Origin of the sequence: Streptomyces sp. NBC_01314 (assembly GCF_041435215.1) — a bacterium.
Classification (GTDB): domain Bacteria; phylum Actinomycetota; class Actinomycetes; order Streptomycetales; family Streptomycetaceae; genus Streptomyces.
In genome coordinates this window covers 5,227,800-5,285,470 of record NZ_CP108394.1, presented here as the reverse complement: position 1 = coordinate 5,285,470, position 57,671 = coordinate 5,227,800, and the positions used below count along the sequence as shown (strand labels likewise).

General features: G+C 68.4%; 51 protein-coding genes and 2 tRNA genes (2 of these 53 cut by a window edge). 34 read left to right on the top strand and 19 right to left on the bottom strand.

Annotation, left to right across the window (positions count from 1 at the left end; genetic code table 11):
- The 12 genes from OG622_RS23140 to OG622_RS23085 all read left to right on the top strand — a co-directional run.
- A protein-coding gene (locus OG622_RS23140; protein ID WP_371578540.1) for a hypothetical protein crosses the window boundary here: on the top strand, positions 1-351 show its 3' portion. Its footprint begins 30 nt before the window's first position; only the last 351 of its 381 coding nucleotides appear in the window; its start codon lies beyond the left edge, outside the window; the stop codon is at positions 349-351.
- Positions 351-881, top strand: a complete 531-nt coding sequence (locus OG622_RS23135; RefSeq protein ID WP_371578539.1) for a caspase family protein — start codon at positions 351-353, stop codon at positions 879-881. Before OG622_RS23140 ends, OG622_RS23135 begins: the two co-directional genes overlap by 1 nt.
- A gap of 48 nt (positions 882-929) precedes the next feature.
- Positions 930-2,012, top strand: a complete 1,083-nt coding sequence (locus tag OG622_RS23130; RefSeq protein WP_371578538.1) for a PEP/pyruvate-binding domain-containing protein — start codon at positions 930-932, stop codon at positions 2,010-2,012.
- A 51-nt stretch (positions 2,013-2,063) separates the two neighbouring features.
- Entirely contained in the window at positions 2,064-3,905 is a 1,842-nt protein-coding gene (locus tag OG622_RS23125) for a PEP-utilizing enzyme (protein ID WP_371578537.1), read from the top strand.
- Positions 3,906-3,930: 25 nt separating this feature from the next.
- A complete protein-coding gene (locus tag OG622_RS23120) occupies positions 3,931-4,641 on the top strand; it encodes an HD domain-containing protein (RefSeq protein WP_371578536.1) in 711 nt (236 codons plus the stop codon).
- 38 nt (positions 4,642-4,679) lie between these two features.
- Positions 4,680-7,085: a SpoIIE family protein phosphatase gene (locus OG622_RS23115; protein WP_371584182.1), complete on the top strand. Its 2,406-nt coding sequence runs from the start codon at positions 4,680-4,682 to the stop codon at positions 7,083-7,085.
- Positions 7,086-7,824: 739 nt separating this feature from the next.
- Positions 7,825-8,439, top strand: coding sequence for a SigE family RNA polymerase sigma factor (locus tag OG622_RS23110; protein ID WP_371584181.1), 615 nt, complete (start codon positions 7,825-7,827; stop codon positions 8,437-8,439).
- 2 nt (positions 8,440-8,441) lie between these two features.
- Positions 8,442-9,272: a hypothetical protein gene (locus OG622_RS23105; RefSeq protein ID WP_371578535.1), complete on the top strand. Its 831-nt coding sequence runs from the start codon at positions 8,442-8,444 to the stop codon at positions 9,270-9,272.
- Between the two features lie 80 nt (positions 9,273-9,352).
- On the top strand, positions 9,353-10,300 hold the full coding sequence (locus tag OG622_RS23100) for a hypothetical protein (protein WP_371578534.1): 948 nt from the start codon (positions 9,353-9,355) through the stop codon (positions 10,298-10,300).
- Entirely contained in the window at positions 10,297-11,904 is a 1,608-nt protein-coding gene (locus OG622_RS23095; protein WP_371578533.1) for a peptidoglycan-binding protein, read from the top strand. The genes OG622_RS23100 and OG622_RS23095 overlap by 4 nt, the downstream gene beginning before the upstream one ends.
- Before the next feature lie 68 nt (positions 11,905-11,972).
- A complete protein-coding gene (locus OG622_RS23090) occupies positions 11,973-12,677 on the top strand; it encodes an ABC transporter ATP-binding protein (RefSeq protein ID WP_371578532.1) in 705 nt (234 codons plus the stop codon).
- Complete coding sequence (locus tag OG622_RS23085; RefSeq protein WP_371578531.1) at positions 12,674-13,990, top strand: ABC transporter permease; 1,317 nt, start codon at positions 12,674-12,676, stop codon at positions 13,988-13,990. Before OG622_RS23090 ends, OG622_RS23085 begins: the two co-directional genes overlap by 4 nt.
- A gap of 611 nt (positions 13,991-14,601) precedes the next feature.
- Here the strand turns inward: OG622_RS23085 and OG622_RS23080 are convergent.
- Entirely contained in the window at positions 14,602-17,997 is a 3,396-nt protein-coding gene (locus tag OG622_RS23080) for a S8 family serine peptidase (protein WP_371578530.1), read from the bottom strand.
- Between the two features lie 1,228 nt (positions 17,998-19,225).
- On the opposite strand from OG622_RS23080, the gene OG622_RS23075 reads away from it, so the two are divergent.
- The 3 genes from OG622_RS23075 to OG622_RS23065 all read left to right on the top strand — a co-directional run bounded on the left by OG622_RS23075 (position 19,226) and on the right by OG622_RS23065 (position 22,084).
- A complete protein-coding gene (locus tag OG622_RS23075; RefSeq protein WP_371578529.1) occupies positions 19,226-19,882 on the top strand; it encodes a class I SAM-dependent methyltransferase in 657 nt (218 codons plus the stop codon).
- A complete protein-coding gene (locus tag OG622_RS23070) occupies positions 19,879-20,892 on the top strand; it encodes an HNH endonuclease (RefSeq protein WP_371578528.1) in 1,014 nt (337 codons plus the stop codon). Before OG622_RS23075 ends, OG622_RS23070 begins: the two co-directional genes overlap by 4 nt.
- A gap of 424 nt (positions 20,893-21,316) precedes the next feature.
- Positions 21,317-22,084: a hypothetical protein gene (locus tag OG622_RS23065; RefSeq protein WP_371578527.1), complete on the top strand. Its 768-nt coding sequence runs from the start codon at positions 21,317-21,319 to the stop codon at positions 22,082-22,084.
- 132 nt (positions 22,085-22,216) lie between these two features.
- Here OG622_RS23065 and OG622_RS23060 read toward each other — a convergent pair.
- Positions 22,217-22,289: transfer RNA gene (locus tag OG622_RS23060), tRNA-Arg, on the bottom strand.
- 344 nt (positions 22,290-22,633) lie between these two features.
- On the opposite strand from OG622_RS23060, the gene OG622_RS23055 reads away from it, so the two are divergent.
- Positions 22,634-25,102 (top strand): ATP-binding protein, encoded by a 2,469-nt coding sequence (locus tag OG622_RS23055; RefSeq protein ID WP_371578526.1) that lies wholly within the window; start codon positions 22,634-22,636, stop codon positions 25,100-25,102.
- Positions 25,103-25,291: 189 nt separating this feature from the next.
- On the opposite strand, the gene OG622_RS23050 is transcribed toward OG622_RS23055, so the two are convergent.
- From OG622_RS23050 to OG622_RS23040, 3 genes are all read right to left on the bottom strand, one after another.
- Positions 25,292-25,777: a DUF4265 domain-containing protein gene (locus OG622_RS23050; RefSeq protein ID WP_371578525.1), complete on the bottom strand. Its 486-nt coding sequence runs from the start codon at positions 25,775-25,777 to the stop codon at positions 25,292-25,294.
- Positions 25,778-26,091: 314 nt separating this feature from the next.
- Positions 26,092-27,855: a DUF262 domain-containing protein gene (locus tag OG622_RS23045; protein ID WP_371578524.1), complete on the bottom strand. Its 1,764-nt coding sequence runs from the start codon at positions 27,853-27,855 to the stop codon at positions 26,092-26,094.
- Between the two features lie 251 nt (positions 27,856-28,106).
- Positions 28,107-29,204, bottom strand: coding sequence for a DUF1152 domain-containing protein (locus OG622_RS23040; protein ID WP_371578523.1), 1,098 nt, complete (start codon positions 29,202-29,204; stop codon positions 28,107-28,109).
- 90 nt (positions 29,205-29,294) lie between these two features.
- Here OG622_RS23040 and OG622_RS23035 point away from each other — a divergent pair, with 90 nt between their 5' ends.
- The 13 genes from OG622_RS23035 (at position 29,295) to OG622_RS22975 (ending at position 37,932) form a co-directional block, all read left to right on the top strand.
- A complete protein-coding gene (locus OG622_RS23035) occupies positions 29,295-30,035 on the top strand; it encodes a GntR family transcriptional regulator (protein WP_371578522.1) in 741 nt (246 codons plus the stop codon).
- Between the two features lie 279 nt (positions 30,036-30,314).
- Entirely contained in the window at positions 30,315-30,779 is a 465-nt protein-coding gene (locus OG622_RS23030; RefSeq protein WP_371578521.1) for an ATP-binding protein, read from the top strand.
- A 65-nt stretch (positions 30,780-30,844) separates the two neighbouring features.
- A complete protein-coding gene (locus tag OG622_RS23025; RefSeq protein ID WP_371578520.1) occupies positions 30,845-31,573 on the top strand; it encodes a GntR family transcriptional regulator in 729 nt (242 codons plus the stop codon).
- A gap of 123 nt (positions 31,574-31,696) precedes the next feature.
- Positions 31,697-32,047: a hypothetical protein gene (locus OG622_RS23020; RefSeq protein ID WP_371578519.1), complete on the top strand. Its 351-nt coding sequence runs from the start codon at positions 31,697-31,699 to the stop codon at positions 32,045-32,047.
- Between the two features lie 5 nt (positions 32,048-32,052).
- Positions 32,053-33,429: an FtsK/SpoIIIE domain-containing protein gene (locus OG622_RS23015; protein WP_371578518.1), complete on the top strand. Its 1,377-nt coding sequence runs from the start codon at positions 32,053-32,055 to the stop codon at positions 33,427-33,429.
- Positions 33,430-33,512: 83 nt separating this feature from the next.
- Positions 33,513-34,187, top strand: a complete 675-nt coding sequence (locus OG622_RS23010; protein WP_371578517.1) for a DUF2637 domain-containing protein — start codon at positions 33,513-33,515, stop codon at positions 34,185-34,187.
- 18 nt (positions 34,188-34,205) lie between these two features.
- Positions 34,206-34,406, top strand: a complete 201-nt coding sequence (locus OG622_RS23005; protein ID WP_371578516.1) for a hypothetical protein — start codon at positions 34,206-34,208, stop codon at positions 34,404-34,406.
- Positions 34,406-34,597, top strand: coding sequence for a mobile element transfer protein (locus OG622_RS23000; protein ID WP_033530338.1), 192 nt, complete (start codon positions 34,406-34,408; stop codon positions 34,595-34,597). The genes OG622_RS23005 and OG622_RS23000 overlap by 1 nt, the downstream gene beginning before the upstream one ends.
- Positions 34,598-34,623: 26 nt before the next feature.
- On the top strand, positions 34,624-34,818 hold the full coding sequence (locus OG622_RS22995) for a hypothetical protein (protein WP_327727805.1): 195 nt from the start codon (positions 34,624-34,626) through the stop codon (positions 34,816-34,818).
- 35 nt (positions 34,819-34,853) lie between these two features.
- Positions 34,854-35,117 carry a SpdD protein gene (locus OG622_RS22990; RefSeq protein ID WP_371578515.1) on the top strand — a complete coding sequence of 88 codons (264 nt, stop codon included), beginning with the start codon at positions 34,854-34,856 and terminating at the stop codon, positions 35,115-35,117.
- Positions 35,118-35,249: 132 nt separating this feature from the next.
- Entirely contained in the window at positions 35,250-36,551 is a 1,302-nt protein-coding gene (locus OG622_RS22985) for a replication initiator (protein ID WP_371578514.1), read from the top strand.
- Positions 36,548-36,763: an excisionase family DNA-binding protein gene (locus tag OG622_RS22980; RefSeq protein WP_371578513.1), complete on the top strand. Its 216-nt coding sequence runs from the start codon at positions 36,548-36,550 to the stop codon at positions 36,761-36,763. Before OG622_RS22985 ends, OG622_RS22980 begins: the two co-directional genes overlap by 4 nt.
- On the top strand, positions 36,763-37,932 hold the full coding sequence (locus tag OG622_RS22975; RefSeq protein ID WP_371578512.1) for a tyrosine-type recombinase/integrase: 1,170 nt from the start codon (positions 36,763-36,765) through the stop codon (positions 37,930-37,932). The genes OG622_RS22980 and OG622_RS22975 overlap by 1 nt, the downstream gene beginning before the upstream one ends.
- Positions 37,933-37,981: 49 nt before the next feature.
- On the opposite strand, the gene OG622_RS22970 is transcribed toward OG622_RS22975, so the two are convergent.
- Both OG622_RS22970 and OG622_RS22965 read right to left on the bottom strand, forming a co-directional pair.
- Positions 37,982-38,055, bottom strand: a tRNA-Gly gene (locus OG622_RS22970).
- 208 nt (positions 38,056-38,263) lie between these two features.
- Positions 38,264-38,554 carry a hypothetical protein gene (locus OG622_RS22965; protein WP_371584473.1) on the bottom strand — a complete coding sequence of 97 codons (291 nt, stop codon included), beginning with the start codon at positions 38,552-38,554 and terminating at the stop codon, positions 38,264-38,266.
- A 121-nt stretch (positions 38,555-38,675) separates the two neighbouring features.
- On the opposite strand from OG622_RS22965, the gene dcd reads away from it, so the two are divergent.
- The gene (gene dcd / locus OG622_RS22960) at positions 38,676-39,251 is read left to right on the top strand and encodes a dCTP deaminase (protein WP_371578511.1); all 576 of its coding nucleotides are present in this window, start codon (positions 38,676-38,678) and stop codon (positions 39,249-39,251) included.
- Positions 39,248-39,775 (top strand): phosphoribosyltransferase, encoded by a 528-nt coding sequence (locus OG622_RS22955; protein ID WP_371578510.1) that lies wholly within the window; start codon positions 39,248-39,250, stop codon positions 39,773-39,775. The genes dcd and OG622_RS22955 overlap by 4 nt, the downstream gene beginning before the upstream one ends.
- Positions 39,776-39,905: 130 nt before the next feature.
- On the opposite strand, the gene OG622_RS22950 is transcribed toward OG622_RS22955, so the two are convergent.
- From OG622_RS22950 to OG622_RS22925, 6 genes are all read right to left on the bottom strand, one after another.
- The gene (locus OG622_RS22950) at positions 39,906-40,568 is read right to left on the bottom strand and encodes a hypothetical protein (protein ID WP_371578509.1); all 663 of its coding nucleotides are present in this window, start codon (positions 40,566-40,568) and stop codon (positions 39,906-39,908) included.
- A gap of 236 nt (positions 40,569-40,804) precedes the next feature.
- Positions 40,805-41,845, bottom strand: a complete 1,041-nt coding sequence (locus OG622_RS22945) for a Yip1 family protein (RefSeq protein ID WP_371578508.1) — start codon at positions 41,843-41,845, stop codon at positions 40,805-40,807.
- A 127-nt stretch (positions 41,846-41,972) separates the two neighbouring features.
- A complete protein-coding gene (locus tag OG622_RS22940; RefSeq protein ID WP_371578507.1) occupies positions 41,973-43,499 on the bottom strand; it encodes an integrin-like protein in 1,527 nt (508 codons plus the stop codon).
- 115 nt (positions 43,500-43,614) lie between these two features.
- Positions 43,615-44,010, bottom strand: coding sequence for a nuclear transport factor 2 family protein (locus OG622_RS22935; protein ID WP_371578506.1), 396 nt, complete (start codon positions 44,008-44,010; stop codon positions 43,615-43,617).
- A gap of 136 nt (positions 44,011-44,146) precedes the next feature.
- On the bottom strand, positions 44,147-44,488 hold the full coding sequence (locus OG622_RS22930) for a DUF5713 family protein (RefSeq protein WP_371578505.1): 342 nt from the start codon (positions 44,486-44,488) through the stop codon (positions 44,147-44,149).
- 114 nt (positions 44,489-44,602) lie between these two features.
- Entirely contained in the window at positions 44,603-45,001 is a 399-nt protein-coding gene (locus tag OG622_RS22925) for an ATP-binding protein (protein WP_371578504.1), read from the bottom strand.
- Positions 45,002-45,213: 212 nt separating this feature from the next.
- Here OG622_RS22925 and OG622_RS22920 point away from each other — a divergent pair, with 212 nt between their 5' ends.
- Both OG622_RS22920 and OG622_RS22915 read left to right on the top strand, forming a co-directional pair.
- Complete coding sequence (locus OG622_RS22920; protein ID WP_371578503.1) at positions 45,214-46,059, top strand: helix-turn-helix domain-containing protein; 846 nt, start codon at positions 45,214-45,216, stop codon at positions 46,057-46,059.
- Positions 46,060-46,067: 8 nt separating this feature from the next.
- Entirely contained in the window at positions 46,068-46,256 is a 189-nt protein-coding gene (locus OG622_RS22915) for a DUF397 domain-containing protein (protein WP_371578502.1), read from the top strand.
- Here the strand turns inward: OG622_RS22915 and OG622_RS22910 are convergent.
- The 5 genes from OG622_RS22910 to OG622_RS22890 all read right to left on the bottom strand — a co-directional run bounded on the left by OG622_RS22910 (position 46,250) and on the right by OG622_RS22890 (position 54,226).
- Positions 46,250-47,641, bottom strand: coding sequence for an FG-GAP and VCBS repeat-containing protein (locus tag OG622_RS22910; RefSeq protein ID WP_371578501.1), 1,392 nt, complete (start codon positions 47,639-47,641; stop codon positions 46,250-46,252). The genes OG622_RS22915 and OG622_RS22910 overlap by 7 nt on opposite strands.
- Positions 47,642-47,704: 63 nt before the next feature.
- Entirely contained in the window at positions 47,705-49,129 is a 1,425-nt protein-coding gene (locus OG622_RS22905; RefSeq protein WP_371578500.1) for an FG-GAP-like repeat-containing protein, read from the bottom strand.
- A 235-nt stretch (positions 49,130-49,364) separates the two neighbouring features.
- Positions 49,365-50,801: an FG-GAP-like repeat-containing protein gene (locus OG622_RS22900; RefSeq protein ID WP_371578499.1), complete on the bottom strand. Its 1,437-nt coding sequence runs from the start codon at positions 50,799-50,801 to the stop codon at positions 49,365-49,367.
- A 262-nt stretch (positions 50,802-51,063) separates the two neighbouring features.
- Positions 51,064-52,542, bottom strand: a complete 1,479-nt coding sequence (locus tag OG622_RS22895) for an FG-GAP-like repeat-containing protein (protein WP_371578498.1) — start codon at positions 52,540-52,542, stop codon at positions 51,064-51,066.
- A 199-nt stretch (positions 52,543-52,741) separates the two neighbouring features.
- Positions 52,742-54,226 carry an FG-GAP and VCBS repeat-containing protein gene (locus tag OG622_RS22890; protein ID WP_371578497.1) on the bottom strand — a complete coding sequence of 495 codons (1,485 nt, stop codon included), beginning with the start codon at positions 54,224-54,226 and terminating at the stop codon, positions 52,742-52,744.
- 276 nt (positions 54,227-54,502) lie between these two features.
- On the opposite strand from OG622_RS22890, the gene OG622_RS22885 reads away from it, so the two are divergent.
- Complete coding sequence (locus OG622_RS22885) at positions 54,503-55,426, top strand: DUF6281 family protein (RefSeq protein ID WP_371578496.1); 924 nt, start codon at positions 54,503-54,505, stop codon at positions 55,424-55,426.
- A gap of 188 nt (positions 55,427-55,614) precedes the next feature.
- Here the strand turns inward: OG622_RS22885 and OG622_RS22880 are convergent, their stop codons facing one another.
- Positions 55,615-57,671, bottom strand: the 3' portion of a protein-coding gene (locus OG622_RS22880; RefSeq protein ID WP_371578495.1) for a heterodisulfide reductase-related iron-sulfur binding cluster. Its footprint extends 226 nt past the window's final position; the window shows 2,057 of its 2,283 coding nt (coding positions 227-2,283); its start codon lies beyond the right edge, outside the window; its stop codon occupies positions 55,615-55,617.

Sequence of the window (57,671 nt, the reverse complement as noted above, 5' to 3'; positions counted from 1 at the left end):
CAAAGCGGCGCGGTACTCCTCGACCTGCACCGATGGCTGCGGCAGGACGACGACGTCCGACGTCACGCGCAGGTACGGCTGGCGCCTCCTGCGCACCCGAGCGGGACCATGGACGCGGTCGAGGTCATCGACCTGGTGCTGGGCCAGACGTTCGCGGCGCTGAATCTCGCACTTGCGTATGCCACATGGCGCGCTGCCCGCCCTGCGGCTCCCGCGGTGACCGTCTCGAGCGCCGGAGTCTCTGTCACGGTGCGGGACGGGTCGGAAGAATCGATCCGCAGAATCGTGGAAATGCTGGACTCTCTGCCGCGCGGCGGGCCCGGGGAGCCAGGTGCTCCTGGAGCCGGGTGATGACAGGTCTGCCCGACCCGACCAGGTCCCGTGCGGTGTTGATCGGAGTGCGGAGCTACCTGTTTCTCGCCGACCTGCCGGCCGTGCGCAACAACGTCGAGCGGCTTGCCTCGCTGTTCACGGATCCCAGGGTGTGGGGGCTGCCCGCCAGTCACTGTGTGGCTCTGCACGATCCCCAGTCCGGGCAGGAGGTCCTGGACGCCGTCCATGAGGCCGCGGCTCGGGCAGAGGACGCCCTTGTCGTCTACTTCGCAGGCCATGGGCTGCTGTCGCCGAACGCCGACCTGTATCTGGCCCTTCCCGGATCGGATCCCCGAAGGCTGTACCGGTCCGTCGACTACGACTTGCTCCGCCACGAGATCGTGGACGACTTCGCCGCGGACCCGTGCGACTTCGCCCAGGCGTCCGCCCGTACGACGCCGCGCGGTCCCGTCTGCCGGCCACCGTCGCGACGCCGGACCGGCGCCGGGCCTATGCCGGGCCGACGCTTACCGGTCCGCCGACTGCCGTCGCCGCAGAGGGCGCCGTAAGCTCGGTGGGGGATGCCGTGCAGCCGTACCAGTGCGGAGAGACCTTCCATGACCGACCAGCACACCGTCGCATTCGATTCCGGTGCCGATCCGTTCACCGCCCGGGTCGGGGGAAAATGCGCCGGTCTGCTGGCGATGACCGGCCGCGGGGTACCGGTGCCGCCCGGGTTCGCGGTGACCACTGATGCCTTCGACACCCTTCTCGACGGCGGCGGCCTTCGCGCGGAGATCGACTCCGTCCTCGCCGGGCTCGACCTCTCCGACACGGCCGACACCGAGAGGCGTGCCGCTGAGGTCCGCGGACTGATCACCGACCGGCCCGTGCCGACCCCGGTCGCGACGGCCGTCATCGCGGCCTACCGGGTCCTCGGGGCGGAGGGGGACGTCCCGGTGGCCGTACGGTCGAGCGCCGAGATGGAGGACCTGCCGACCGTCAGCTTCGCCGGGCAGTACGACACGTACCTGGGGGTCCGCGGGTCCGACGCCGTTGTCGACGCCGTACACCGCTGCTGGACGAGTCTGTGGACGGCGCGGGCGATCACCTACCGCGCCGCGGGCGGGGTGCCCGAGCGGGGGCTGAGTATGGCGGTGGGTGTGCAGAGAATGGTCGACGCCCGCACGGCCGGTGTGGCTCTGACCCTCAACCCGGCCGACGGTGACCCGTCGAAGATCGTCATCGACGCTGCCTGGGGACTCGGCGAACCGGTGATGTCAGGCGAGCTGACCCCCGACAACTACGTCGTGGACAAGGTGCTGCTCCTCCCCGTGAAGACGACCCTGTCGCCGAAGCACCACGAACTGCTCCTCGCTCCGGACGGGCACGGCCTCATACGACGGGCGGTCGAGGAAGCCCGCCGGGGGAGGGCATGCCTGGGGCCCGCCGAGCTCACCGCGGTCGCCGCGCTGGCCAAGAGCGTCGAGCGCCACTACGGCTACCCGCAGGACATCGAGTGGGCCATCGCCGTTGACGCGGCCCCGCTCCCGGACGGCGGTCCCCGAGTGCTGCTGCTCCAGACGCGGCCCGAGACGTTCTGGAGTCGCAGACCACGCGCGAGAGCCGAGGTGGTGCCCGGGGCGGGCGTCTCCAGCATCGCCGACACCATGCTCGGACTCGGGACCCTCCCGACCTGAGCGACCCGAGCCCCGGGCCCGGCCACCACGGGCCCGATGAAGGGACCTCGTATGGCGATCCAGCAGCACGCGCCGTCCCGACAGCGCACGAGCTTCCCCAGCCCCTACGAGCAGCCCGCGCCCGAGGGGGCCGAGGACTGGCGGAGTCTGTACCCGTACAACGTGCTCTTCCAGCCCGAGCGGCGTGCCCTGGAGGAGGCGAAGTTCTGGTTCTGCGACAGCCAGCACTGGCCGACGGTGATCAAACCGTTCGAGACGATCGGCCCCGAACTGTCCACGAAGTGCCTGGGCCAGTTCAACACCCGGTACTTCCTCGTGCCGCCCGCCAACGGCCTTGAATGCCGCATCCACCAAGGTTACGTCTACCACAACCCGGTCACGGTGGAGCGGGACGAGGCGGCGGCGAGGGTACCGGAGTTCCTCCGGCGCGCCGGGTACTACTTCGAACACTGGGACGCGCTGCTGGACAACTGGAAGCGCAAGGTCCTCGCCACGATCCAGGAGCTGGAGGCGCTCCGGTTCACCGAACTGCCCGACGCCCAGCCGTACGAGGAGATCGAACGCGGCACCGGCCTGGACGCGACCGACGCCCTGCTCGGCGGATACGACAGGCTCCTGGCGCTGTGCCACCGGGCCTGGCAGCACCACTTCGAGTTCCTCAACCTCGGCTACGCGGCCTACCTGGACCTCTTCCAGGCGTGCGGGCAGTGGTTCCCCGGCATCCCCGACCAGGCCGTCGCGATCATGGTCCAAGGCGTGGACATGGAACTGTTCCGCCCGGACGACGAATTGAAACGACTTGCGAAACTCGCCGTCGAACTGGACCTGGACCACCTGCTGACCGGCCCTGTCCCCGGCCCCGGACAGGAGACCCTCGACACGGTCGCGTCGGCGCCGAGGGGCCGGGACTGGCTGGATGCCTGGAAGACGGCCCGCGACCCGTGGTTCAACTTCACCTCCGGCAACGGCTTCTACGCGGACGACCGGTACTGGCGGGACGAACCCGCGCTGCCCCTCGGCTACATCCGCGACTACGTCCTGAGGCTGCGCCGGGGCGAGAACGTCGACCGCCGCGTGACCGAACTCGTCGCGGAACGAGACCGGATCACCGGCGAGTACGCCGCCCTGCTCGACCCCGCCCAGCGCACCGACTTCGAGGCCAAACTGCGGCTCGCCCGACGGGTCTACCCGTATGTGGAGAACCACAACTTCTACATCGAGCACTGGTCCATGGGCGTCTTCTGGCGCAAGACCCGCCAGTTGTCGGCACTCCTGCACCGGGCGGGCTTCTGGCCCGGCGAGAACGACATGCTGTACCTCACGCGCGACGAGGCCCGCGGCGCGTTGTTCGACTTCGCGTCCGGCTGGGCGCGGGGCTGCGCGCCCATCGGCCCCGACCACTGGCCGCCCGAGGTGGAACGGAGGCGGCGGATCGTGCGCGCCCTCGCGTCCCGGCGTCCGGAACCAGCGCTGAACCGGCCGCCCGCCGCCGTCACGGAACCGTTCAGCATCATGCTGTGGGGCATCACCAGCGAACGTGTCCGGTCCTGGCTGACCGCCCCCCACACCACCGGCGACCTGATCGGCCTGGCCGCCTCACCCGGACGCGCGGAGGGCCCGGCCCGGATCGTCCACAGCCCCGCCGAGCTGGACCTCGTACGGGACGGGGAGATCCTCGTCGCGCCGGTCACCGCGCCCAGCTGGGCCCCCGTGTTCGGCCGGATACGGGCCACGGTGACCGACATAGGCGGGGTGATGTCGCACGCCGCCATCGTCTGCCGCGAGTACTCCCTGCCCGCTGTGACGGGGACCGGGTCGGCGTCCACCCGTATCAGGACGGGGCAACGGATCCGGGTCGACGGCACGGCCGGCACCGTCACCCTCCTCGACTGAGCGCGCGCACCGAAAGGAGACCGGCATGCCCCCCACACCGCTTCCCGCCCTCCACCTCGCCCCGTCGCTGATCCCCCCGGCGGACGAGGTGCCCGCGCTGGTGCGCCTGACCGGGACCGAACGGGAGATCTGGGACCGGGCCCTGCCGTATCTCGACGTGCGGGACAACGCCACGCACTCGCTCCACGCCTACGGCCTCGCGGGCGCGCTGCTGACCGCGGTGCCGCAGGCCCACGCCGACGTGGTGCTCCCCGCGATCCTGCTGCACGACACCGGCTGGAAGACCGTCGACCCGGCACGCATCCTGCCCGCCATCGCCCCCGGTTCCCACGACCCCGAGACGGTCCGCAGACACGAGACCGAGGGCGCCGTCATCGCCCACCGCATCCTCACCGACCTCGGGTACCCGCCGGACGTCACCGCGCGGATCACGGAGATCGTCGACGGCCACGACACCCGGCGGCACGCCCTCAACGCCGACGACGCGGTGGTCAAGGACGCCGATAAGCTGTGGCGGCTCACCCCGCACGGGCTGCGGACTGTCGGCTCCTGGTTCTGCCTCGACGCAGAGCAGACGCTGCGACTGGTTCTGTCCGTCACCTACGACCGGCTCCTCACCGAGACGGGCCGCGCGATCGGCCGGGCGCTGGCCGCCTGCGCAGGACTCGACCACAGCTCGGAGCGTCCGGGGCCCGGAGACCGAGCCTCATCGTCGAGCAATGGCCATACAGGTTGATTGTGGACATCGCGGGCGCCACGCTGGGTGCTGTGGACATGTCGCACCTCCTCGGACTGGTCGTGACCGACCGGCGCGGTCTGATCACCGGATGGAGCCCAGGGGCGGAACGCCTGCTGGGCCACACGGCCGCGGAGGCCGTGGGGAAGCCGGTCGCGGAGCAGCTGGATCTGGAGATGGCCGAGGGCCGCGAGGAACGCCACCTGGTGCTCCCGGTGCGGCACAGGGACGGCAGCCTTCTGACACTGCCGGTCTCCCGCTATCCACTGGCCGCCGACCTGACCGGGTGTGAAACCGGGCCCGGTTCGGTCCTGGTGGTGGGTCCGCCGCCGACCGGGTCCGCGCTCCGGGAGTGGGAGGCGTTGTCCGCCTGGGCCCTCGAAGCCTCGCCGATGGCGCTCACGGTCTACAACACCGACCTGCGCTGTGTGTGGCAGAGCGCCCGGATGCGCCGCCTCAGCGGAGTCTCCGACGAGGAACGGCGCGGGCGCCGCCTCACCGATGTGCTGACCGGCCCGGACGCCGTGGAGTGGGAGGAGCGGATGCGGCTGGCCCTGTTGACAGGTGAGGAGCAGGTCGGCGAGATCAAGGGCAGCTTCGCGGCTTCGGGCGGCTCCCGGGTCTTCAGTGCCTCCACGACACCGCTGTTGGACGATCGGGGCCAGACGCTCGGCGTCTGCACCACGGTGACGGACGTGACCCGCGCCAGCCGCGACCGAGAGCGCCTGGCCCTGCTGAACGACGCGAGCGTCCGCATCGGCACCACCCTGGACGTGACCCGGACCGGCCGGGAGCTGACCGAGGTGGTGGTGCCCCGGTTCGCCGACTTCGCCCGCGTCGACCTGCTGGAGGTCCTGCTCAGGGGAGACGAACCGGCTCCCGGGCCGATCGCCGGGGCCGTCCGGCTGCGCCGGATCGCGGAGCTGAACCTGTTCGAGGGCGTCCTGGAGGCGCAGACCACAGCCGGCGACTCCGACGTGTACCTCGCCGACTCACCCGCGGCGCTGTGCCTGGCCGGCGGAAGCTCGGCGATGTACCGGACCGAGGACCCGGTGATCCGCGCCTGGGCGGCCCTGAGCCCGGCCCGGCAGGCGAAGATCGCCCGGTTCGGGACGCACTCGTGGATGCTGCTGCCGGTCAGGGCCCGGGGAACGACGCTCGGTGTGGTCATGCTCAGCCGGACCCGCGAGACCTCCGAGCCCTTCGAGCCCGACGACCTCGCCCTGGCCGAGGACCTGGTGGCCCGGGCGGCGGTGTGTCTGGACAACGCGCGACGGTTCACCCGGGAGCGGACCGCGGCACTCGCGCTTCAGCGAAGCCTGCTTCCGCAGCGGCTGCCGCACCACTCGGCGGTGCAGGTGGCCTCGCGCTATCTGCCCGCGTCACCGAGCATCGGAGTGGGAGGTGACTGGTACGACGTGATCCGCCTGTCGGGTGAGCGGGTGGCCCTGGTGGTCGGGGACGTGGTGGGACACGGGATCCACGCGGCGGCGGCGATGGGGCGGCTGCGGACCGCCGTGCGTACGCTCGCGGACGTCGATCCGACCCCGGACGAACTGCTGACCCGACTGGACGACCTGGTGATCCAGCTGTCCGAGGAGTCGGGGCGTGACCGGGACGGCGATACGGCGGCGGACATCGGCGCGACGTGTCTGTACGCGGTGTACGACCCGGTGTCGCGGCGGTGTTCGCTGGCCCGGGCCGGTCATCCGGCACCGGTTCTGGTGGCACCCGACGGGGCGGCCGGTTTCCTGGAACTCCCGGCCGGACCGCCGCTCGGCCTGGGAGGTGTGCCGTTCGAGTCGGTGGAGGTGGCGCTGTCGCCGGGGAGTCTGCTGGCGCTGTACACCGACGGCCTGGTCGAGTCCCGGAAGCACGACCTGGACGCGGGCCTGGAGGCGCTGCGAACAGCACTGACCGCGCCCGCCGACTCGCTGGAGGACGTGTGCGAACACGTGGTGAAGACGGCGCTGCCGGACGGACCCGTCGATGACGCGGCCTTGTTGCTGGTGCGGACTCGGGCGCTGGACGGGCGGCGGGTCGCGGCGTGGGATGTGACGGCGGACGCGGCGGCCGTGTCGCGGGTGCGTTCGGAGAGCGTGCGCAGGGTGGTGTCCTGGGGTCTGGAGGAGGCGGCGTTCGTGACCGAACTGGTGGTCAGTGAGCTGGTGACCAACGCCATCCGGTACGGGGTGCCCCCGATCCAGTTGCGGCTGATCCATGACTACGTGCTGACCTGCGAGGTCTCGGACGCGAACAGTGCCGCGCCGCACATGCGGCGGGCGCGGGTGTTCGACGAAGGGGGCCGAGGCCTGCCGCTGGTCGCACAGCTGACGCAGAGGTGGGGGACACGCCAGACCTCGACGGGCAAGACGATCTGGTGCGAGCAGGCCCTGCCGACCGAGGTGGGTTCGGTCGGGCCGGAGTCGGTCGAGGCGGCATGACTCGGGCCGCAGCCGGAGGGAGAGCAGAGCCAGGTGGCAGGCAAGAGCAAGATGAGCGACAGGTACACCGAGGAGTTCAAGCGAGATGCTGTCGCGCTGGTTCGCTCCTCGCCGGACCGGACGGTCACAGAGATCCGTCAAGCCGGGCTTCCGAGGCTGGAGGCGTTGCGCGTACAGCTGCCGTCCGGAACCCGTGCCCTCCGCGTGCCCGATCTTCGTGCGCCTGACGGGCCGGAACTTGCTGGACAACCTTCGGGAAAACACAAACCCCAGGTCGCTGACCTGGGGTTTCATCATGGAGCGGGTGACGAGAATCGAACTCGCACTCTCAGCTTGGGAAGCTACGGCGCTTGGGCGGGCTCTGCAGCTCTGACCAGCATGGATAACTGAACCTTGTGGTGGTCGTGTGGGTCGGATCGCACCGCTGTTGACCGTGGGTTTCCGCCCCTACGGGCATGCGGAGGGCACGGAATCTCGCACAAGGTGAGGCTGGCGCTGTGGACCAACGACCGGATGGACCGGGTGGAGAAGGCGCGGGAGGACTACGACGCGGCGAAGCGCCGTACCTGAACGCACGTGCCGAGAGCGCGAGTTCGCGAGTTCGCGAGAGCACAAGTTCGCGAGTTCGCGAAACTTTTTCTTGGATCCGTGACAACCTCCCGGGCCGCCCGGTCCGTAAGTACGGCATGAAGCACTTCTCACCGCGCACCGCTGCGGTGCCGGGCGGAGGGGGCCTGTGATCCGGACACCGGACGAACAGGACGTCTCCGACACCGGCGGCGCGGTCGAAGTCGGGCTCGACTTCGACGAGTTCGCGCGCAGTCGCCAGGCGCAACTGCGCCGTACGGCCTATCTGCTGTGCGGTGACTGGCACTTGGCCGAGGACCTGACGCAGACGGCGCTCGCGAAGCTCTACGCGGCGTGGCGCCGGGTGCGGCTGGACAGCCCCGACGGCTACGCCCGCAAGGTGCTGTTCCGGACCTTCGTGGACGAGACCCGGCGGCGGCGCTGGTGGGAGCGGCCGAGAGCGTACGAGTTCGACGTCGCGGCACCGGCGCAGGACCCGGAGCTTCGGCTGACGCTGCTGGCCGCGCTGCGGCAGGTGCCCGCGCGCAGCCGGGCGGTGCTGGTGCTGCGGTTCTGGGAGGACCAGAGCGTGGAGGCGACCGCGACGGCGCTGGGGTGCAGTGTCGGCACGGTGAAGAGCCAGACCTCCCGGGGGCTGGCCGCACTGCGCCGGATCCTGGGCGACACACCGCTGGCACCGTCGCCACCCGGAAGCGGTGGTGGCAGCAATGGCGGTGGCGGTGCGGGTATGGACTCGGGCAGCGGATATCTGAGGGCGGGGTGGTGAGCATGGCTGGGGAGTCCGGCGCCGGCGGGCACGGGAACAGGAGCGGGCACGGAAACGGGAGCGAGGACGCGTACGAGTTCGCCCTCGTCGACGCGTTGGGCAGGCTGAGTCCTGACGCGGAGCCGCCGATGCCGGATCTGGTGCCGGGCGCGACCGTGCGCGGCAGGCGGATCCGCCGTCGGCGCAGGATCGGGGTGGCGCTGAGCGCCGTGGCGGCGGTCGCGGCCGTGTTCGTCGGGGGGTCCGCCGTGATCCCGTCGCCGGTGGAACGTACGCCCGCGCCGCCCGCCGCGGAGCCGACGGTCTGGTACCCCTCGCTGGGGCTGCTGCGATCGGTCGTCACGGCGGAGGCCGGCACGGTCGAACCGGCGGATCCGAAGCGTCCGGACGGGGCGCGGCGCTATTTCCGCTGGGTCGACGCGTCCGGCCGTCCGAGCTATCTGTACGTGTCGGTCGAGCGGTCCACAACCGGTCAGTCCCTGCTCCCGTCGGGCGCCGTGGAGTGCCGGGACGGAGTCGGCCGCACCCTCACGACCCCGTGGGGCGGCCGGCTGACGAAGTGCGCGGTCGTCCCGAGGAAAGAGGGAGACAACCTGGTGGAGTACTACGTGCGCCAGCAGGAGCTGCCCGAACCGAAGAGCGACGCGAGCGACGCCTACGCGATGGGCGTCGCCTACGTGACCTCGGGCGGCTGGACCGTGCAGGCGATCGCGAGCGAGACCGGCGAGAACCGCAGGCGCGGCCAGGAGTACTCGGATTCGGTCCGCCAGACGCTGTACCGGCTGGCCACCGACCCCCGGCTCTTCGACGCCGTCAAGGAGACCGGCGGCTGACAGGTCCGTAACCGACGGGCAAGAACAGAACCCGACCAGGCAAGAACAGAACCCGACCTGAATGGAGAGGTGACATGGGCATGTCCAAAAATACCCTGCGCAGTTACCTGATCACGACCCTCGCGGTCGGCATGCTCCCCCTGCTGGCCGCCTGCGGCGGTTCGGGCGACGAGGACGGCAAGAACAGCGGGAGTTCCGCGGCGGGCGGCGGCACGAAGAACGTCGACGGTGCCGTGCAGCTCAACATCCCGGAGGGCGTGAACGCCGAGGCCAAGAAGGAGTACATCCGGGAGAACGCCATCGCCGCCTGCATGAAGAAGGAGGGGTTCACCTACACACCGCACGCGTCAGAGACGCCCCCTGCCGACGTCAACACCGACGGCGACGGCGAGGACTACGCGGCGGCGAAGAAGTACCGCCAGAAGTACGGCTTCGGGACCTACGCGGCGGCCGCCTACCCCGACGACCCGAACGTCCCCTTCAGCAACGCGGGCGGCAAGGTCGGCGGAAAGACCCTCGACCCCGTGGACGACGACACCAAGGGACTGACCCCGGCACAGATGAAGGCGTACGAGGACGCGCTGTACGGGCCCGCGGCCAAGAACAAGGGGGAGGAGAAGGACGCCGGCTGCACCCTTGAGGGGAACACCGCCGCGTACGGGGCGCCGTTGAGCGCCGCGGCGGAGAAGAAGAAGCAGAACGCCAAGACCGAGGAGAACCGCCAGAACGGGCTGGCGCTCAACGGCGACACCCAACTGGTGCAGCTTGCCCAGCAGTACGCCACCTGTCTGAGGGGGCAGGGCATCCCGGTCTCCACCACCCAGCCGACCGGCATGGCCTACATGGTGCGGGTCGACCTCACCAACAAGCTCCCGGAGGACAGGAGCAAGTGGACCAAGGAGCTGGCGATGCCGCTGCTCACCGCGGACATCGACATTGCTCTGAAGGACCTGGAGTGCGGCAAGAAGTTCCGCGCGGCGTACTTCCCCAAGGAGAAGGCCAACCCGTACTGGGGTGACGGCGCGTGAAGCGACTCGGCAGCCGCCGACAGCTGGGCGCCATGGTCGGCGCCGTGGTGCTGGTCGGCGCCGGGGGCTGGTTCGCCGGTACGCAGGTGCGCTCGCCCGCCGACGCCGCCGCCTCGCACAACGCGCCGAAGGCCGGCCCGGTGACCGTGGAGGTGGAGCGGCGCTCGCTCACCGCGACCGTGGTGGCGACCGGGACGGTGGCGTTCACCTCGCCCCGGCCGCTCTCGCTGGCCGGCTCCGTCGGCACCGGGGCGGTCACGAGCCCGGCCGGCGAGGGCGCGGAGCAGCGGGTCACCAAAGCACCGGTCGCCGGTACGAAGGTCAAGGAGGGCGACGTACTGATGACGGTCAACGGCCGCCCGGTGCTCGCGCTCTCCGGATCCGTACCGATGTACCGCGTGATGGGCCCCGGAGCCACCGGTGACGACGTGAAGCAGCTCCAGAAGGCGTTGCGGCGGCTCGGGTTCGACCCCGGGTCGGCCGGCGGCACCTTCGGCCAGGGCACCGCCTCGGCGGTCACCAACTGGTACCGGAACAAGGGGTACGAGGCCCAGCAGCCGAGCGCGGAGGACCAGCAGCAACTGGGCCAGCTCCAGCAGGCGGTGTCCAGCGCGCAGGAGGCGCTGCTCACGACGCGGAGTGGGAGCGCCGGCGACGGTGCCGACACCGGCGGCGGCACCGGCTCCGGAGCGGGGACGGGGACAGGCGGGAAGGCGAGCACCGGCACGGAGACGGGTGCGGGCACTGGTACGGGCACTGGTGCCAAGGCCGGTACCGAGACCGGTTCGGGGACTCGTACGGACACGCAGTCCAGCACCGACCGGCAGGTCCAGGAGATACAGCTCAGGTCCGCGCAGAAGTCCCTGGACATGGCGAACAGCGCCCTCAGCAGCTTCCAGGCCACCTACGGGACGAAGGTCCCGGCCGGCGAGGTCGTCTTCTTCCCGGAGCTGCCCGTACGGCTGGACAAGGTGACCGTGAAGACCGGCGACGCCCCCTCGGGCCCGGTCGGCACCGTGACCGGCTCCGAGCTGCTCGTGGAGGCGGCCGTGCCGGGTGAGGACGCCGAACTGCTGAGGCGCGGTATGCCCGTCGACGTGACCACGACGGGCGGGGAGAAGGTGAAGGGCAAGGTGGAGGCGGTCGGTTCCGCCGCCGTGTCGTCCGGTACGACGGGCGGCGACGGCGAGGCGGCCACCGGAGCGGCATCGGAGGGCCGCGACGCGGAAGCCTCGGACGCGTCCGGCGGCGCCGCCGACGCCAATGCGGCCGACACGTCCGGTGCGGACGGCGCCGCCGGGGCGGGCGCGCCGGGTCCGGTCCAGTTGAGGATCTCCATCCCCGATCCGGGACCGCTGGCCGGGCAGGCCGAAGCCTCGGTGAAGGTGACCATCGGGGTCGGCGCCTCGGACGGCAAGGTGCTGACGGTGCCGCTCGCCGCGATCCGTACCTCGGCCGACGGAAAGGCCCGGGTGCAGGTCGAGCGCGACGGCGGGGTGCGCGACGTCTCCGTGACCGTCGGGCTCTCCGCGGCAGGACTCGTAGAGGTGAAGCCGGCCGACGGCACACTCGAGCAGGGCGACAGAGTGGTGGTGGGCAAGTGACTCCCGGCCCCTCCTATGCCCCCTCCCCTGCCGCCTCCGATACCCCCGACTCGTCCGATGCGGCCGACTTGCCTGATGCGGCCGCCGTCATCGAACTCACCGACGTACGGCGGACCTTCGATTCCGAGCCGCCCGTGCACGCGCTGCGCCAAGTGAGTCTGACCGTGCGGCGCGGGGAGCACCTGGCCATCGTCGGGCCGTCCGGCTCCGGCAAGTCGACGCTGCTCAACACCCTCGGCCTGCTGGACCGGCCCACGTCGGGCTCGTACCGGCTGGACGGGGTGGAGACCACCGGGCTCGGCGACCTCGAACGGACCGCGCTGCGCGGCAGCCGGATCGGGTTCGTGTTCCAGGCCTTCCATCTGCTGCCGTACCGGACGGTGGACGAGAACGTGATGCTGGCGGAGGCCTATCGCAGGCCGCGCCCCGGTCGTGGGCGCGGCACCCGGCTCGCCCGGGCCCGCGAGGCGCTGGAGCGGGTGGGGCTGGGTCACCGTTCGGGTTTCCGGCCCGACCGGTTGTCCGGCGGTGAGCGCCAACGGGTCGCCATCGCACGGGCGTTGCTCGGTGACCCGGCGCTGCTGCTCTGCGACGAACCGACCGGCAACCTGGACAGCGAGAACACGGTCTCCGTGCTGGAACTCTTCGAGGAGTTGTGCGCCCAGGGCGTGACCCTGGTCGTCATCACCCACGACGAGGCGGTCAGCCGCCGGGCCGGCCGCCGCGTCCGGATCACCGACGGACGCCTCACCACGGAGGCGGAGGCCGGGTGACACGTACGGAGACAAGGGAGAGAAGGAAGACAAGAAAGCGCGGGTCGGCCGGGTCCGGCAACAGGTTCATCCGGTCCACCCGGCCGACGCGGGTCGAGCGGCCCTGGCTGGACCCCCGGGACCTGTGGACGGAAGCCCTGGCCGGCGTTCTCGCCCGGCCGGTGCGGTCCGCGCTGACCACGCTCGGCACCGTGCTCGGGATCACCACGCTCGTCATCACGATCGGCGTGGCCTCCACCGCGGGCAACCAGATCGTCGGCCGGTTCGACGCGCTCACCGCGACCTCGGTGACCGTGACGGTGCCGCAGGCTCTTCCCGGCCAGGACGACACCGGCCCCCTGGTGGACTGGTCGGGAACCGGCGCGGTCCGGCGGCTGGCCGGTGTGGAGTCGGTCGCGGCCGTGGCCGACTCCACCACGACCAACAGTGTCCGGGTGCGGTCCAACGACGTGACCGCACCCGGCGACACCTCCAGCCAGACCCTCGGTGTGGTCGCCGCCTCGGCCGGTCTGCCGGACGCCGTACGGGGTGCGATGACCGCCGGGCGGTTCTTCGACACGGGTGACATCGCCCGGCACGACCAGGTGGCGGTGCTCGGCGACCAGGCGGCGGAACTTCTCGGCATCCGGCGGGTGGAGGACGCCCCCGCGGTCTTCTTCCGGGGCCAGTCGTACACGGTCATCGGCATCCTCGGCGGCATCCGGCGCGAGCGGCAGCTCTCCACGGCCGTACTGCTCCCGCCCACGACCGCCGAGGACCGGCTCGGTCTGCGCGACGTCACGCGCGTCCTGGTCAACACCTCGCTCGGTGCCGCCCGGCAGGTGGCGCGCCAGGCGCCGATCGCCCTGGCGCCCGGGCACGAGGACGCGCTCACCGTCGTGGCGCCGCCCGATCTGTCCAAGTCCCGCGACGGCGTCCAGAACGACGTCAACGGTCTCTTCCTCGTCCTCGGCCTGGTCTCGCTCGTGGTGGGCGCGATCGGCATCGCCAACGTGACCCTGGTGACGGTGATGGAACGGGTCGGGGAGATCGGGCTGCGGCGGGCGCTGGGCGCGTCACGACGGCAGGTCGCGGGCCAGTTCCTCCTGGAGTCGACGACCATCGGCCTGCTGGGCGGCGTCATCGGAGCGTCCCTGGGCATCGCCGTCGTGGTGTGCGTCGCCGTAGTCAAGGACTGGACCCCGGTCCTCGACCTGCGGCTCGCCCTCGGCGCCCCGCTCGCCGGAGCCCTCGTCGGCCTGCTCGCCGGCCTCTACCCGTCCCTCCGCGCCGCCCGCATGGAACCGGCGGACGCCCTCCGCGCACCGTCGTAGCCCCGCACCGGCCGAAGTCACAGTGGAGGCGGCTTCACGGCCCGTTGAGGCTGGGGTCGCGACGCGTGAGGCCGCCGGAAGCCTGGCCCAGCCTGCGGCCCACCTCGCTCCAGAGGCCCCACCAGGTCCGGTACAACTTCTCCGCCTCCGGGCACCCAGGGGTTTCTGCTGTGCGGTCCGGGGCCGGTCGGCAGTCGCCCCGCACACGTGCCGGAGGTGGCGCGTCTTCCTCACACCGATCAGACGCGCGCAGCTATGTCGGGGCAAGCGGTGTCAAGCATCAAGTGAGGCCACTGCGTCAAGCATCAACCGAGACAAGACAAAAACGCCACCAGTCGTTGAGTTACAACTTCTCTACGGGTTCAAAGCGGCTCGCTCCGCACCCCGCGCTCGGCCCGACCCCGGCCGGGCCTGCGCTCCTGTCTCCGCCCCGCTCCAGCCCGGCCGGCGCCCGTGCCGCGTAGCCAGCCATCAGCCACCTGATGTTGGTTGGTCTCACTGGGGCCTGAGGCGACGGAATAGGGGTACGCCAGTCGCCGTACGTCTCACACACAGCTTCGCCCGGAGTGGTGTCACCACCCCGGGCGAGGCCGAGTGCAAGAACCAGCGGGTTACAGGGTCGTGTTGTAGGCGCGCTCGATCGTCTGGGCCAGGGTGTTTCCGGCGCGGTCGGTCAGCTTGGCGCGCAGGGAGACGGAGCCCGCCTTCGCCGGGTGCTTCAGTGACAGGTGCGTACCGCCGACGGCCTTGGTGGGCTGCCAGGTGGTGCCTTCGTCGTACGAGACCTCGAAGGCGAGCTTGGCGGGCCGCTGGCCGGCCGCCGCGCCCTGGACGGTGAAGGGCACCGAGAACCGCTTGCCCGCCTTCGCTGTGCTGGACAGGCTGAGGTCGGGCGAGAAGCGGATCACCGACAGCGGGAGGGCGGTGTTCCCGTTCTCGGGGGTGGTGGCGGAGCGGAAGGTCCACTCGGTACGCACGCGCGTGCTGACCGGGTACACCGCGGGATCACGGGACGCGTCCACGGTCAGTTTGTACGCGCTGTCCTGGGCGGGGACGGTGTACTCGGTGAGGTCGATCGGCGGGCCGTAGCCGTCGGGGATCTCCTTGCCGTCCGCCTGGAGCGAGCTGGTCACCGAGGTGTAGTCGCTGAGGCCCCAGTGTCCGGCGCCGTCGCCGAACTGCGGGAGGAAGGCCCTGATGACGTTTCCGTACCGCATGATGCCGGGGTTTCCCCGCTCCGGTCCGAGGTCACCGGCGGCGGGCAGGGTCGGGCCGAAGACCCCGACGTTGAACCGCTCGGTGTAGCTGCGACCGGCCTGCCAGGTCCTCGGCATCCGCATCAGGAAGTTCTCGGAGCGCGTCTCGCGGTCCTCGCCGAACATCTGCCAGGCGCGGAAGGACCACTTGACGTCGTTGTCGAGGACGTAGTCCGTGGTACGCAGCGGCAGGTCGCCCCGCAGGTCGTGGTCGCCGATGATCAGGTCCCCGTCGGCGGTGTGCGGAGACACCTCGGCCTGGACACGCCTCCCCGCGACGGGCACGCCGACCTGGAGATCGACCTTGGCGAGCTGGTTCTGCCGCACCTCGGCGGCGAAGCCGTCCAGGCCATCGGAGCGGTTCCAGCCCAGGTGGTAGGTGACCGGCCGGCCCTCGGCGTCCTTGCGGGTCCAGTCGCCGGCGAACACGGCGGACGCCTGGTCGGCGGACACCTCGGGCCCGAGCTGTCCGAAGGTCGTGCCCTTGAACGTGGGCAGGATGAACTCCATGGTGCCCGGGCGCAGGCCCTCGCCCCTGGCGTAGCTGAAGTAGGCCATGGCTTCGGTGTTCTCGGCCGCCGGGTCGGGCACGGTGATGTCCACCGGCCGCGTCTGCCGGGCGTCGACCGTGAAGGTGCTGTCCCGGTCCAGGGTCAGCTTTGGCTGCACCAGGATGGCGTGGGTGGCGGATTCGTAGGACGGGTGGATCACCCCGCTGAGGGAGTAGTCGCCCTTCGGCAGCCGCACCGTGAGCTCACCGTCCTGCTCGTCGGCGTAGTCGGCGTAGAACTCACTGTTGAGGTTGGAGACGGAGGTGGCGGCGTCGCCGGTCGGCGCGCCGTTCTCGTCGAGGTGCTTCAGCGTCAGGCTGTACGACTCGACCTCGCGCTCCACGCCGACGGCGGTGCGCACCTGGACCTTGCCGTCGGCGGAAGTGGCCTGCACCGAGCCGCCGAAGGAGCCGTCGGCGCTGCCGGCGCGGGTGTCGGCGGTGACGTCGGCGGTCGCCGTACCACCCGCCGGGACGGTGACCTGCTGCGGCGACACGGCGAACATGCCCTGGTCGGCGGGCTTGCCGTCCACCGAGAGTGCGTCGACGGACAGGTCGAGGGTGACCGGCTCCGTACCGAGGTTGCGGTACGTCACCTGCTTGGTCGTCGGGGTGTCGTCGCCGTGCGGCCACTGCTGGAGACCGAAGTCGAGCGGCTGCTGCTCGGTGATGACGCTCTGGCCGATCGCCCGGACCAGGTCGGTGCGGCCGGTGCCCTGCTGGAAGGAGCTGTACGCGCCCGGCTTGGCCGAGCCCGTCAGGACCGCCTTGAGGCGCTCACCGGTCCAGTCGGGATGCTGCTGGGCGAGCATGGCGGCGGCGCCCGCGACATGCGGGGCCGCCATGGAGGTGCCGCCGATGGTGAGGTAGCCGGGTATGTCGGAGGGGTACTCCTCCTCCAGGGCGCTGCCGACGGCCGAGGCGGCCGTGATGTCGACACCGGGCGCGGTCAGGTCGGGCTTGACCCCGCCGTCCCCGACACGCGGGCCCCGGCTGGAGAAGTCGGCGAGAGCGTCGGACTTGTCGACCGCGCCGACGGTCAGCGCGGCGTCCGCGCTGCCGGGCGAGCCGACCGTGCTCTCACCAGCCCTGCCCGAGTTTCCGGCCGAGATGACGAACAGGGCGTCCGACTCGGCGGAGAGCCGGTTGACCGTCTCCTCCACCGGGTCGACACCGGGCATGTCGTCGCCGCCGAGGCTGAGGTTGACGACCGCGGCCCCCTGGGCCACCGCCCACTCCATGCCCGCGATGATCTCGGAGTCCATGCCGAAACCGCTGTCGTTGAGAACCTTGCCGTTCAGAATCTTCGCGCCGGGGGCGACACCCTTGTACTTGCCCCCGGCTTTGGCGCCGGTACCGGCCACGGTGGACGCCACGTGCGTGCCGTGGCCGACCTTGTCGCCGGTGCCCGACGATCCGGTGAAGTCCTGCTCGGCGGTCACCTGGCCTGCGAGGTCCGCGTGCGTGGTGTCGATCCCGGTGTCGAGGACGGCGACCTTGACGCCCGTGCCGTCGTAACCGGCTGCCCAGGCGGTCGGCGCGCCGATCTGCGACACGCTCTTGTCGAGGCTCGCCTTGCGCTTGCCGTCCAGCCACACCTTCTCGACGGCCGTCGAGGCGGTGAACTCCGCTGCCTCGTCGGCCTTTCCACCACTACCGGTGACGGTGTTCCAGAAGTCGGCGCCGCGCTTCTTCACGGGGCGCATCGCCTTGCCGTTGACCACCGGCAACGCCCGGCCGACCTTCGCCCCGGCCCCGGTGAACGGGCTCATCGAGGGCGCCTTCTTGCCCCGGAACGTGACGATCAGCGGCAGGTCGGACCGGCCGTCGTCGTCGTAGCCGTCCAACAGCAACTGGGTCACGTCGAACAGCCGGGTGTCCAGCTTGCCCTGCGCGAGCAGCAACTGGGCGTCGCCCGGCACCACTCGGGTGTGCCCGTCGACCACCCGGACCGAGAAGGGAACCCGCTCCCGGCCCTTCGCCCGCTCCACGCCGATGACCTTTCCGGCACCGTCCACCCGGACCCGGTCGCCGGTGACGAGCGTCACCGTTCTCACCTTCTGGGACTTGCCGAGGCCGCTCGCGCCCTCGGCCACCGTCCCGGGACGCCCGTCGGCCGGGTCACCGGCGGGCGCGGCCTGGGCCGCCCCGACCGGGACACCGGCGAGCAGCAGGGCCGTTGAAACCGCCCCTGCCGCCATGACGGAACGTAGGGGTCTCGCACGTAACTCCACCTGAACTCCAGACACTTGGACCATCGGACAGGAGTCGTCCCGCGACACCGGAAACCCCGGCGCCTCACCCGTACGCCCAACGACTCGCCATAGAGACGGGGCGGGTTGTCGCCAGGTTGTCAAGACATCCGATTTCTTTCTGGCGAGGCGTCAGGAGGTCGCTGGGGTTGCGCGCCCGAGGGGTTCGGAACTGCTGCCGATGTAGTGAGCGGGAGTGTCTTTGGCCGAGTGTGAGTGAGTGCTGGGGCCGGTGGTGGGGGTCGGGTCGTTCGCGGTGCGCCAGGGATGTTCTTGGGCCAGGGGGGTGTTCTGGTCGAATGTTCCGTGGGGAACGGGAGTTTGTGGGGCGAACGGGTGACCTTGTCGTGTGGTGGTCGTTGACTGCGGTGACGGTGGTCTTCGGGACGGGCGGGGGTGGACGGGTGGGTGGGCTGCGGGAGTTGGCGGCTTCGTTCGTGGTGCCCGGTCCGGCCGGGGTGGCGATCCGGGACCGGCTGCGGGTGAGTGAGTCGGACGCGGCAGTGCTGGCCGAAGTCGGTGTCTTCCTGGGCTCGCTGGCCGCCGGGGATCTCGCCGTACGCTCCCGGCAGGGCTCTGTCTTCACCTCGGCCACGAGAGGGCGGCGGCGTTCGCGGCGTCTCTGCCGACCCTCCCCGGCCTGGCGGAGAAGCTGGAGGCTCTGCCGGCGAAGGGCTTCAACGGCCGGCCGTCCGTCTCCCTGGCCGCTCTCACTCCGAGCCCACCGCTGTGGAGGGGATTCTGTCCGCGATTCAGCAGCTCGGCGGCGGTCAGGAGTCTTCCGTCTGACCCTGATCGCGTGTGCCACGCGACGCCGTGAAATCGGTTTGGACAAAAAAACAAACCCCAGGCCGCTGACCTGGGGCTTTAAATTTAAAGAGCGGGTGACGAGAATCGAACTCGCACTCTCAGCTTGGGAAGCTAAGGGCATCTACGGCTTGTTCCCGGCCTGACCTGCGGCGGAGGAGCGCAGATGCTTGGTGGACGGTCGCCTGGCTCCCCGCTGTTCCCCGTGGTTCCCCGCAGGATCTGGCACGCGTCTGGCACGAGTCATTCGTCGTCGCATTTCTCCAACTTCAGTCCTACGGAGCCTGCTTCGAGTCCGTTGTTCTCCTCCAGGTGGAGGTGAGCTTCTCGCGAGTCGGACGTTGTCAGAGCGCTCCCGTAGCTTGAGGCCATGGTCGGTACAGGCGAGAACTTCACTCAACCCGGCGAGTTGTCGGCGATGGGACAACCCACTGCTGGCGTCCAGCCCTACTACGCTCAAAACGCCGGATCCCTCGGGCGGCGGTACGGAAGCGTCACCTTCGACGAAGTACATGGCGGGGTGCTGGATTTGCTGCCGCCAGCCCCTGCGAGGGTGCTGGACGTCGGGGCCGGCACTGGGCGGGACGCCGCGGCACTGGCGCTGCGCGGCTACCAGGTGGTTGCGGCGGAGCCGGTGCGCGAGCTACGGGCGGTCGCAAAGAGCCTGCACCCGAGCGAAAACATCCGTTGGGCAGAGGATTCGCTGCCTGAGCTGTCCCGGCTGGAAGGGTCCTTTGAGCTGGCGCTGCTGTCGGCGGTGTGGATGCACCTGCCGCCGGCGGCACGTGGACAGGCGATGGAGCGCCTGGCCGCGCTGCTGGCTCCGTCGGGACTGCTGGTTATCTCGCTACGACGGGGAGTACCTCCGACGGACCGCGTGATGTTCGACGTTCCCGCCGAGGAGGTGGTGCGCGACGGGAAGCGAGCGGGGCTGCGGTTGGTGCGACTCGTAGAGGAGGGCGCGGACCGGCTCGGCCGTCCCGAGGTGTGGTGGCAGACGGTCGCCCTGCACAAGGGGGCAGAGTGAGCGGGCGGCAGTTCTACGCCCAGGATGCTTCAGCGCGCGCGTCGTGGCGCTTGGCAGTGTTGATGGGGGCCAACTCGCGCACCTACAAGTTCGCCCTTGGCCAGGCTTTGCTGGAGTTCGGACGGACCGGACAAGAGGAGGTCCGCTTCGCCGAGTTCGCCGCCGCCTACAGCCTCGCCATGGTCCGCCACTTGGCCCAGGACCCACAGGCACCGCACACCGTGGAGCTGGGCGAGAAAGATTTCCTGACCGTGGCCGACCAGGAGAGTGCCGCGACGCTGGACGCCGGCCGCCCCACCGAGCGCCTGTTGGCGGCCGCGGTGCGCTCAATGCCGATGATGGTGATGCAAAAGTTCCACAACCTGCGTGGCGACACTGCGGTGCCCCACACCTTCTATGAGCTGACTGGAACAGGGCGGCAGCGCGTCGTGCGTCTGACCCCCCACTTGCTTCGACTGGCACAGTCGGACCAGGCAGAAAGCCTGGCTGCCGAGTTGGGCGCGCGCTGGAGCATCGTGGAGAGCAGCTTCGCTGCCGGTGTCGGTCGCAGCCTGGTCGAGGAGGGCGTCGCGGTCGACTGGGACACGCTCACGATCACCGACAAACGTCGCCGCCGCTCGGTGACCGGCATCGTCGAGGCCACGGTCGGTTTCCAACACGGCCGCTGTTTGATCTGCGATGACGTCCTGACCCGAAAAGACGCCATAGCAGTCGACCACGTCTTCCCGTTCTCCCTCATGCGCCGCTTCGGCAGCGTCGGCTCTTGGCACGGCCCAGATCTGGACGCCCTCTGGAACCTCGCCCCTGCGCACGCCGCCTGCAACGGAGCGAAGAGCGATCGGCTGCCCACCCAGGCGGAACTCGCCCGTTTGGCAGCCCGGAACGAGGCGATCATGCGGTCTCCCCATCCCCTGCGCCGCACCTTGCAACTCAGCCTGAAGGGCGCCCTGCCCGGCCGGAACCTCGCCTCATGGACGGAGTTCCTGGGAGCGGTGCAGACGGCAGTTTGAATAGGGAGTCCGGCCGTAACACCCTGAGTGGTTGTAACTGGCGCGCACGGCTCCGGAGGCCCGTTGAGATTGAGATGACGCCGCTGGTCGGGACGTTGCAGGTGCTCAGTTCGCCGGGAGCCGTCCACAGATAGTCCACGGGAGCTTGTCCACCGCCTTGAGAAGTTGGATCAGTCCTCGACCCTCCCCACGGAGTCGTGTGGTGACCTCAGCCGTGACAGCCCGCCCGGGCATGCTGTTGTCCGGTGCCTTTGATGCACTCGTCGATGTCAGAGTTTGGGCCCAGCGCTCTTCGCCGTCGCTGTCGGCTCACCAGGGGTCCGACCCATTCCCGGAGCGGCGAGCGCATGGCCCCGCTCGCCGTGTAAGTTGGCGCTCTTCGGCTGGCGGAAGCCGTACGGAGTCCTCGAAGGCCGGGCACATCATGCATCTCGTCGAGCGTTCCGCACGTCGCCGCCTCAGCGCCGCCCTGGAGAACCTCTCTGTCACCTTCCACGGCATGACCGCACATCCGGATGAGCACAACTGCGAATGTCACTGGGGCAGCGCGGAAGAGCTCTCCCTTCTGAAGACGCCGGATGTGGAACTGGAGCCGGACCTCCTGCGCCGGACCTGGCAGGCCATCGACTGGACCGATCACGCGGCCGTGCTGCGCCGCATCCTGCCGCAGTTCGCCACGGCCCTGGCCGCCGGTCGTGTGGAACCCGTGTTCGGACTGGAAGAGGCCGGCTACTCCTTCGCCCGCGGACGCTGGCAACAATGGCCCGTCGAACAGGCCGACCCGGTACGCGAGTTCCTGCATGCCTGGTGGGTGCAGAGCCTCACGGATCCGGATGCGGCCGTCCCGGCGCACCAGGTCTTCGTGATGTGTGCCGAGGCGTCCGGAACGCTCGGCCCTTGGCTTGCCGACTGGGAAGAGCAGACCGGATACCTCAGCGACCGACGTCTCGCCGAAGCGGCCGAGGAATGGGAGTACGAGCTCCTCGGAGAGGGTCTGCCGTGGAGCGTCGGCTGGTACGAGCACGATGAGGAGGAACTGCGTGGCGAACTGGTCGCCTGGCTCCTCGGCCACGCGGCGATACGGCTCCGGGAGTCGGGCGCATCGGTGGATCTACAGCACCGGATACGGCTGCTCGGACTCACCGGTGAGGACCGCTGGACGGATCCTCACTGGCCTAACTACCGCTACTGACGGCCCGCAGGCACGATGGCTCCGTGGCTGCGCGCCCCGTTCCGGTGCGACGTCGGGGCCGACCGTGTACCCGACGGCGTGTGGACTACCGAAGGCCCCAGACCACGAATCCTTGGTTCGGGGCCTTTTGGCTGGTGCCCCCGGCAGGATTCGAACCTGCGACACCCGCTTTAGGAGAGAGGCTGGGTGATCTGCGGACTGAGCTGTCTCTTCGTCGGCCTAGGAAGCGAGCGGCCGCTCGACCGCGAGGTACCGGCGTTGACCGTGGCTGACCTCTGCTTCTGGCACGGTTATGGCACGAACCTCAGCCGACGACAGTCAGCCACGACGAGAGGTGCGTCGACGGAACAAGCGCGCGTATGCCTCGCTGCCCCCGACGGCCTCAGCGACGATGCCAGCGCCATCGGTCAGAGTAACCCCGTGACGGCCGAAACATGGTGACGGTGCCTGGGCCCTCAGCTTTGGGGCTCTCAAACGTAGTCAAGGTGGTTGCGTATTTCGATCTCTAGCGGACACACTTCGTATCAGCGTTCGGGGAGGCGTTCCAGCATGTATCAATGGGGGAAACTTTCAGACCGCGACGCGGAGGAGATCGTTTGCGATCTACTGTCTGCGGAGTGGAAAGTTCATGTGGAGAGGTTCCAAGCAGGGGCCGACGGGGGCGTTGATCTGAGGGTCAACGGGCCGTGCGCCCCGCCTCTGAGGCTTCCGGAGGGAAGTCACGCGGTAGCGCAGGTTAAACATTATCCGACGGCAACTTTGGCCCGCCTAAGAGTAGCCTTCCAGAAGGAAGCAAAGCGCGGTGTTCATATCCTCAGCGCACGCTACTTTGCCGTCACGACTGCGCCTCTAAGCATCCATGGAAAGAACGAAATTGCCAAGCTGTATGGTGACAGCTTTCCCACCTCCCAGATCCTAGGGCGGGAAGACCTTGAATCCATGCTGGCCCGGCATCCCCGAGTTGAGCAACGTCACTTCAAGCTTTGGGTGGGTAATACACTGAATCTGCAGCGCGTCCTTCGCGCAAAAGAAATAAGGCGAAGCAGGCATCTCATAGAGGAACTCGCCAGAGATAGCGCCTATCTCGTCAACACCCGCGATGTCGACAGGGCAAGAGTCATCCTCGAATCAGAGGGTGCAGTAATTCTGTCGGGGCCGCCAGGTGTGGGAAAGACTTCGGCTGCGAAGATTTTGATCGGAGAATGCATTTCGGCTGGATGGGAACCTGTCGTCGCGGTCAACAGCATTGATGAGGCGGAAGAGATCCTAGACGATGAGAGGCGGCAGGTTGTCTTCTACGATGACTTCCTGGGATCCTCACTCCGAACCGCCTTCCTGCATGGAAAGAATGAAGACGCACGCATCATTAAGCTACTCCAGGACGCCCGCCGTTCAAATAGACTGCGCGTAATCTTGACTACGCGCGAGTACATCTTGGCAAGCGCGAAAATGGACCATCACAGGCTTCAGGATGCGACACTAGATCTATCGCGCATCATCATGGATTCCTCGGACATGACGGCACTAGAGAGGGCGGAGATTCTATACCGCCAGATCTTCTTTTCCGGAGTCAACCTGGTGTTGCAGCAACCTCTGGCCGAGGTGGAGTGGGTTGGAGTTATGAATCATCGTAATTTTAACCCAAGGTTGTCACACTTCTATATCGACCGCGTGGCGAGTGTCGCATGCAGAGAAGATGCTTCGGCGCCAACTAGTAGAGAACTGGCGCTGGGGCTTTTTCATTCCTTCGAGTCTCCGTTGGACCTGTGGAAGGGAATCTTCGAAGACCAGTTGACCCACCTTCAGAGGTGTGTCCTGCAGGTACTTAGCACGTTTCATGGTCTGCTTTTCGATGACGCAATAGAGATTATTGTCCAGTACACACAGGAAATTGGCGAGCCGGCCACTAAGAACGAAATTCGTCAGGCCATGCGTGCAATAGACGGAGATTTCATTGAAGTGAGCGACTTCCATGGCCGGCCGTTGGTGGCCTTTGCCAACGCGTCTATCGGTGACTACGTGGCCTTTCGACTGTCTGCCGACACTGCAGCAATCGAAGGGCTCCTAGCCAGTGCTGTCACGTTCTCGCAAGTAGAAGTGCTAATCCGTCTTGTGACTCCACGGAATAGCGCATTGGTGGATTGGCTGAGCGATGGGGCAGTGAATCAGTCTGACCAAATCGGCATCGACCGGCTCGATACCCCCGGAGCTATTTCGGGCCTGGGAGGGAAGGGGACGCGTAGGGCGTTCGTCGAATCCATGCTGCGACTGTTCTCTTCAGGAATTTATGACTTCCATCCTGCCTATGGGCAGATCTTGCAGCGATGGAAAGTTATGCCGGCACTGTCCGCTGAGCACAGGATGAATGTAGTTTGGAACTTCGTCAGGATTCATCAAATGGAACAAGAGGAGTGGATCCCAGAATCGCTGGCTCAAGTATTTCCCTCTGCGCGAATCACAGGCAGGGAAGCGATGTTGTCACACCTTTGGTTCACGCGCGGAATGACTGACATTTCACATTGGAGGAATTTTCGAGAATGGCTCATTGGGTATTTGCAAGATTTCTTCTTCAATGAGGTACTCACTCCCGCTGATTTTTCTACGGCTCGTAGTTACGCCATGCGGTATCGGCAACCAGGGCAAGTCGAGAGAACCTACCTACGTCTTAATCTCGGGCAAATAGCCTGGAGTCTTCTCGATGATCTGGAACATGGAGTAATGTGGACTAGTCGAGACGACCTCCGTGAAAACGTCGACTGCCTGATAGTGGCGGCACAGTGGCTGAGAGTGGATATTAGGCAACTGGTTGCAGGCGTTCGAAGGATTGAGCTGGGAACCTATGACCGCGACCCGGCTCTCAAGGATGCTCGGCCATCACGGGCATCCGAAGCCATCGATCTATTTCGCCAAGAGGGCGGGCCGCAAGGCGACTATTCTAAGGCTCCTATCCGAATCTACCCGGCAAGTATCAGCGCTAATGACCTTGTTAGTGCGGCCAGAATCCTTGGGCGGAAATGAGAGGTCGGTGGAGTGTCAATGGGTGAGTCAAGACCTGTCTTCTTGCCTTGGGGGTTGTCGGGGATCTTGATGAGCTGGGTTTTGCTGGTCAGGGGCGGTGGGGCCGCGCGCCTGGCGGTTGTTTTTGGTCACTGTTGGGCGACCTCGGACAGCCCAGAGACGGCCCAGCCATGGGTCACATGAACGGCGTCAGGCAGCGGATGTGGCCCGCCATTGCCCGGTGATGCACCCCTCTTCCATGTCCCACCACTCCTGGGCGACACCGTGGTTGAGCAGCCTTTGCACCTTGGCGAGATCGGCGGTGGGCGGGACGTCCAGGGCGACCATGCGGAACCGCTCTATGCCCTCGCCGCAGACTCCGAGTTCGTGAAACGTGTTGATCACGCTCTGCCGTGCGGCTCCCGAGCCGCTGTCACGGAACACGATGAGGCGGATGGTGCAGTTCTCCGAACGCCGAACCACTTCGCCGGCCCAGTGCACGCCTTCTTCGTCGGGCTCGGTAGCCACGACGTCCCCGCACGCGATGCCTCGAACGAACCACGGGATGTTGTCGAGCCGCGCGGTGCCGTCGCCCTGGTCGACGGCCCACAAGCTCTCCACGGATGCCGGGGGCCAGTCGTCCTCGATCACAAGCCGGAAGTGCACCTTCACGTACGGGCCTTCGGGGTTCGTCATGGTGCCCAGGATGCACAGTGCTGCCACGCCTGCCGCAGGTGGGTGACCGATGACGTCTACTCAGAGTTGGACACAGGTTTGTCTGTGCGTCAGCCGACGACAGCCAGCCACGACGGTGGGTGCGCCGACCGATCAGGCGCGCGTGTGCCTCGCTGCACCCCCACCGGCCTCAGCCACGCTTTCGGGGTGTCGATGAGAGCAACCCACGACGGCCTGCCAGTTACGACGGCGCGGGTGCGCTCAGTTTGGCAAACTTCGGCGATCACAATTGGCCATCGGACCAGCGTTCGGATTGCTGGCTACTGAGTACGCGCCTAACGGAACCTTCGGCCGATTTCTAGCATCCTTGACGGTTCTGTGACCTCGACAGTGTCATCCCCCGAGCGAATGAACAACTTTTCCCCTACCAAAGAAACGTCCTCTTGGCTAGGGACTCTGATTGCGATTACTCCATATCCAAAGTACTCAGAGTATGCCAGGCTCGCTAGCACCCCATCCCTGAGAGGGCGCGAAAGATCAGAGGAGCGAATCGCTTCCTTCCAGCGTGCGAAGTATCGCTCCGGCGTCTCACCCAGCACTTGAGCTTCTCGCCGCACACCCACGACAAAGCGGCTACCAACCTTACGCGCTTCGACCGAATCCAATTTCCGAACCCTCTGAGCGTCAGCCTCCTTGTCTGCCACTCCGATCAAAATCGTTCCTGCTCGATTCTTACCGTTGTTGGCAATTGCGCAGATGGTGTGAATCACGCGGTCGATTACCGCCTGATCGATTTCACGGTTACCGTGCAGGCGAAGCATGCCTTGCTTCAATTCATAGTGAGGGCTTTCGATTTCAGACCGGCGGATAATTACATCTATATCAGTGGCCGTGTGGTCTCCGTAGATGTCACGCGGCTCGCTATCAATGAAGTGCTCCTGAATTAGGGCTTTGATGGTGTCCACGTTCTTCCGCCGCTCGGCAGGCGCGGTAGAGGCGCGACTTGTTTGGATGCGCTTATCCAGGTTCGTGATCGCAGACTTTACAGCCCCATAGTTGGCGATCTTTTTGTTTTCGCCGATGAGTAGCTCATGGAAAGCCACAAACAATACCGCGAAGACCGCAGGAAATGGATTGGTGTTGGTCTTGGAAAAGATGACAGATCGAAGTTTTCGGGCACCACCTTCGGTGCATACCTGGCGAATCTCGTCGATGCAGAGCTTAAACTCTGCAGAGAACCTCTCAGGTCCATAGCTATCTAGCGCCCGAATGACTCGGCTGTTTTCGCTTGATCCAACCTGATAAATTCCATCCAGAGTATCTTTCGAACGCTCAACAAGGGCACCACCCACGATGCAGGCGGCGATGTCCGCCACGCACTGCTCATCCATCGAGTCTCGCAGATCGGTTGAGCGCAGAACGCCTTGTTCCACCCAGAAGACGCTATCGGCTTCAACCTCGTATCCATGTTTTGTTTTAGGCAGGTCGATACTGATGGATGGCATCTTGTCGAGGCTCAAGACATCGCTAGATGCATCTCCCCGCACTTCGCAGGAGAGATTCCGCACCAAGGCGGAGAATTCGTCCTGCACGCCGGACTGTCTACGTTCCTGGTCACTCAGCCTGTGGCCATAGGTATTGATCCGTGCGAATACATCATCAATCTGCTCATCGGTAGCTCCCCGCATCACGGAAACCGCAATCGGGTAGTCGAGGAACGTACCGACCTCGCGGGCCGACAGAGTTGGCCCTTGTGTTACAGAGAACGCTCCTTCTTCCACAGAGCGAGTCTTCGCGGTTACGAATTGCTCAACATCAAAGTATCTATTATCGAGGGTCGGAAAAGCAGTTTCGGTGAATGACAGAAGGGTGTGAAGCCTTTGAAGGCCGTCAATCACTTCATAATCGCCACCCTCGCGCTCTGCCAGTAGAACTGCAGGAATGGGGAACCTCTTCAGTACCGACTCGATCAGTTTTTGCTTTTCCTCCAACGTCCAGACGAGCTTCCGTTGGTACCGGCGATTCACCCAAAGCTTATTCTCGCTGTACCAGACGTAGATCGACTGAATAGGTTTCGACTGCGAGTCAAGTTCTGCCATGGGAGAGATTCTGCCACGCTGCGCCGTCCGACGTGGGAAGAATATTCAGGTACACCCTGCTTGTCTCCGACAGTCACGCAGTGGACGACCCGTCGCGACGGATCCTCCGGTCTCAGGCGGTTGATTGCGGGGCGTGCGGCACGGGCGCCGGCCGGGCTGGAGCGGGACGAAGGCAGGAGCGCAGGCCCGGCCGGGGGCTGGGCCGCGCGCGGGGAGCGGAGCGAGCCGCCTTGAACCCGTGAAGAAGGTTGTTACTCAGCAGTGGATGTGATGCGCCACAAGGGTGCGTCGTACTTCTCCGGGCGGCTGCTGATCAGCAGTTGGCGTAGGTCTTCGCGCAGGGAGCCGTTGAGGTTCAGGGCCTCGGTGATGCGGCGGAACGTCGTGTGGGTGACTCCGCGGCTCCGGGCCTCGGCTTCGAACTGGTCGAGTTGAGCCAGCACGGCCTGGGAGCCGAGCGGTACCGGTGGCTGGCCTTTGAGCCATGCGGCCTTGTTGCGCTCGTAGTCGATCTCCGAGTATCCGCAGATTTCGCGGCTGTGTGCCTCTACCTCGTCCAGGGTGGCGGTCGCCGTGATGGCGCGGGCCAACTGGTTGCGGCTCAGTGCTTCGTCCAGGTCGACCTCAAAGACGGTCGGACCTTCGTCGGTGAGAGGGACGGGAAGGCCGGCGTCTCGCATCTCGCACGTGCCGCGTACGCCTCGGGCTGTCGCCGCGAGCATCGCGGTTGCCTCGGAGGGGTGCCACTCCAGGACCGGGCCGACCGGCTCAACGTCCTTGGCCGTGAAGGTGTGGACGAGCGGGCCGAGCATGCCGCGCAGTTCATCGGGAGGCAGTTCGCCGTCCAGGCCGGGGCCTGCCACCAGGAGGCGGATCGGTGCGTTCACCTGGCAGCACGCGGCGAGCGTGACGGCGTCGGCGAGCGGGCTCTTCAGTGTCGGCTCATCGCCTCGGGCGAGGATGTCTCCGCCAACGTCCAGGAGATCGATCGACTCCGGTGACAGGTGGCTCACTAGCTCTTCGAGCTGGCGGGTGATGCCCTCGACTCCGTGGTGTGGGTCGATCAGCGCGAAGGTGTGCGGGAGCTCTGCTGCGAGTCGGGGGAGTGTGGAGCCTGCTGGAGTGATCGGGCGGGCCTCGGCCGGCACTGTCCAGACTGCTGGGGTGAGGTGTTGGAGGCCGGTGAAGTTGTTCGGTCCTCGGGGGCCCGGAACTGGATCGATCAGGAGGCGGTCCCACGCGTATGTGAGGATCACCGCCTGGTCCTCGTCGCCGTAGAGGGCGGCGTGAAGCATTGCGGCGGCGACTGCGTCGCCCCCTCCTCCTGCTGCGACGATCAACCGCGTCATGCGGTTCAGCCTACGGGGTCGAGGGTTGACCACTCACTCTATAGTGGCTACTGGCCATAGCCACTTGGGCTGGGAAGATGAGGAGGAGACATGCCTCAGATCGAAGAGGCTCAGCCGAAGTATCTCCAGATCGCGCACTACATCCGTGATCAGATTCTTCGGGGTGACCTGAGGCCGGGAGACGAGGTTCCCTCGGAGCGGCAGTTGGCTGCGAACTGGAAGGTGTCCCGCCCGACTGCTGCGCGGTCGCTGGAGGCGCTGAGCCATCAGGGGCTCGTCGAGAAGCGTCAGGGGTCAGGCACGTACGTGCGCAGCCTGGAGGTCAACCGGCGGGCGCGTGAGCTGTACGGGCGGGCTCGGCAGACCGGGAAGATCTACACGCCCGGTGAGTACGCCGTGATCACCTCGGCCGGTTGGATGGAAGCCCCGGATCACGTTGCTGAGGCTTTGGGCCTGGTCAAGGATCTTCGTGCTGTGCACCGGCGCCGGGTGACGAACAATCAGGACGGGCCGATCACGCTGTCCACTTCGTGGTTCGCTCCGGACGTCGGCCAGCGAGCCCCGAAGCTCCTGGAGCCGGAGCGGATCCAGGAGGGGACGCTCATGTACGTCGAGAACATGACGGGACGTCAGGGGAGCTATGCCGAAGACCGTATGTGTGCTCGCAGTGTGACGGAGGAGGAGGCGGCAGACCTCCAGCTGCAGGCCGGGTCATCAGTCCTGATCGTTCATCACGTCGTCTTCGACCTTCAGGACCGGCCGTTGGAGTTCGCCGAAGCCACCTATCCGCCGCATCGCTGGGCGTTCGAGCAGGGCTACCCGCTCACCTGATGGTCTGGGAGTTGTGTCGAACCGCTTGCACAGTCCAAGTGGCTAATGCCACTATCCAGGAAGTGGCTAAGGCCACTTGGATTCGGAAGGGGGCACGGAGTGACGAGTCAGCGGCCGGACCAGGGCGCGCGTGCAACTTGCCGGGGATGTCGAGGGCGTGGCTGGAAGCGCGTCGGCTCCCGCACGGCACTGGCGCTCTCCACGGCCAATGACCGCCTCAGTGCCACGTCGAAACGACGCTGCCTCGACTGCGACGGCAGCGGCAAGGAGTGAGTGCGGATGGCCTACACGATCGACCGCTTTCCCTCTGCGGACTCACCTCGACTCGGTGCCATGACCTTGCACCCTGTCGCGGAGTCCGTACCTCGGGCGCGGCGCTGGTTCCGGAAGTTCATCGCCCCGTACAACCCGGCCTGCTCGATCGACGACTGTGTGTTGATGATCTCGGAGCTGGTGACCAACGCCATTCTCTACGGACGGGCAGACGAGACCTGGACGGTGCGCGTTGCTTGGTACCGCGTGGAGACGTCGCTCCGGATCGAGGTGCACAACCCCGGGTTCCCGGCGAGTGTGCGCATGCGGCAACCGGAGGCCAGCGATGCCCACGGGCGCGGGTTGCTCCTCGTCGACTCCATCGCCGAGTCGTGGCACTCCGGCCCAAGTCGCTTCGGCGGGACAGTCGTCTCCTTCGACGTTGCCGACGCGTGGCCGTCCGGTGAGGGCTTCGAGCCGGTTCTGTCCTGACGGCCCAGTTGTCGCTAGTCTGGTTGACCAGTTGACTTGGCCAATCTCGACAGGCGGCGGCGTTCATGGCGTATGAAGTGGAGGCACCGAAGTACGTCCGCCTCGCTCAGACCATTCAGCAGCGCATCGAGGACGGCACCTATCCGCCCGGCACCCGGGTGCCCAGTGAGAACCAACTGGTGCAGGCCTTCGGGATGTCCCGCCCGACCGTCGTGCGTGCGCTGGAGCTGCTGAAGCGCGACGGCTGGCTGGAGTCCCGGCAGGGGTATGGCACGACCGTTCGGGGCCGTCCGGAAGTTGTTGAGCAGCAGGATCGGCGGGGGCGAGAAGCCCTGGAGCGCGATGAGTCGCGGGCCTCGGGGCGCATGGTCGAAGTCGCTGAAGTCCCCGTTCCGGCGCGGGTCGCCTCCGCGCTCGGGCTTCCGAAGCGAGCCAAGGTTCTCATGCGTCGCTTCCTTGTGGACGAGGACGGCGAAGCGGTCGAGTTGGTCTCGTCGTACTTCCCCGCCGGCCTGGTCGAGGGCACCGAGCTGGCGAGTGCCGAAGCTCTGAGCGGCAGTGTGCGCAAGCATGTGGAGGCTCGGAAGAAGGTCCGCTACGACCATGTGACGGAGCGGGTCTCGGCTCGACTGCCTGAGAGCGGTGAAGCCGAGCTGCTGGGCTTGTCGGACGGGGTGCCCGTGCTCAGTGTCCTGGTCATTGCGTGCGATGCGGCCGGGCAAGCACTGCAAGTCTCTGACGTGCTACTTCCTGCCGATCGTCAGGAACTCGAAGACACCTATCGCTTGAACTGACGCCTGATCCAGGCGAGTTCGCCCTCAATCCCACTTGACAAGTCAACCTGTCATCTCTAACTTCGGGCTTGCTAAGTCAACTTGTCAGGTGGCGAGTTGATCGACTCAGAAGGAGAAACCTCTGTGCGTGTGATCCGCATTGACGCCTCGACCGCCACGATCCTGCTCACCGAAGCGCCGACACCGAAGGTGCGCGATCGGCAGACCGGTGAGATCGCCAAGGATGCCGTGAGCGGTGAGGCACTGATGACGGTCGGCGTCGTCTTCATCGACGAAGGTGAGTCGTCCCTGATCCAGGTCACCATCCCCGAGAGCGGGGTGACCGACGGGCTGACGGTCGGTGCTCCCGTCTCGCTGCCGGGGCTCATCGCCCGGCCGTGGGAGAGCGTGTTCAACGGCCAGCAGCGGCACGGCATCGCCTACCGGGCCACCGCCGTGGCTCCGGGTGCCTTCCCGATGGCACAGGCGGGCTGATCGCCGTGACCGACCTGGTGACGCTGGCCGAGTGGGGTGCGCCGCTTGCTGCGATAGGCGGCGGCGCGCTCTACGCCCGGCACGCCCACCCTGCGGCGTACTGGTCCACGGTCGGGCTGCCGGTCTCGGTGGCCCGGCTGCTGGCCTCGTACTCCTCGACCATGGACGCGTGCGGCCTGACGGTCCCGCCGTCCCGGTGGCGGGCGCTGGCCGTCAAGGCGACCACTCGGCGGGAGATCCGGCCGGTGCCGCCTCGGCGGGGCATGATCCGGCCCACCTCGACCGGCCTGCGGCTCCGGCTGCGGCTGGCTCCGGGGCAGGAACCGGGGGATGTGGCGGCCTCGGCCGAACGGCTGCGGCACGCCTGGGGTGTTCACGCCGTGTACGTGCGGGACGTCAAGCCCGGGGTCGTGGAACTGCGGCTCGTCGGCTTCGACGTCCTGCGGAAGGTGCGGATGCCTCGTCGGACTGGTGCCGGGCCGCTTCGGGTGCCGGTGGCTCTGCGCGAGGACGCGACGGCGTTCGTACGGGACTACCGGGCCGTTCCGCATCAACTCGTCCTCGGCGCCACGCTGTCGGGCAAGTCCATGTTCCTGCGCAACCTGCTCACCGGGCTGGCCGCTCAGCCGGTCGTCCTCGTCGGGATCGACTGCAAGCGCGGCGTCGAGCTGGCGCCGTTCGCGGCCCGGCTCTCCGCCCTGGCCACCGACCCGGTACAGGCGGCCGAGCTGCTGCCCGTGCTGGTGAAGGAGATGGAGGACCGCTACGACCTGATCAAGGCCCGGCAGGGCATCGGCCCCGGGACCCCGGATGAGCTGATCACCTCGGACATCTGGGGCCTGCCGGACGACGAACGCCCGGCTCCCATTGTGCTGTTCATCGACGAGGTGGCGGAACTCTTCCTCGTCGCCACCAGGAAGGAGGAGGAACGGCGAGACGAGATGGTCACCCAGCTCATCCGCCTTGCCCAGCTCGGCCGCGCGGCCGGCATCTATCTGGAGGTCTGCGGACAGCGCTTCGGCGCCGAGCTGGGCAAGGGCGCCACCATGCTCCGGGCCCAGCTGACCGGCCGCGTCTGCCACCGCGTCAACGACGAAGCCTCCGCCAAGATGGCCCTCGGGGACATCGCCCCCGAGGCGGTGTACGCGGCCTGCGGCATCGCGCCCGAGCTGCCCGGCCTCGCCGTCGTCGGCGACACGTCCGGCGGCTGGTCCCGCATCCGCACGCCTCACCTCTCCCTCGCCGAAGCGGCGGCCATCTGCCGCGAGACGGCCCACCTCGCACCCGACGTGCCTGCGCTCGTGCCCTTCCGCCCCTACGTCCCGCCAGCGCCCGTGGAGGCGTCCGGGCCGGTAGCCACTCCTCGCCCCGTCGCCGAGTAGCCGCACCCGCTACCACGGTCGGCGCGACCGTCCCGCGCCACGTCCCTACCCCACCCATGCCTGAAACCGGAAGGAGTCGCGCCGTGCGTGCCCTGCCCGTCCGTGTGGACGCCGTACTCGTCCAGGCGCTCATCGCCGCCGCGCTGTCCTTCGCCCACCTGCACGACCTCGCCTCCGCCGCCGGACAGGACGGCTGGAAGGCGTGGGCCTACCCGGTCTCCGTCGACCTGTTGATGGTGGCGGCCTGGCGGCGGCTCCGCTCGGGGGAGGCGAAAGCCGCCGGGTGGTGCTGGTTCCTCGTCGCGCTGGTCGCCTCCCTCGGTGCCAACGTCGCCACCGCTGGGCTTCTCGACCTGGAGAACGTGCCTGCCTGGCTGCGCATCGTCGTCGCCGGGTGGCCCGCGGTCGCGTTCCTCGGCGGAACGCTCCTCGCCCACGGCGCACCCAAGACACCCCGCGCCATGGCTGACACCGAACCGCCCTCGACGGTCACGGACTCGGCGCCCCAACCGCCCGCCACAGAGGTGGATCCGCCCGTGACGGTGGCCGAGCTGCCATCCGCCGAAGTCGGGTCGGCTCCGCCATCGCCCGCCCCCGTACGGCCTGCTCCCGTACCTCCTGCCCTCGTCGCCCTCGCCCGCAAGGTCGCCGACGAACATCACGCCCGGACCGGCACCCCCATCGACACCTCGACCCTTCGCGCCCGGCTCGGCGTCCCGATGCCGCTGGCCGAAGCCATCGCCGCTCAACTCACCTGACCCGGAGGACTTTCCACCTTGCGACCGTCCACGCTCCGCGCACTCAAGCGTGCCGCCGAGCTGACCCGACAGAACCGCCTCACCGAAGCCGTGCTCATCGCCGAACCGGTGATCCTCACCGCCGACAGCTACGAGGGCGACGAGATCTTGCGCTGGCTCGCCGGCCACGTCACCGACTTCACCGGCGAAACCCCCAACGACCAGAAGGAGAACCCCTGATGCCCGCCAACCGCCGCTTCCGCAACCTCGTCCGCATCGGTCCCGTCCAGGTCGGCACGTACTACGACGGCCGTGGCCGTGAGAAGCACACCGCCGCCTGCACGGCTCCGCGCTGCGGCTTCTCGACCGACTACGACAGCCGGGCCGCCGCCGAGCTGGCCGCGCGCACTCACCGCTGCGCCGTCCGCTGACCCGAGACGACACCCGAGGAGATCCCGTGACCGTCTCGCTGCCGCTCGTCTTCGTCCTGGGCGTCATCGCCTGGGCTGCGATCAAGTTCCTCGGCGTCCGCTTGTGGGTCGCCGTCGTGATCGCGCTGTTCGGCTTCTGGCTCTCGCACACCGTCCTCGCCCCGGTCATCGAGTCCGGCACCCGCTCCGGGGTCGACGTCGTCAACGGCACCCGCGACTGAGCCAACGACCGCAAGCAACCGCAAAGGAGACCGCCGTGTTCCGCCCCAAGCTGCCCGACACTCCGCACGTCCCGAGCATCGCCAGGCACATCCCGCAGAACACCGCCCCGGTTCCGGCTCACTCCGCCGGCCGCCCGATCGCCCCGTTCGTGGGCGTCGGTGTCGGCGCGGTCGCCGCCGTGGTCGTCGTGGGTGTCGTCCTCACCGCGCTCCTGGCGGCGGTCGCCGTCTCGGCCATCTCCGTGGCCATCGCAGCCGTCGTCCTGCGCTCCCTCGTCAACAACGCGCACAAGCACTGACCGGCCGCCGGGGCGGCAACAAGCCGCCAAGCATCCCGCCGCCCCGGGGGCCGTCCCTCCCAACCGCCGAAACAGCCGAAAGGAAGACCCATCATCACCCGGCAGACTCCGCCCCCGCTGGCGGAACTCTCCATGCTCGCCTCACTCGGCACCCTGCCCGAACTGGCCCGTCAACTCTCCGGCCTGGGCGGCTGCACCCACCCCGTACGCCTCGACGGCCACCGCACCGAGTACGCCGTCGACACGACGACCGGTGAGGTCGGGCGCATCCTGCACCACCTCGACTCCACCGCCCTCCCCGCCGGAAACCTCCTCGTCCGCTGCAACAACCGTCGTGCCACCCGTTGCGCGGCCTGCGCGGAGGTCTACCGCCGCGACACCTTCCACCTGATCACCGCCGGACTGCGCGGCGGCAAGGGCACCCCCGAGCAGGTCGGCACGCACCCGCGGGTCTTCGCCACCTTCACCGCGCCGAGCTTCGGACCGGTCCACAACCGCCCCTCCAGCGGACGGCCCTGCCGCTGCGGTGTCCGGCACGAGGACACAGCCCCGGTCCTCGGTACGCCCCTCGACCCGGACACGTACGACTACGAGGCGGCCGTGCTCTGGAACGCCCACGCCGGGGCCCTGTGGCGCCGGTTCTCCATCTACCTCCGCCGCGAGGTCGCCAAGCTGGCCGGCCTCACCCAACGGGCCTTCCGCGACCACGCCCGCCTCTCCTTCGCCAAGGTCGCCGAGTACCAGAAGCGCGGAGCCGTCCACTTCCACGCGGTCATCCGCCTCGACGGCCCCGAGGGCGGCGACACCTCGCCCCCGGCCTGGGCCACGGCCGAGCTGCTGAGCGACGCCATCCACGCCGCTGCCACCGCCGCTCGCGTCGGCGGTCCGACCGTCGACGGACGGGCCCACACCTTCACCTTCGGCCGTCAACTCGACGTCCGTCCGATCCGCTCGGCCGACTTCGACGGCGGCCAAGAGCTGACCGAGCGGGCCGTAGCGGCGTACATCGCCAAGTACGCCACCAAGGGCGCCGAGACGACGACCGGCACCCTTGACCGTCCGATCCGCTTCCTCGCCGAGCTGGCCGGGGCCCGGATCACCGACCACGCCCGCCGCATGATCCGAACCGCCTGGACCCTCGGCGCACGCCCCGAACTGGCAGACCTCCGCCTACGCGCCTGGGCGCACATGCTCGGCTTCCGCGGCCACTTCTCCACCAAATCCCGCCGCTACTCCACCACCCTCGGCGCACTCCGCGACGCCCGCGCCGACTGGCGCCGAGCACAAGCGGCCCCGCCCGCACCCCAGGACGGCGAAACCACGCTCGTCCTCGCCCACTGGGTCTTCGCCGGTACGGGCCTCAGCGCGGGCGAGACCTGGCTTGCCGCGTCCCTCGAACCCGCCCCCGGAACGGAAGGAGAGCCGACCACATGAACGACCGCTACCTGTCCGTCGACCAGGTCGCCGAGCTGCTGGGCACGACCACCCGCTTCCCCCGGCGGCTCATCGAGGAGCGGCGCATCCGGTACGTGAAGGTCGGCAGGTACGTCCGCATCCCGGAGAGCGCCCTCCGCGAGTACCTCGCCTCTCGCACCGTAGAGCCGCTGAGGCGGCCTCGGTCCCGCTTCGGAAGGGCTGCTGCCTGATGGCCAACAACAGGGGCAGGCGACGCCGTTTCGGAGCGATCAGACGGCTTCCCTCCGGGCGGTACCAGGCTCGCTACCCGGGCCCTGACGGCGTGATGCGTCCGGCTCCCGTCACCTTCGAGACGACCGCTGATGCCGACGACTGGCTTGCAGAACGTCAGACGGAGATCCGCCGGGGTGAGTGGCGCGACCCCGAGGCGGGCGCGGTGAGCTTCCGGGCCTACGCCGACAAGTGGGTCGACGAACGGGAACTCGCGCCGCTCACCCGCGACCTGTACCGCTACCTCCTCGACAAGCACTTGTTCACCTTCGCCGAGTCGGACTTGGACGAGATCACCGCGCCGCGTGTTCGTGAGTGGCGGGCCGGTCGATTGCGGACCACGAACGCCAAGACGATGACGGCCAAGGCGTACCGACTCCTCAAAGCCATCATGGAAACGGCCGTGGACGACGAGCTGATCACGCGTAATCCCTGCCGGATCAAGGGCGCCGGTAAGGAGAAGGCGGCCGAGCGGCGTATCGCCACCGTCGCTCAGGTCGATGCCCTCGCCGAAGCGGTGGGGATGCGGTGGCGGCTCATGGTCTACCTCGGTGCGTACGGTCCGATGCGGCCGGAAGAACTGGCCGGCCTCCGCCGCCGAGACGTCGACCTCGACAACCTTCGCGTCCGCGTCCGCCTCGCCGAGCCGGAGCGGATGAACGGGCGGCGCGTGCAGGGCGACACCAAATCTGAGGCGGGCACCCGGACTGTGATTCTTCCCGCGTTCCTCCGCCGGGAGCTCCGCTGGCACCTGGAGAGCTACGCCGAGGCGGGCCCGGACGGGCTGATCTTCGTCGGGGAGAAGGGCGCTCCCTTCCGGCGCAGCACCTTCGGGCGGAAGTGGCGGAAGGCGCGTGACGCCGTCGGCATGTCAGAGGGTTTCCGGTTCTACGATCTCCGGCACACGGGGCACACACTGTCCACGCGCTCCGGGGCCACGCTCAAAGACACCATGGTCCGCGCCGGGCAGTCCTCGGAGAAGGCGGCGCTGATCTATCAGCACTCCGACGACGAGCGGCAAGAAGAGGTCGCCGCCGGGCTGGACGCCACCGTACGGAAGGCGCGGGCCGCTGCCAGGGAGAAAGAGCCCGACAGGCGTTCTGGCACGAATCTGGCACGCGACAACTGATCACAGAGCACAGCAAAAAGGCCCGGGTCTCTGACCTGGGCCTTCATCATGGAGCGGGTGACGAGAATCGAACTCGCACTCTCAGCTTGGGAAGCTGATGTTCTACCACTAAACTACACCCGCGTAAGACGCCGGTCGGTGCCGGTGTCGGAACGCGTTGTTACTTTACCTCATGTCGGGCCCCGCACGCTGAAGGCGTGGGGCCCGGACGTGTTTCCGGGGCGGGGACGGGGCTGTGGGGCGCGGGAGTTGGGGCGTACGGTGGAGGCGTGGAAGAGGGTCCGGGTGGGCCTCCGACGGGATCGGAGTGCCGCCTGGAGGGCCATCCCAATCATCCCGTAATGTGGCGGTTCGTCGTCATGTCGACGTAGGTCGACAGCCAGACGTGGCTCTTGGGGAAGGGACTCATGGACTTGATGGAGCGCACCGTCGTCCGCTGTGCCGATGGGCACATGTTCAGCACCGCTACGTTCCCGATGCAGCAGGCGGAACGACTCGGCCCCGGCCGGCTCATGCGCTGCCCGCGCTGCGCGCGGTTGCGCAGTGTCGTACCGGTGGCGCTGGAGAAGCGGTAAAGCCGGTTGAAGCGGTGGAAGTGATGGAAGCGACGGAAGCTGTGCAAGCGGCAGAAGTGGACTAAGTCGCAGCAAAGCGGAAGTAGCGGTAGTAGGAGCGGCAACCGAGGCGCGCGGGTTCGTCCAGCTGGTTAGGGGCGGTCCGCGCGTCTTGCGTATCCTCGGGGCGTGCTTCTCTCAGACAAGGACATCCGGGCCGAGATCGACGCCGGTCGGGTGCGGATCGATCCGTACGACGAATCCATGGTGCAACCGTCGAGTGTCGACGTGCGTCTCGACCGCTTCTTCCGGGTGTTCGAGAACCACCGCTATCCACACATCGACCCGTCCGTCGAACAGGCCGATCTCACGCGGCTCGTCGAGCCCGAGGGGGATGAGCCCTTCATCCTGCATCCGGGCGAGTTCGTGCTCGCGAGTACGTACGAGGTCATCTCCCTCCCCGACGATCTCGCCTCGCGGCTGGAGGGGAAGAGTTCTCTGGGGCGGCTCGGGCTCGTCACCCACTCCACCGCCGGGTTCATCGACCCCGGCTTCTCCGGACACGTGACGCTCGAACTGTCGAATCTCGCGACGCTTCCCATCAAGCTCTGGCCGGGCATGAAGATCGGGCAGCTGTGCCTGTTCCGGCTCAGTTCACCGGCGGAGTTCCCGTACGGCAGCGAGCGGTACGAGTCCCGCTACCAGGGGCAGCGCGGGCCGACGGCCTCCCGGTCCTTCCTCAACTTCCACCGGACCCAGGTGTGAGCGCCGAGGAGGCCGGGACCAGCGGCGACGCGATCGTCCGCGAGAACCTCACCTACGAGGCGTTCGGCACGGCCGTACGCGAACTCGCGCAGGCCATCGCCGACGACGGGTACGAGCCCGACATCGTGCTGTCCATCGCCCGGGGCGGTGTCTTCGTCGCCGGCGGGCTCGCCTACGCGCTGGACTGCAAGAACATCCACCTCGTGAACGTCGAGTTCTACACCGGCGTGGGCACGACCCTCGACATGCCGGTCATGCTCGCGCCCGTCCCGAACGCGATCGACTTCTCCGACAAGAAGGTCCTGATCACGGACGACGTCGCCGACACGGGCAAGACGCTCAAGCTCGTCCACGACTTCTGCCTCGACGCCGTGGCCGAGGTCCGGTCCGCCGTGATCTACGAGAAGTCCCATTCCCTTGTGAAGTGCGAGTACGTGTGGAAGCGGACGGACGACTGGATCAACTTCCCGTGGAGCGTCCAGCAGCCCGTCGTCAGGCGGGCCGGCCAGGTGCTCGACGCCTGATCGGCGCTCGCCCGGCGTAGGGGTCGGTCCCGCCGCGCGAGGGTGCCCCCTGCCGCTGTGTTCAGCGACGGGGGGCACTGCCGTCCCCCGGACGGCCAGGGTGTGAGGGATGGGGCGGAGGAGCGGGTGGTCAGTTGGCCGGGAGGGCCCTGACGCCCCAGCGTTCGAAGTCGTAGATGGTCTCGTTGACGCGGAAGCCGTCGATGGCGCCGATCCACATGAAGTCGCGGCCCTTGCCGACCGCGGCGGTGTAGATGAGGGCCGGGTCATCGGCGTCTTGGAGCGCGGTCTTCACCTGGTTGAAGGTGCACTGAGTCGTCTGGTCGCAGTTGGTCCCTGTCGGTCCGCCCGCGGTGCCCGTGAGGTACCAGTAGCCGGTTGTGGTGGCGTTGAGGAACGGGCTCCAACTGTTCGTCACCGGGGAGGCGGGCGGCACCCACACCAGCGTGGAGTAGTTGACGGAGGGGAGCGCAGTCAGGTTCGGGTCGATCTCGAACCTGATGTTCGGCATGTTCGTCGCGGTGCCGCCGTAGCCGACGTTCTCGCCCGTCTGGAACACGTGGAAGCCGACCTGCCGCAGACCTGACACCGGCTTGCCGTAGAAGTCGACCTCGTTACCGAAGTCGACCTTCTCGCTGGGGGGATTCAGGGTGGTGGAGTTGTTCGCCACCGCGATACCGAGGCTGCCCCGGCCGTACGGCGGCCGCTGCTCCGGTCCCAGCGCGTCGTACGAGCCGAACGGGCCGTTGCGCAGTTCGGCCACGGAGGAGCCGATGGTGTTGCGGGTGATCACGCCCCAGTGGTCCGAGGGGCGGCCATGGTGGCCGTTCCCTTCACCGCGTCCATCCCCATGACGGTATGTGACTATTTGGTGATTTTCCGTGACCCGTATGGGTGATTCATCCGTTTGCGCGTGAGGGTGTGTGTCGGTGTGCGTGGGGTGTACGGGGGCGTGTGAGGGCATGCGACGGGGCCCCCGGCGCAGTGACTGCGCCGGGGGCCCCGTCCTGTCGTACGGAGGTGTCCCGTCTAGAACGTGCCCAGCTTGATCAGCGACAGGATCGCGACCAGTTGGATCGCTGATGCGCCCAGGGCCTTCGGCCAGGGGAGGTCGTGGGACTTGGAGACCATCAGGGTCAGGAGGGCGCCGGCGGCGACCCAGGTGATCCAGCCGAGGATCTGGACGAAGGAGGCGTCGCCGCCCGCGAACATCGCGACGACCAGGCGGGGCGTGTCCGTGAGGGACATGATCAGCATGGAGAGGCCGACCGTGGGCTGCCAGGCGCCGTCGCCGCCGAGCTGGCGCGCCAGGGTGTGGGTGACGACGCCCAGGATGAAGGTGCTCAACACCATCGTCACGGCCGTGACGAGGACGATCGGCACGGCGTTCGAGAGCGTCGCGTTGATCGCGTCTTCGCGGGCGCCGTCGAAGCCGAAGACGGCCAGCAGGCCGTACAGGAACGTCACGATCAGGGCGGGGACCCACACCGCGTAGTCGCGCATCACCAGGAACGTCTGGTTCGGGCTGGTGATGATGCCCTTGAGGAGGGCCTTCCAGGGCAGCCGCGGGCCGAGCGGGGCCGCCGGGGTGTTGCCCGCGCGGTAGGTGTCGCCCTGCTGGTACGGGTCCTCGCCGACGCTGAACATCTGCGTGTGACCCGGGTTGTTGGCGGCGTACGGGTCCGCGCCGCCACCCTGGGGGTGGGGCTGCGTGCCGTCGTCGCCGAAATACTCCGGCTCGCCGTGGTTGCCGTGGCCCCCCTGGTTGCCGCGGGTCCCGTAATTGCCGGGTTGCCCGCCGCCCCGCGTCTGCGGCCAGCCGCCCTGACCGCCGCTCCGGCCGCCGCCGTACGGCGGGCCCGGGGGCGTCTGGGGGTAGCCGTGCGACGGGCCGCCGGCCTGCGGGGCCTGCTGTCCGTACGGAGGGTTTTGCGGTCGCGCTTGAGGAGCGCCGTTGTCCCGGCCGCGTCCGATCCTGAATCCAGCCACGTCATCGAACGTACCTGGTCCCGGGCGACCGCGTGCCGGACCGGGGCCAACCGGCCCGGCTTTGCGGCCGAGCTGTGACATCCCCTAAGGGATCGTCAGGGATGGGTGAGGGGTTCGCCAGAGGGGTTCACCAGGGGGTTCGGTAGGGGGTTCGGCGGGGGTTCGGGAGGGAGGCCCGGCCCGCAGGACGCGCAGGTCAGCCGTGGTGTCAGTGGCTGCTCAGGTACCTGCCGTACGACAGTGCCGACGTGGGGGACGGGAGGCCGAGGTTCTTCGGGGTGAGGGCGCGCGAGTTCGTCACGGAGGTCTTCGGGAAGACCCAGACGCCGCCGGATTTCGCGTTCTCGCCCGGGGCGCCGACGGCCGTGTCCGGGGTGCCGTCCTTGTCGTAGTCGCCGGTGGCGACGGCCGTGCCGAAGGCGTCGTTCGTCTCCGCCACGCCGGGGACGCGGGGTCGGTCCTGGTGGTACTGGACGGAGGTCGCCTCGCCGAACTTGTCGACGATGCCGCCGGCGTGGCCCAGCAGCAGGGTGGCCGCGCCGGCCGCCTTGCGGGTGCCGATGGCCTCGCCGGGGGCGCCCGCGATCAGGTCGTCGCGGCCGTCGCGGTTCCAGTCCAGTACGGCGAGGGAGGCGCCGAAGCGGTCGCCGTCCTCGGCGACGCCGTAGACACCGACCGTGTCCTGGTTGAGGGTCTGCGAGCGGTAGCCGAAGGAGCCGTTCTTGTCGCCGTACTCGATGTGGATGCCGCCGCCCTTGGCGTACGACTCCGGGCCGCACGGGTCGTCGATGTTCTCGTCGGCTATCTCGCGGCACTCGCCGAGGGCCAGGTCGTCCAGGCCGTCGCCGTCGAAGTCGCCGGCGGCGAGCGCGGAGGCGGCGCCGTTGTCGGAGTTCCAGGTGTTGACCATGTGCCGCTCGGCCTCGTCCCACGACCACAGCCGGACGTGCGACTGGGTGTAGGGGGCGTTGATCGTGTGGTAGGCGACGGCCAGGTCGGCTGTGCCGTCGGCGGTGAAGTCGCCGGTGGCGAGGAGAGGGGCGCGGCCGCCCATGGGGGTGGCCAGGACGGTGGTGATGACCATGTCCTCGCCGTTGTCGACGACGGCGAGGACGACGACCTTGTCGCGGCCGCCGAGCACCAGGTCCTTCTGGTGGTCACCGGTGAGGTCGGCCGCGGCCACCGACCAGCCGTACGCCGACTTCGCCGACGGGCCGATGAGGGCCATGGACCCCGGGCCCGTGCCGTGCTTCGCGCCGCCTACGACGGTGACGGAGCCCGCGTCCGCGCCACGCCCGTCGACGTCCTCACCGGGCGCGCCGATGATCAGCTCCGCGTGGCCGTCGCCGCTCAGGTCGTCCAGCACGACGGACGCGCCGAAGCGGTCGCCCGCCTCGGGGGCGCCCGGGACCTCGGCGGTGGCCTGGCTGACCCGGATGCTGCCGTACCTGCCCAGGCCCTTCGCACCGCCCCAGACGAGGTTCACATAGCCGGCCTTCGCCTTGCCGTTCACGGTCCCGTCGGGGACGCCGACGGCGAGGTCGGCGTAGCCGTCGCCGTTGAAGTCGCTGGTCACGGGGGTGGGCTGCGGGGCGGGCTCGGTGCGCGGGGTGGCGGCCGCGGCCGGGGCGAGGGCCAGGGCGAGGGCCGCCGTGGTGGCGGTGGCGGTCGCCACCGTGGCGGCGGCCAGGGCGTACGTCCGTCTGTGCGTCGGTCTGTGCGTCGGTCCGTGCACGGGAGGGCTCCAGGTGGGTGGCCGGATGTCGGGGGTGTGGCTGGTTCACCTGTGTGACACCTGGAAGCCGTATGGGGTTGTGCGGGCGAGAACGAAGAGTCTCGCCTCGGCGGGGCTACGACCAGAACTCGTTCTCCTTGTCCAGGTCCTCCTGGCACTCGTCGATGTCCGTCATCTTGTCCCCGATGATGCGGAAGACGAGGCAGCCGTTCTGCTCGATCCGCTTGCCGCCCCGCTCGGCGGTGTAGCGGTGCACGGAGACGGCGTGGCCGCGGCCGTCCACGCAGACATGGCTCAGGTCGACGCTGAAGCTTCCGGCGGTCTCCTCGAAGAGCCGCTGGTACAGGCCGATGATCGAGTCCTGGCCCTTGTAGTCGCCCGACAGGAGGTGGCTGCCGGGGACGTGGTGCGTGCAGTCCGAGGCCATCAGACCGCGGAGGGTGTCCATGTCGCCGCGGCTGAAGGCTTCGTAGCCCTTGCGGACGAGGGTTGCGTTCGGGTGTTCGGCCATGGCGATCGCCGGCCTTCCACTGTCTGTGAGGTTTGGTGCCGTACGGGGTAATTATCCCCGTACGTGCGGGTCTCCGCGACCGTGTCGCGGTCCTCGGCGAAGGGCTCCGGTCAGCAGTCGGCCTTCGGGCCGTCGCTCACCAGTCCCGGGTGGCGATCAGCTCCTCGACGTCCGCGTCCGTGAACCCGTAGGAGGAGGCGACGAACCAGAAGTCCTCGGCGATCTCCTCCCGTGCGACCGTCTCTATGTCACTCCCGGCCGCCTCGAAATCCACCTGCAGCAGGTTGAACTCCTCCGTCGCGGCCTGGGTCAGCGCGTACAGCGACGTCAGGTCCGACGGCCGCTCGGCTTCGATCCGTTCGCACAGCCGCAGCAGGATCGCCCCGCCCTTGCCGACGACGTGATCGGGGTAGTACGCGTCCGTGTACAGCCGCCGCAGGAACGAGTGCCCTGCCACCTGCTCGTTTGTGATCGCCATGGCGTTTCCATCCCCCTCGAAGGCCCGATGCGCCGATCATGCACCACAGCACTGACATCAGGGCGGGACGGCCCGGGCGCCCGGGTGGGTCGTGGCCGGCCGGCTCGTTCGCCGTCAGTCGGGCTTCGACCTCGCGTCCAGTTCGCACCAGACGTACTTGCCCCGCGTCCCGTTCACCGCGAACCAACCCCAGTCGTCCGCGTAGGCGTTGAGCAGGTGGAGGCCTCGGCCGGAGGTGGAGGTGTCGGTGTGGGGGGTGACCGTCGGGGGCGTCGGGTCCGTGTCCCACGCGCCGACGCGGAAGGAGGCGCCGGACTGTCTGAGTTTCAGGGCCGCCGGGCCGGTGGTGTGGCGGAGGGAGTTGGTGAGGAGTTCGGAGGCCAGTAGCTCCGCCGGTTCGATGAGGGTGGGGAGGGTGTGGGTGGTCAGGATGTCGCGGAGGGTGCGGCGGCCGATGGCTACGGCTCGGGGGTCGTGGGGGATGTAGAGGGTGTACTCCCAGTCGGTGCGCATGGGGCTCCTGGTGAGGCGTACGGAGGGGTGGGGGCGCTGGGTGTCGGGCGGTGGCCTTGTCGCCGCCGCCGTGGCAGGGCGGGGCGGTGCGCTTCCGGGGTCCCGGTGTTCCGCAGCGTGTGCGTCGCGTCACTGACGGTAGGGGGTTCATTTGAACCCGGTCAAGTCGAACCGGGATAATGGGCCGTCAACTTCCGGGAGGAAACGAGTACATGCCAGCACGGAGCATCGTCACGGCACGTCAGGAGCGGCTCGGCGCTGAGCTGCGCAAGCTTCGGGAACGGGCCGGGCTCAGTGGTCGGGAGGCGGCGCGGGCGCTGGGGATCGCCGAGAGCAAGCTCTCCGCCACGGAAGTGGGACGCGTCGGGGTCAGTGCGGACCGTGTTCGGTACTTCGCGAGTCAGTACGCCAGCAATGACGCCGCTTTGGTGGAGGCGCTGGCGGCCATGGCGACCGAGCGTGGGCGGGGTTGGTGGGAGGACTCTCGGGGATTGCTCCCGCGCGGGTTTCTCGACCTCGCGGAACTGGAGCACCACACACGGCACGTGAGGTCGTTCGAGATCGTGAGCATTCCTGGGCTGTTGCAGTCGGAGGAGCATGTTCGAGTGCTCTATGAGGGCTCTCCTCAGGAGATGAGCCAGGACCAGCAGGACCTACGCGTGGAGTTCCGATTGCGGCGGCAGAGGGTCCTCGAACGGGATGACTTCGTCTACGAGGTCGTGATCCATGAAGCCGCGTTGCGGATCAGGAAGGCCGATCGCGGGCTTGCACGGCGGCAGTTGGAGCACATTCTGGGCCAGTCGGAGCGGCCCCAGGTCGCCGTTCATGTCGTGCCCTTCGACCGAGACGGGTTCAGGATCAGCAGTCCGATTCTGTTGCTGGACGGCCCGGTTCCGCAGCTGGACACTGTCTTGCGGGATGCTCCCCACGGGGGCGCTTTCTTGGACGCTGAGGCGCAGTTGGCTACGTATCGGCGAAGGATCGCCGTGGCACGGAAGGCCGCGCTCGGCGTCGTAGAGTCGAGAGACTTCATTCGCGAACTGGCTCAAGAGATCTGAAGGGCGATATGGCAGCCGTTCCTGTATGGCAGAAGTCCTCGTTCTCCGAGGACGAAGACGCTCCCAACTGCCTTGAGATCGCCGCCGGCCACGAGACTCTTCGGCTCCGTGAAAGCGAAGAGCCCGGCCAGGTAGTCCACACAACCCCCGCCGGGCTCGCCGCCCTCATACGCGCGCTACGCGCCCCGCGTTACTGAAGCATCCCGCGGACCGCGTCGCCGTCCACCGCCATCGAGTCGGCGGTCGTGACGCCCCTCGACGAACCTCGCAGGACCATCGAACCGTTCTCCCCCAGCACGTACAGGTCGGCCTTGCCGTCGCGGTTGGTGTCGCGGAGGCGGATCGTGTGGCCGAAGTAGTCGCCGGCCGCCAAGTCGCCCGGCATGCCTGCGGTGTTGCGGGTGAGGAACTGGGAACCCTTGGCCGTCAGGCCCGACTCGCCGCCGTAGAGGACGTGGATCGCGCCCGCCTCGCCCTTGCCGCTCAGGCTCTCGCCCGGCGCGGCCACCGCGAGGTCACGGTAGCCGTCTCCGTTGATGTCGCCGGAGGTCACCGCGTCGCCGAAGGCGTCGTACGACTCCGGGGTGTCGGCGATGCCGGACGTGGACTGGGTGAAGCGGGCCGACTTCGACGGGCCCGAGGACGCGCCGTACCAGACGGTCACGCGGCCCTTGGTCTTGTCGTAGACCGGTGTGCCGATGGCGATGTCGCCGTAGCCGTCCTTGTCGAAGTCGTCGATGACGCCGTCGCCGCCGCGTTCGGCCTGGCCGCCGTTGGACTTGATGGATTCGAGGCGGAGGGTCTTGCCGGGGTAGAGCTTGGTCTTGCCGCCGGAGATGAACCAGGCGTCGGAGGCGAGGGTGGTGTCGGTGACGACGTCGCCGATGATGACGAGGTCGGTCCTGCCGTCCTTGTTGACCTTGCCGGAGATCAGCGCGGTGGAGTAGAAGCCCGCACCGTCCTTGTCCAGGACCGTGACCGAGCCCTTCACCCCCGACTTGGCGATCGCGCCCCGGTAGACGTACGTCTTGCCGTCGCGGACGAGGGCCAGGTCCTGGCTGCCGTCGCCGTTGAAGTCGCCGGTGGCGAAGTCGCGGGCCTCGCCGGAGACACCCTTCGGGCCCTTGAACGGGACGGTCGTGCCGCCGGACAGGCCCTTCTTGCCGCCCCAGAGGATGGTGACCGTGCCGTTGTCCTTGTACTTGCCGACGTTCTCGCCGTTGGCGGAGACCGCGAGGTCGCCGTAGCCGTCCTTGTTGAAGTCGGCCGCCGTGCGGACCTCGCCGAAGAAGTCGTCCGTCTCGTCGGCCCCGGGCACGCCCGCGCTCGCCTGGTCGATGAACTGGGTCTTCGTGCCCGGGCCGTTCGCGTGGCCGAACGTGACGAGGACGCCGCCGCCCTTGCTGAAGCGGGTCTCGGTGCCGTACGAGAAGACCGCGTTGTCGCGGTAGCCGTCGCCGTTGAAGTCGTCCGCGTACTTGGCGGGCGCGGCGGCGGCCGGGCCGATGGAGAGGGAGAAGGCGAGGGGGGTCACGGTCGCCGCCACGAGCGTCGCGGCCATCGTGGCGCTACGGAATCGCATGCATGTCCTTCGCAGTGAGGGGAGAGGAGGGGAGATGAGGGGAGGGGAGGGGAGTGGGCGCGGCTACTGGGCGAGCTGCACGCCGAAGCTGTTCGCGGTCTCCTTGAGCCCGACGTTCGCCGCCGTGATGCTCTTCGCGCCCTTCGTGGTCAGGCCGGAGGCCGTGCCCTTGAGGACGAGGAGCGCGCCCCTGGCGTTCTCGCCGGGGGCGGAGACGACCAGTTCGGCCCTGCCGTTCTTGTCGAGGTCGATCAGACGGACGGCGCTGCCGAAGCCGTCCTGGGTCTCGGCGGTGCCGGGGACGCCCGCGGTGTCCTGGCTGTAGGTCGCGGCGCGTTTGGTGGTCAGACCGGCGGCCGAGCCGTACAGGACGGTGACCGTGCCGACCCACCGCTTGCCGTTCAGGCCCTCGTACTGCGCGCCGACCGCGATGTCGGCGTACTTGTCGCCGTTGATGTCGCCGATGGAGAGCGAGCCGCCGAAGAAGTCGCTCTCCTCGCCCTTGCCCGGGACGCCGGGGGTGTCCTGGTTGATGACCGTCGGGGTCTGGGTGAGGTCGGGGCCGCCCTTGCCGCCGTACCAGATCTCCACCTGGCCGCCCAGGTGGCCTGCGCCGTCCTGCATCGCCGGGTCCCCGGGGTTGGCGAGGACGAGGTCGCCGTAACCGTCGCCGTTGATGTCGCCGACGGTGACGCGGCGGTTGCCCTCGGCCTTCGGCATGTCGACCACGACGGTCTTCTTGCCGTTGTACGTGTGGTACCTGACCTGGCCGCCGGGGTGGGAGGTCGTCGGGTACGGGTAGAGGCGCTCGGCGGCCTTGTCCCCGGTGATGTCGCCCGCGCCGACGTCGCGCGTGGCGCCGACGGTGCCGACGTAGCTCGCGCTCGCCGCGTTGCCGGTGGTCTTCTTGAACGGACCGTTGTAGATCCGGGTCTGCCACTCGCCGGTGACCGTGAGGTCGGGCGAGCCGTCGCCGTTGAAGTCGGCCGCCGCGAGGCCCTGGCTGTACGAGTGCTCAGCGGCGATCGTGGACGGCTGTGGCAGCGCGGTGCCGCTGGTCAGACCCTTCTTGCCGCCCCACAGGATGGTGACCTGGCCCACGTACGTATCGACGCCGACGCCCTCGCCGGTCGCACCGACCGCGAGGTCCGCGTAGCCGTCCTTGTTGAAGTCGGCGGAGGCGAGGCTGGCGCCGAAATGGTCCTGTCTCTCGGCCGAACCGGCGACTCCGCTCGTGTTCTGCGTGATCACGCTCCGGTTGGCGGCCGAGGCGCCCGACTTCGAGCCGTAGAGCACGACCACCGCGCCGGCCGACGACGCGCTGCCGACATCGGTGCCCGGCGCGCCCACCGCGAGGTCGCGGTAGCCGTCGCCGTTGTAGTCGTCCGTGTACTTGGCGACCGCCGCGCCGGCGGGCGTGGCCAGGGCGAGCGGTGTCAGACCGGAGGCGAGGAGGCCTGCGGCCAGGAGGAAGGAACGAGTGCGCATAGGGACTCCAGGAGGGAGGAGGGCGCGCGCCGAGCGGACCGGCCCCACTGCCGTCGTAAGGGCGTGCGAGCAGAAGACTCGTGGAGGGGCCGGAGGGTTGCCCCGGGTGTGCGGTGAACCTTTTGGGCGCGGGGCCGGCGCGCGGCGGGTGGGGCGTGCGCCGCCGTACCCCGCTCTGCCCGCTCTGCCCGCCCCCATCAGCCGTTGCCCGTCCCCGTTCCCGTCCTCGTGTCCGTCAGCCCCCGAGTACGTCCCCGAAGTACGCGTCGCCCGAAGGCCCGCCCAGGGTCTTGCCGTTGAAGGACTTCGCGCCGGTGCCCGTGATGCCGGAGGAGCCGGACTTCAGCAGCCAGACGGCACCGTCGCTGGAGTTCTCGCCGTAGGCGCCCGCGGCCAGTTCCGCGAAACCGTCGAGGTTGCTGTCGGTGAGACGGACCGCCGCTCCGAAGTAGTCGTACGACTCCGCGGCGCCGGGGACTCCCGAGGTGTTCTGGGAGAAGGACTTGGCGCCGCTGCCGGTGAGGCCGGACTTCGAACCCCGCAGGACGACGACGGCACCGGCGTGCTTCGCCGAGCCCACGCTCTTCTGGGGGACGCCGACCGCGATGTCGGTGTACCCGTCGCGGTTGACGTCGCCTGCGGACAGGCTCCAGCCGAACCTGTCGTTCCTCGTCGCGGTGCCGGGCACGCCCGCGGTGTCCTGGTTGATACGGACCGGGGTACGGGTGCTGAGGCCCGTGGCGCTGCCGTACGTGACCGTGATCGCGCCGCCGAGGCCGCCGTTCGGCTCGTCGGTCGACTTCTCCATGAAGTTGCCGGTGACGATGTCGCCCCGGCCGTCCTTGTTCACATCGGCGATGACGGCGTCGTAGCCGCCGGCGACCTTGCCGCCCGCCTTGAGGCCGGAGGCGGAGCCCTTGTAGAGGACGCTGCGGGTGCGGTAGCCGTTCTTGATCTCCTGCTGGCCCATGACCAGGAGATCCGTCGTACCGTCGCCGGTGACGTCTCCCGCGACGATCTTGTCGGTGTTGATGCCGGTCTGCCCGTACGTGTCGATGCCGACGAGCCCCGTGGCCTTGCCGGTGCGGGAGATCGGGCCCTTGAAGACGTTCAGCTCGGGGAACGCGAGGTTGGCGGCGGCCAGGTCGGTGTCGCCGTCGCCGTCGAAGTCACCGGTGGCCACGGACCAGCCCAGCTCGTTGCGGTTCTCGGGCAGCGGCGAGGTGATGTCGGTCGCTGTCTTGAGACCGCTCGCGCCGCCCCACAGGACGGTGAGGGCGCCGGAGTCGCCGGACGAGCCGAGCGTCCGGCCGTGTGCTCCCACGATCAGGTCCGTGTAGCCGTCGTCGTCGAGGTCGCCCGTGGTCAGGCGGTCGCCGAAGTAGCCGGACGACTGCGGGGCGCCGGGCACGCCGGTCGTGGCCTGGCTGATGATCTGGCGCTTGGCCGTGTCGAGGCCCTTCGCGGTGCCGTAGACGACCGCGACGTAACCGGCCCCCGTCTTGCCGGAGACCTTGGCGATGGACGCGGCGATCGCGAGGTCGCGGTAGCCGTCGCCGTTGAAGTCGCCGGAGAGGCCGGAGGGGGCTGGGGCTGCCGAGGCGGTGCCCGGGAGCGCGGTGAGGAGGCCGGTGGTGAGGCCGGCGGCCAGGAGGAAGGAGCGAGTACGCAAGGGGACTCCAGGAGGGAGGAGGGCTCGCGCCGAGCGCGGCGGGCCCAACTGCCGTCGTAGGGGTGTGCGAAGCCGTCGTGAGGGTGTGCGGGCAGGAGACCGGTGGAGGGGCGGGAGGGTTGCCCGGGAGTTCGGTGAACTTTCGGGGTCGCGGACCGCTCGTCGTGTGTGAGGGGCCCGCATCCCTGTCGGATGCGGGCCCCCTTCACCGGCCGTGTACGTCAGTCGGTGCTCATCGCAGGCCGTGTACGTCAGCCGGTGCTCAGTTGGCCGCGTTCGAGCCGAAGACCGGCTGGCCGGTGGTGGAGACGCCGACCGCGGACGGGGCGATGGAGCGGGCGCCCGTCGTGGTGATCTTCGTGCCGTTGGAGGGCAGGTAGAGCAACGAGCCGTTGTAGTCGTTCTCGCCGTACGAGCCGGCCGTCAGGTCCGCCCGGCCGTCACCGGTGACGTCGGTGAGCTTGACCTCGCCGCCGAGCAGGTCGTCCTTCTCGTCCGAGCCGGGGACGCCGGCCGTGGACTGGGCGAAGTACTGGAGGCCGGAGGTGGTGTTCACGCCGGAGGCCGAGCCGTACAGGACGGTCAGCGCGCCGGTGTTGACGACACCGCCGAGGTTCTCGCCGGGCGAGCCGACGACCAGGTCGGCCATCCCGTCACCGTTGATGTCGCCGAGCGACAGCTCGCTGCCGAAGAAGTCGCCGCGCTCGGACGAGCCGGGCACGTTGCCGCTGTTCTGCGTCACCGCGACCGTGGTGGTCGGGCCGTCGGCGGAGCCGTAGATGATGTGGACCTTGCCGCCGGTGGACGAGTCGGGCACGCTGGGCTCACTGCCGTCCTTGGACGGGTCCCAGTCCTGACCGGTGACCACGTCGCCGAAGCCGTCGCCGTTGACGTCGCCGATGCCGGTGATGACACCGCGCCTCAGCTCCCGGTCACCGCCGTCCGCACCCAGGCCGTCGGCCGCGCCCGGCACGTACCAGTTGGTGTTGTAGCCCCAGTCGCCGTCGATCTCGTAGCCGTCGACCACCAGGTCGGTCCGCTTGTCGCCGTTGGTGTCGCCGGCGGTGAGCATGACCGCGCCCGTGCCCTTGCCGGAGCGGATGTCCATCTTGATGCCGTACTGGTCGCCGAGCGACCCGGACTTGGTGATGCCGTCGCCGACGATGTACACGAGGTTCGACGTGTTGCCGATCGCCAGGTCCTCGGTGCCGTCCCCGTCGAAGTCGCCCGAGGCGAGCGACTTGCCCCACTGGTCGTGCGAGGAGGGCGCCAGGTCCTTGATGGTGGTGGCACCGGAGAGGCCCTTGGCCGAGCCCCACACGATGAGGACGGTGCCGCCGTCGGTGTCGCCGGACACGTCCTCGTCCGGCGCGGACACGGCGAGGTCGTCGAAACCGTCGCCGTTGTAGTCGCCGTACGCGGTGGACCAGCCGAACCAGTCGTTGGCCTCGGCGTCGCCGGGCACGCCGGTCGTGTTCTGGCTGATGGTCGTGCGCTTGGTCGAGGTCACGCCGTTCGCAGAGCCGTACAGGGCGACGACCTGCCCGGCGGCTGTCTTGCCGCCGACGGAGGCCCCGCCCGCCGAGTACGCGACGTCGCCGAAGCCGTCGCCGTTGAAGTCGGCCACGGGGTGGTGGACCGAGTCGGCCGCCGTCGCCGTCGCGGCCGAGAAGGTGAGCAGACCGCCGGTCAGCGCGACCGCGGAGGCCGTCGCGAGGGCGAGTCTCAGGTGCTTGCGCATGCGGGAATCTCCTGCCGCATGCGGGACGTCTGGCAGACGTCCCGCAGTCAAATGGGGTGCCCTTCTGTCCGTGTTCGCCCGGAGTTCGCCTGGGCTTCACAGGAAAGTTGGCGAACAGGAGACCGGTGGGGTGGCGGGAGGGTTGTACGGGAGTTCGAGAAACTTTTGGGACCAGTGGGGCACCTGGGCCTCTAGCCCGTCAGTTGGCCGCCTCGCCGCCGAAGTTCGGCGAGGCGTGCGTCGACACGCCCACGGAGGACGGGGAGATGGAACGTGTGCCGGTCGTCGTGATCTTCGTGCCGTTGGAGGGCAGGTAGACCACCGAGCCGTTGCCGCCGTTCTCGCCGGCCCTGCCGACCGTCAGGTCCGCCTTGCCGTCGCCCGTGACGTCGGTGAGCTTCACCTCGGAGCCGAAGTGGTCGTAGATCTCGTTCGCGCCGGGGACACCGGCCGTGGACTGGGCGAAGTACTGGGAGCCGGAGTCGGTGTCCAGGCCGGAGGCCGAGCCGTAGAGGACCGTCACCGCGCCCGCGTCGACGACACCCTTCAGGTTCTCGTCGGACGTGGCGACCACCAGGTCCTGGAAGCCGTCGCCGTTGATGTCGCCCAGCGACAGTTCGAAGCCGAAGCTGTCGCCGGGCTCGGAGGCGCCGGGTACGTTGCCGGTGTCCTGGGTCACCGCGGTGGCCGTGGCCGTGACCGGGCCGCCGGCCGAGCCGTAGGTGATGTTGGCCTTGCCGCCGGTGACGGACTCGGGTGCGGACAGCACGTCGGGGTCGTCGGTCGGGTCCCACTCCTGGCCGGTCACGATGTCGCCGAAGCCGTCGCCGTTGATGTCGCCGATGCCGCTGACGATGCCGGGCTTCAGCTTCCGGGCGGAGGCGACGGACAGACCGGAGGCCGTGCCGGGCACGTAGTAGTTGACGTTCCAGCGCCACTCGCCGCCGGTCACGATGCCGTTGACGATCAGGTCGGTCCGCCGGTCGCCGTCGACGTCGCCCGCGGTGAGGTTGAGCGCGCCCGTGAACTCCTCGGACCTGATGGGTGCCTTGACGGTGTAACCGCCGCCGGCCTTGCCTGACCTGCCGATGCCGCCACTGAACACATGGATCGTGCTCGACGCGGTGCCGACCGCCAGGTCCTCCGTGCCGTCGCCGTCGAAGTCGCCCGCGGCCAGCGACTTGCCCCAGCCGCCGTGGCGGGAGGGCGCCGGGTCCGCCAGCGTCGTACCGCCGGACAGGCCGCTCGACGAACCCCACACGATCACGACCGTGCCGGTGTCCCTCGTGCCGCCGGTGTCCTCCAGGGACGCGGACACGGCGAGGTCGTCGAAGCCGTCGCCGTCGAAGTCGCCGTACGCGCTGACCCCGCCGAAGCTGTCGCCCTGCTCGGCGCTGTCGGGGATGCCGGGCGTGTTCTGGCTGATCGTGGTGCGGTTCGTGGATGTCACGCCGCTGGCCGAGCCGTACAGGGCGACGATCTGGCCGGCGTACGTCTTGCCGTCCACCGTGGCGACGGCGGCCGAGTACGCGATATCGCCGTACCCGTCGTCGTTGAAGTCGGCCACGGGGTGGTGCACCGAGTCGGCCGCCGTCGCGGTCGTCGCGGCCGAGAAGGTGAGCAGACCGCCGGTCAGCGCGGCCGCGGAGGCCGTGGCGAGGGCGAGTCGCGGGTGCTTGTGCATGCGGGGATCTCCTGCGGCATGCGGGACGCCCGGCAGCGGACGTCCACAGTCGATGGGGTGCCCGTTCCGCACCCATGTGCCTGGAGTTCTACAGGAGTTGGGGAGGACGTCGGCGAAGGGGAGACCGCTGAGAGGGTGGCCGGGTTGTACGTGGGCCCGGAGAGGTTCCCGAGGCGCCGGGCCGACCGGGCTGTCCGAACGTTCTGCGGTGGTGATGCGTCTGCGGTGCGAGGCAACGGCGGACAAGCCGTCGCATTCGGTTGAGGAGACACGACGATGAACGGTACCCGTGTACGGATCGCCCTGGCCGCCCTGGTCACCTTGACGATGGTCCCCCTGGCCGTCGGGTGCGCGGCACTGGAGACAGGCGGTACGAGTTCGGCCTCGTGCGTGTTCGCCGTGGACTACGACGACCGGGTGTACCTCGATGCGGGCAAGGTCGACCACACCCTCGGCGCCGAGGTGGGCACCGCACGGGACTCGGTCTGCGACGACACGGGCGGTGGCGAGGAGGACCAGGTACCGGCCGAGGACCTGACCGTCTACGCGGCGTACGCCATCAAGGGCATCGACAGCAAGGACGCGATCGCGGTCCGCGAGTCACCGGGGGACGAGGTGCGTGTCGTGATCCACGCGATCGAGGACGAAGGCCTGAAGGTGGCGGTCGAGCGGATCTTCGGGAAGGACGAGCGGGCCGGCGGGGGCGACGGCAAGGACAAGGGTGACCAAAGCGGCAAGGGTGACGACAACGACATGGTGCATGAGCCTGGAGACGGCGGGGGAGACGGCGACGGCGACGGCGACGTGAGCGGCATCGCGGGCGCCCTTGACGAGGAGCCCGAAGACGGTGCCGACGCCGGCGGCGATGACAGTGGCGACAGCGGCAGCGGGGTGAGTCCGGGGAAGTGCGTGCTCGTCGTGGAGTACGGAAAGGACAGCTACTTCAACCGTGGCGACGCTGAGATCGAGTTGGGGGCCGAGGTGGGGACGGCCCGCGCGGTGCCCTGCGGCGACACACCCGGCGAGGTCGATACCACGGCCGAGCCGGCGACGTTCGAGGCGTACGCGATCAAGGGGCTGGACCCGGCCGACGCCATAGCGATCCGCTTCTCGGCGGACGAGGAGCCGTTCCTCATGGTGCGCATGGCCGACGACCTGCCGCCGGAGGTCGAGGAACTGCTCCCGGCCGAGGAGCGGTGAACCGATTGCACGGTGAGCCTCGTTGTTTGCTGAGCCGCTTGCTCGCCGAGCCGATGCTGGGTGAATCGATCGCGCGGTGACACGGCGACGCCCCCGGTCCAAGCGGAACCGGGGGCGTCGTACCGAGTGCCTACCGACGGCGTACCGAGGGCGTACCGACTGCGTACGACCGCCGTGCGGGAGGGCTGCTACTTCACCGGCTGCGGCTCCGGCTCGGTCTCTGCCTCCGTCGTGCCCGCCGGAGGCTCGTCGTCGTCCGGGACGGGCGTCTTCACGGACTCCAGCAGCAGCTGGGCGACGTCGACGACCGTGATGGACTCCTTGGCCTTGCCTTCGTTCTTCTTGCCGTTGACCGAGTCGGTCAGCATGACGAGGCAGAACGGGCAGGCCGTGGAGACGATGTCCGGGTTGAGGGAGAGGGCTTCGTCGACGCGCTCGTTGTTGATGCGCTTGCCGATCCGCTCCTCCATCCACATCCGCGCGCCACCGGCGCCGCAGCAGAAGCCGCGCTCCTTGTGGCGGTGCATCTCCTGCTGACGCAGGCCCGGGACGGCGGACATGATCTCGCGCGGGGGCGTGTAGATCTTGTTGTGACGGCCCAGGTAGCAGGGGTCGTGGTAGGTGATCAGGCCCTCGACCGGGGTCACCGGGATCAGCTTGCCCTCGTCGATCAGGTGCTGGAGCAGCTGGGTGTGGTGGATGACCTCGTAGTCGCCGCCGAGCTGCGGGTACTCGTTGCCGATCGTGTTGAGGCAGTGCGGGCAGGTCGCGACGATCTTCTTGGCCGACTTCGGCTTCCTGGTCGACTCGTCCTCGTCGTCCTCGCCGAAGGCCATGTTCAGCGCGGCGACGTTCTCCATGCCGAGTTCCTGGAACAGGGGCTCGTTGCCGAGGCGGCGGGCGGAGTCACCGGTGCACTTCTCGTCGCCGCCCATGATGGCGAACTTGACGCCGGCCATGTGGAGGAGTTCCGCGAAGGCCTTGGTGGTCTTCTTGGCGCGGTCCTCCAGGGCGCCGGCGCAGCCGACCCAGTACAGGTACTCGACCTCGGAGAGGTCCTCGATGTCCTTGCCGACGACCGGGACCTCGAACTCGACCTCCTTGAGCCACTCCAGGCGCTGCTTCTTCGCCAGGCCCCAGGGGTTGCCCTTCTTCTCCAGGTTCTTGAGCATCGTGCCCGCCTCGGACGGGAACGCGGACTCGATCATCACCTGGTAGCGGCGCATGTCGACGATGTGGTCGACGTGCTCGATGTCGACGGGGCACTGCTCGACGCAGGCACCGCAGGTCGTGCAGGACCACAGGACGTCGGGGTCGATGACGCCGTTCTCCTCGACGGTCCCGATCAGCGGCCGCTCGGCCTCGGCGAGAGCCGCGGCGGGCACGTCCTTGAGCTGCTCGGCGGAGGCCTTCTCCTCGCCCTCCGCGTTCTTGCCGCCACCGGCGAGGAGGTAGGGGGCCTTGGCGTGCGCGTGGTCCCGCAGCGACATGATCAGCAGCTTGGGGGACAGCGGCTTGCCGGTGTTCCAGGCCGGGCACTGCGACTGACAGCGACCGCACTCGGTACAGGTGGAGAAGTCGAGGATGCCCTTCCAGGAGAACTGCTCGACCTGGGAGACACCGAAGACGTCGTCGTCACCGGGGTCGGTGAAGTCAATTGGCTTGCCGCCCGACGTCATGGGCTGGAGGCCGCCGAGGGCCGTCGCACCATCGGCGTTGCGCTTGAACCAGATGTTCGGGAAGCCGAGGAAGCGGTGCCAGGCGACACCCATGTTGGTGTTCAGCGAGACCGTGATCATCCAGATCAGCGAGACGCCGATCTTGATCATCGCGACGAAGTACACCAGGTTCTGGAGCGTCGACGGGTCGATGTCCTTGAAGGCGAGGACCAGCGGGTACGAGGCGAAGTACCCGGCCTCGTAGTGGTCCACGTGGTGGATGGCGCCCTCAAGACCGCGCAGTACGTAGATCGCGACGCCGATGGTGAGGATGACGTACTCGACGAAGTACGCCTGCCAGGCCTTGGAGCCCGCGAAACGCGACTTGCGGCCGGCCCGTGAGGGCAGGTTGAGCAGCCGGATGGCGATCAGCACGAGGATGCCGAGGATCGTCATCACACCGATGAACTCGATGTACATCTCGAACGGCAGGAAGCCGCCGATCACCGGCAGCGTCCAGTCCGCCTGGAACAGCTGGCCGTACGCCTGGGCGAGGGTCGGCGGCAGCGTCAGGAAGCCGATCGCGA

Bases quoted from the DNA above. Each gene is read 5' to 3' on its own strand.
- OG622_RS23135 (WP_371578539.1), top strand. From the start codon at position 351: ATGACAGGTCTGCCCGACCCGACCAGGTCCCGTGCGGTGTTGATCGGA.
- OG622_RS23130 (WP_371578538.1), top strand. From the start codon at position 930: ATGACCGACCAGCACACCGTCGCATTCGATTCCGGTGCCGATCCGTTC.
- OG622_RS23125 (WP_371578537.1), top strand. From the start codon at position 2,064: ATGGCGATCCAGCAGCACGCGCCGTCCCGACAGCGCACGAGCTTCCCC.
- OG622_RS23120 (WP_371578536.1), top strand. From the start codon at position 3,931: ATGCCCCCCACACCGCTTCCCGCCCTCCACCTCGCCCCGTCGCTGATC.
- OG622_RS23115 (WP_371584182.1), top strand. From the start codon at position 4,680: ATGTCGCACCTCCTCGGACTGGTCGTGACCGACCGGCGCGGTCTGATC.
- OG622_RS23105 (WP_371578535.1), top strand. From the start codon at position 8,442: ATGGCTGGGGAGTCCGGCGCCGGCGGGCACGGGAACAGGAGCGGGCAC.
- OG622_RS23100 (WP_371578534.1), top strand. From the start codon at position 9,353: ATGTCCAAAAATACCCTGCGCAGTTACCTGATCACGACCCTCGCGGTC.
- OG622_RS23080 (WP_371578530.1), bottom strand. From the start codon at position 17,997: ATGGCGGCAGGGGCGGTTTCAACGGCCCTGCTGCTCGCCGGTGTCCCG.
- OG622_RS23075 (WP_371578529.1), top strand. From the start codon at position 19,226: ATGGTCGGTACAGGCGAGAACTTCACTCAACCCGGCGAGTTGTCGGCG.
- OG622_RS23065 (WP_371578527.1), top strand. From the start codon at position 21,317: ATGCATCTCGTCGAGCGTTCCGCACGTCGCCGCCTCAGCGCCGCCCTG.
- OG622_RS23055 (WP_371578526.1), top strand. From the start codon at position 22,634: ATGTATCAATGGGGGAAACTTTCAGACCGCGACGCGGAGGAGATCGTT.
- OG622_RS23050 (WP_371578525.1), bottom strand. From the start codon at position 25,777: ATGACGAACCCCGAAGGCCCGTACGTGAAGGTGCACTTCCGGCTTGTG.
- OG622_RS23045 (WP_371578524.1), bottom strand. From the start codon at position 27,855: ATGGCAGAACTTGACTCGCAGTCGAAACCTATTCAGTCGATCTACGTC.
- OG622_RS23040 (WP_371578523.1), bottom strand. From the start codon at position 29,204: ATGACGCGGTTGATCGTCGCAGCAGGAGGAGGGGGCGACGCAGTCGCC.
- OG622_RS23035 (WP_371578522.1), top strand. From the start codon at position 29,295: ATGCCTCAGATCGAAGAGGCTCAGCCGAAGTATCTCCAGATCGCGCAC.
- OG622_RS23030 (WP_371578521.1), top strand. From the start codon at position 30,315: ATGGCCTACACGATCGACCGCTTTCCCTCTGCGGACTCACCTCGACTC.
- OG622_RS23025 (WP_371578520.1), top strand. From the start codon at position 30,845: ATGGCGTATGAAGTGGAGGCACCGAAGTACGTCCGCCTCGCTCAGACC.
- OG622_RS23000 (WP_033530338.1), top strand. From the start codon at position 34,406: ATGCCCGCCAACCGCCGCTTCCGCAACCTCGTCCGCATCGGTCCCGTC.
- OG622_RS22985 (WP_371578514.1), top strand. From the start codon at position 35,250: ATGCTCGCCTCACTCGGCACCCTGCCCGAACTGGCCCGTCAACTCTCC.
- OG622_RS22980 (WP_371578513.1), top strand. From the start codon at position 36,548: ATGAACGACCGCTACCTGTCCGTCGACCAGGTCGCCGAGCTGCTGGGC.
- OG622_RS22975 (WP_371578512.1), top strand. From the start codon at position 36,763: ATGGCCAACAACAGGGGCAGGCGACGCCGTTTCGGAGCGATCAGACGG.
- OG622_RS22945 (WP_371578508.1), bottom strand. From the start codon at position 41,845: ATGTCACAGCTCGGCCGCAAAGCCGGGCCGGTTGGCCCCGGTCCGGCA.
- OG622_RS22935 (WP_371578506.1), bottom strand. From the start codon at position 44,010: ATGGCCGAACACCCGAACGCAACCCTCGTCCGCAAGGGCTACGAAGCC.
- OG622_RS22930 (WP_371578505.1), bottom strand. From the start codon at position 44,488: ATGGCGATCACAAACGAGCAGGTGGCAGGGCACTCGTTCCTGCGGCGG.
- OG622_RS22925 (WP_371578504.1), bottom strand. From the start codon at position 45,001: ATGCGCACCGACTGGGAGTACACCCTCTACATCCCCCACGACCCCCGA.
- OG622_RS22920 (WP_371578503.1), top strand. From the start codon at position 45,214: ATGCCAGCACGGAGCATCGTCACGGCACGTCAGGAGCGGCTCGGCGCT.
- OG622_RS22915 (WP_371578502.1), top strand. From the start codon at position 46,068: ATGGCAGCCGTTCCTGTATGGCAGAAGTCCTCGTTCTCCGAGGACGAA.
- OG622_RS22910 (WP_371578501.1), bottom strand. From the start codon at position 47,641: ATGCGATTCCGTAGCGCCACGATGGCCGCGACGCTCGTGGCGGCGACC.
- OG622_RS22905 (WP_371578500.1), bottom strand. From the start codon at position 49,129: ATGCGCACTCGTTCCTTCCTCCTGGCCGCAGGCCTCCTCGCCTCCGGT.
- OG622_RS22895 (WP_371578498.1), bottom strand. From the start codon at position 52,542: ATGCGCAAGCACCTGAGACTCGCCCTCGCGACGGCCTCCGCGGTCGCG.
- OG622_RS22890 (WP_371578497.1), bottom strand. From the start codon at position 54,226: ATGCACAAGCACCCGCGACTCGCCCTCGCCACGGCCTCCGCGGCCGCG.
- OG622_RS22885 (WP_371578496.1), top strand. From the start codon at position 54,503: ATGAACGGTACCCGTGTACGGATCGCCCTGGCCGCCCTGGTCACCTTG.